This window comes from Rheinheimera sp. A13L (assembly GCF_000217935.1).
Classification (GTDB): domain Bacteria; phylum Pseudomonadota; class Gammaproteobacteria; order Enterobacterales; family Alteromonadaceae; genus Pararheinheimera.
The window spans coordinates 1-57,671 of sequence record NZ_AFHI01000009.1 but is presented as its reverse complement, the minus strand read 5'-3'; the positions used below and the strand labels follow the sequence as shown (position 1 = coordinate 57,671).

Below are 57,671 nucleotides of genomic sequence, written 5' to 3'. Positions count from 1 at the left end.
AAACCAGTCGCTGTCATTGGTTTGCTGATAGTTTTGCACCACTACAGTGAGCTGAGCTAAAGCTTTAGCTGTTGCTTCGTTTTGGCCCAGAGTAGCCGCCAGATCATAAGGTTCATCTGCCAACTGACCAAACAAAGAACAAGCTCCACCTTCACCTAATTCAGGCACCAGATAAGACCAGGTGACAGCTGGAGCCGCTGCAGCAGAAAGTTGTTTTTTTAATGCAGTAACAGTTTGTTCTATAGCTATTTCCTGCCCCCGCAATACAGCAGCCAATCCTGATTGTTCCAGATACAAGTTAATAGACACTTCAGCCATCCAGATTTCTAAAATTGACCGTAGTTTACCAGAAGCCTTTTATTTGCCAATGGCTTTTTTGCACCATCCTCCCTGATTTTAAACTTGCTACTTGCTGTTTACAGGCTTGTTGTTTATCGTGCGCTTTCTGACGACTTACACAGATTGTTTTATGAGTGGCAAAAAAATCTCGTTAGCCGACTGGCAACAACAATTGGGGCGACCTGCCGAAGCGGCTACAGCAGCAAAAGCAGACGACTTGGTCTACAGTACAACTTCAGGCCGGATAGATAAGCCTGCACAGCAAAAAGCTGTGGCTCAGACTTTTGCTGATGGTCATGCACGCTTAAAACGTGAAACGAAAGGCCGCAATGGCAAAGCTGTGATCACTATTTCTGGCCTTGCTGAAAACGCAGAAAAACTGGCAGAGATAGCGGCTTTATTAAAGAAAAAGTGTGGTTGTGGTGGTTCAGTCAAGGATGGCGTGATTGAAATTCAGGGCGATCAACGCGAACTGGTGCAACAGGAGCTAACCAGGTTAGGTTACAAACATAAGTGGGCTGGTGGTTAAGCCACCCAATTATACCCAAGTATATTAAGCGAGTGTCTGATGCAACAACTCTGTCCTTCCGATTTATCTATTCTGTTGATTGAACCTTCTGATGTTCAACGCAAAATTATTATTAAACAACTGGCCGAAGAAGGCGCCACCCAGGTCAGCACAGCCGACAGTATTGCCACTGCCATGGTGCAACTAAAGCAACATAAAGCAGATCTGGTGATCAGCAGTTTGTACTTTGAACAAGGTACCAGCCTGGAGCTGTTGGCAAAGCTAAAAAACGACGCTGATTTAGCTGAAGTGCCTTTTGTATTGATTTCTTCTGAAACCAAAAAAGCGCAACTGGAACAGTTTAAACAATCCGGTGTGGTGGCAATTTTACCTAAGCCTTTTAACTCCATTCAGTTGGGTAAAGCCTTAAATGCTGCCATCGACTTATTAAGTCCGGCCGAGCTGGAACTGAGTTTATTTGATGTACATGATGTGCGGGTTTTAGTGGTCGACGACAGCCGTCTGGCCCGTAACCATATTAAACGTGTATTGCAAAATCTGGGCATTCAGCACTTAACTGAAGCCGAAGATGGTCAACAGGCTATTGAGCTTTTGAAAAACAATATGTTTGATTTGGTAGTAACGGATTTTAATATGCCGGAAGTGAATGGGCAGGAGTTGACGCAGTATATTCGTGAGCACAGCCAGCAAAGCCATATTCCGGTGTTGATGGTCACCAGCGAAGCTAACGAGTCTCACCTGGCTAATATTGCGCAGTCTGGTGTCAATGCCTTGTGTGATAAACCTTTTGAACCAGAAACAGTACGGGCTTTATTAAGCCGTATTATGGAACACTAAAAGAAGACAGGGTCAGAGCATTCGCTCCGACCCGTATTCTATTATTTCTGTTGGTTATAGTCTTTACCAAAAATCTTGCCAAAGAAGCTGTCTTTTAACCAGACAGGCCGCTGTGGATTATTGGCTACTTCAGTAGTAATACCGAAGTTAATATCCGCAAACACAGCACCTGCATCATAACGGATGGCACCAAAGTCAGCCGTTAATCCTGCAATATCATCTGTAGGTTTGTGGTAATGCTTAGCAAAAAATTTACCCCAGACTTCGCCGCCTTTTTGTTTTGGATCTTTGGACGTAAAGCCTGTCATCAGGAAAACAGAAGGCACACCTTGTTGCACTAAAGTGTAATGATCTGAACGGGTAAATATAGCCTGCTCAGGCATTGGATCCGGGCTTTGCGTAATACCAACTGCAGTTGCTGCTGTATCCACTGTAGCCCCTAAACTGGAATGGTTGGCACCAAATGCAACTATGTCGGCAAAAGGATACAACAACACCGGCATATCTATATTGACGTTGGCCACCAGCTTATCGATAGGACGGGTTGGGTTATGGGCAAAATAGTCAGCACCCAATAAACCTTTTTCTTCACCGGTTACAGCGAGAAATAAAATAGAACGTTTTGGCCGTTCTGCCTTTTGAGTAAATAAACGTGCGGTCTCCAGCATAATGCCAACACCTGCTGCATTATCCATCAAACCGTTATTGATTTTGTCTTTGCTGCGTACATCATTGGAGAAACCAATATGATCAGAGTGAGCCGTCACCACCACATACTCATCTTTAAGCACCGGATCAGAACCTGGCAATACTGCAACCACGTTCGGGCTGGTGATATCTTCCATAGTGGATTCACGCTTTAAACTGACTGTGCCTTCTAAGGCAAAACCTGCAGGCACTTTTTCTGCGGCTAAGTCAGCAAAAATATCGTCCAGAGAACGGCTGGCCCCTTCAAATAAGTTTTTGGCAGCGTCTGGATGTAAGTAAGCACCACCCAATAAAGACTCAAATTCACCTTCTGCTTTCCCGTCTTTATGTAGCCAGCGCATACGAGGGCTGGTTAAATACATCAGGCTATTGGCATAAGGCCGCACTTTTTCTTCTGAAGGAGTATGCAGGGTAATAACACCTACAGCACCACGTTCAGCCGCGTTTTCTGCTTTTAAGCTTTGAATATGAGCAGCTTCTTCACTGGGTAAAGATTTAGGGCGACCACTGAGCATCACCACTATTTTGCCTTTCACATCCAGATTGGCGTAATCATCCAGATTAAACTCTTTGGACACTAAGCCATAGCCGACAAAGATCAATGGCGCTGTGACATCCGCTTTCGCATGCAAAGTGCTGGGACCCGTAAAAAACTGTTTTGGATAATCAAAGTCTGTGGTTTTGCCATTTTTAGTCAGCGACATTTTGGCACTGCTTTGCACCAGCATGGCTTTGCGTAAAGGCACAGACTGGAAATAGCCCTGCTCACCGGCTGGATCTAAACCTAAAGCAGCCAATTGAGTGGCAATATAATTCGACGCAATTTGATGACCGCGGCTACCGGTATCCCGGCCTTCCAGGCTGTCATCGCCTAAAAACGTCATATGAGCTTCAATGGCTTTAGCGCTGGCTTTGGGCAAGGCTGCTACAGAAGAAGGTGTTGGCGTACTTTGACAGCCCGCCAGCACCAGCATGGCGGATAAAGCACTGATTGACATCAGTTTCATAGTGTTTCCTTAAAAAATTCAGGGGCTTTCGCCCCTGACTACTCAGTTTTTAGCCTGATAACGCTGCTGATACTTATCATGTAATTGTTTGTGCCTGTTGTTTAAATCAACAGCACGGCCATCAATCCACATGTAACGTACTTTGTGTCCCAGATAGTCAAAAATATCACCATCAGACACCACCAGAGTGGCAGCCTTACCCACTTCGATGCTACCGATTTTATCAGCTACACCAGCAATAGCAGCGGCATCAAGTGTAACAGAACGTAACGCCTGCTCCGGGCTTAAGCCATAGCTGATCGCCTGACCTGCAGCAAATACCACATTGCGGGTATCCCAGTAACCATCCAGTGACAATGCAAATTTCACCCCTGCTTTAGCCAACTGAGCCGGAGTCTGGAATGACTGGCTGCTGGCTTCATCTGCACGTTCAGGAATGCCATAAGGCGAGGTATAAATCACAGATACATTAGCGGCAGCAAGTTGGGGTGCAATACGCCATGAGTCACGGCCACCCACTATGGTCAGAGCAAAACCATACTGCTGAGCAAACTTCATGGCTTGTTCAATTTGACGCTCGTCATTGGCATGCACAAATACAGGTAATTCACCTTTAAAAACCGGGATCATCGCCTGCCAGCGTGAATCAACCGGCAGTTTCACGCCATCGCCCACAGCCTGGGCATAAGCTTGAGCGGTTTTGAAGTAACCGTCCAAATCAGCCATCGCTTTTTGATTGGCTTTACGAATCTCTTCTGGTTTTTGCGGGCGCCATGGATTAGCCATCACGTCAGCTCGTGGCCATTTGATGTGCAAAGCCACTGCATCAACCACAGTGGCATCTTTCCAGTTCCAGGCATCCAGTTGCATAAAAGCGGATTGCCCCATAATTAAAGAGCCATTTGGATACACCAGGGTGTAACTAAAACCATTAGCGCGAATAGTAGGCACTACTTCAGAATCCGCGTTGTAGGCGACCTGAGCTTTAATATCCGGGTTGGTTTGAGTCACTTCAGTGCTGTCGTCTGTCGCCCGCACTGCTTCAATTTCAGTTAAACCCAGCTGATTCGCCAAAGCAATCAGGCCCGGATACAAGTGTTTACCATGCAAAGACAGCACTTCTGCGCCAGCTGGCACAGCTAAATCTGTGCCTATAGCACTGATTTTTCCGTCGACCAGTAACACATCTGTCTCTTTTAATACGCCCTTTGTTACCGTATGCACTGTGGCATCCTGTAATAAAATGGGGGTGCTTTGTTTAGGTGCAGGTACTATATCGTTCGCCTGTGCAGTCAGACTCAGCGCTGCAGTCACCAGTAAAAAAAGTTTTGTATGTTTCATTGATGACTCCATTAATGCTGGTGATCAAAAGCAAGGGATAACACATCATGGTTATCTTCACAGTGCCAAACCGGGTTATTGGCTTTGTATGACGCGCCAGAACCTGCTTTTTCGCTGTCAGAAGCCTGTAACACTTTTTGGATCAGCTGTTGTTTTTCGCTCTTCACCTGCTGTTGTAACTGATCGTCCGCAGTCAGCTGATAATAAGGTGCACCTTCAATCCAGGTCTGCTGAGCCCGGGCGTACACAGACAGTGGATGGGCAGACCACAATACGAAATCAGCTTGTTTACCTTCTTCCACTGAACCAACTTTAGAGTCAATTTTCAGCTGTATAGCCGGATTAATAGTGACCATATTCAAAGCTTGTTGCTCATCCATGCCACAGTACACCACAGCTTTGGCGGCTTCCTGATTCAGGCGGCGCTGTAAATCCGGACTGTCGGAGTTGATACTGACTAACACACCTTGTTGTTGCATTAAGCAGACATTGCTAGGAATAGCGTCCTGAACTTCCATTTTATAAGCCCACCAGTCGGCAAAACTCGAAGCACTGGCACCATGGGCTTTCATCTCGTCAGCCACTTTGTAGCCTTCCAGAATATGAGTGAAAGTGGTGATATTAAAGCCCATCTCGTCGGCTAATTTGATGATCATCAGAATTTCTGAGGCCACATAAGAGTGGATATGGATAAAACGTTCTTTATCTAAAATTTCGACCAAAGTTTTGATGCGATAATCCACCCGCGGCGCTGCAGTTTTTGCCCGTTCAGAACTGGATAAATCTTCATACTCAGCCCACTGTGCTTTGTATTCTTTAGCGGCCTGGAAGGCATCACGAATAATAGTATCGACACCACTGCGGGTTTGTGGATAACGGCTGACAAAATCTTCGCCCCAGTTGGATTGTTTGACGTTTTCACCCAAGGCAAGCTTGATGCTCGCAGGCGCGCCTTTGAATTTCAGTTGTTCTGAGCTGTCACCCCAACGCAGCTGAATAATCTGTGCCTGGCCGCCAATAGGATTGGCGCTGCCATGCAATAACTGAGCTGTAGTAGTGCCACCAGCTAAACCGCGATAAATATTAATATCATCGGCGTCTAACACATCGGCAATACGCACTTCAGAGGTCACAGCATCTGAGCCTTCGTTGACACCCTGATCAATAGCGATATGCGAGTGTTCATCGATAATACCAGCAGTCAGGTGCATGCCTGTCGCATCAATGGCTTGATAACCTGAAGGTGTAGATAAGTTTTTGCCAATTTTGACAAAGTTGCCATCCTTCACCAGTACGTCCGTATTTTCTAACTTACCAGCCTTAGCGGAAGTCCAGACTGTGGCATTTTTAATATGCACATTTTGCCGCTTTGCTTGTTGTGTCACACCAAAAGCGCGGTTAGGCATAGTCAGCTTCGACAACAACACAGGTTGTTCTGTGGCTTTTTGCTCATCAGCTTTAGCCACCAATGGTTGTTGCAGACTGCTGATGGCAACTGTAGCGCCCTCTGCAGTGACTAACTTTCCTTGCAAGGTTTTACCTTTGAGTTCACCACTAAACTGAGCCACACCAGAACCTTGTCCCAGCGCCTTTAAATCCACTGCAAATTGCAGCTGATTTTTTTGCACAGCCACATGATTCAGCTTGCTGGTTTTATCGCCCAGTTTGACCGAGCCTTCGACTGAGCCTTTTTTATCTGTCAGTTCCAGCGGCAAGCTGCTGCCATTGATACTCAAAGAATAAGTACCGGCAAAGGCTGGTAAATCCATAGCTGTAAATTGTTGCTGCTGACCACGAACCCAGGTCGCGACTATTTCGCCATCAGCAAATAAATCACCTTTACTGACCACTAAGTCAGCCTGATACCCTTCTGCAATTTTGCCAATCTGCTTGTCCAGACCTAACCATTTTGCTGGCTCTGTGGTCAGCGCTGCTAAAGCTTTTTGCTGACTTAAACCATAAGACACAGCTTTACGTAAGTTCGGCCAGAACTGCTCTGGTTTCTCCAGCTTGTGCAGGGTCAAGGCAAAAGGAATTTTCGCCTGTTCTAACACAGCGGCATTAGAAGGCGCTCTTTCCCAGTGCCTTAACTGGGCCAGTTCCACATCCAGTTGATCATTCAGTTGTTGCACTGCAGGAGCTGCCGGAAAGGCCAGCGGTAAAATCAGCGGACGTCCCGTCGCTTTGACCTGTTCAATACGACTGTATTCATAGCCAGAAGCTACCAGCGTCGCTTTATCCAGTCCAAATTCTTTTAACAGGTTATCAGCGCGTAACAAAGCCTGATCGTCCGTGGCTTCAAACACCACACCCTGAGTTTTCAGCTGAGCTAAAGCAGCTAAATCAGCATTAAACTCAACAGGCTGATTGTAAAAACGCCAGCTGCTTTTGCCCTGAGCCTGACTGTACCAGTTGGCATCAGCCAGAGTCTGGCGAATAAGGGCTATGCTACCCATCAGCGAAGAAGGATAACTTTGAACTGAAGTACCTTTACTAAACGCCATAAACTGATTGGCCTGGGCACGTAAAACTGCCTCGTTCGGCAAGCCAGATAGCAGGGACGCAACCAAAGCCTGACCGCGAAAGATGCCATCAAAACGCGCGGATTGGACTGTAGTAAAGCCCTGCTGCTGGTAACTTTTTGCTTGTTCAGCATCAGGTTTAAATTCATTGACCCACAGCTTACGGGCATGAATAGCTGCATTACTGGCATTGCCGCCTTTGCGATCATTTTTGTAGTTCGGCTTACGGCCAAATTCAAAGCCATTACCTTTTCCAGCTTTAGGCAGACCATATTGGCTGTATAAATCGATAAAACCCGGATAAATAAAATAACCAGTGGCATCTATGGTCTGATAGCCAGCTGGCACAGCAGCTTTATTTTGAATTTTGCTGATAAGGCCGTTGCTGATCAGCACAGTGGCATTGTCCAGACGTTTGCCTGGTTCAGTGATCACAGTGGCGTTGGTTAAAGCGTAAAGTTGTGGCGATTTATCACGTATACCTTGAACAGGCGTGGTTTGATCCGCCGAAGCAGCAGGCAATAAAGCGCAAAGCATTGCCGTACTGCACAAGGACAGTCTTAGTTTGATCATGGATGTTTCCTGGTTGTATTGGGGCTTTACCCTGAAAAATGCAGCAGGAAAAACAAAGCACAAGGCTGGCTTATTCCCAACAACAGCTTAAAGTTCAGCAGCCCCTATTAATAATGGTTGATAACTCAGGTTATATAAGTCCTGCTCTGCCCTTGGCATGCTGAAGTAATAACCTTGCACCAGATAGCAAGCATTGTTTTTTAAGAATTCGATCTGTTCTATAGTCTCAACGCCTTCAGCCACAACCCGCAGGTTCATTTTTTGCGCCATAGCAATAATGGCCGCAACTATGTCCATGTCGTTGGTGTCTGCCGGAATATCTTTAACAAAAGAACGGTCTATTTTCAGCTCATCTACCGGGAACCGCTTTAAATAACTCAGCGATGAATAGCCTGTACCAAAGTCATCAATAGATAAAGTCACCCCCAGTCCTTTTAACTCATTTAACTGGGCAATAGCCGCATCAGTGTCGCCCATCAGCATCGACTCTGTAATTTCAAATATCAGCTTGTCAGCGCGGGCGCCGGTGCGTTGCAGCACCCTTTCAACCACTTCGGCCAGGTTTTGATCGGTAAATTGCCGTGCCGACAGGTTGATAGAAATAGTCACATCATGGCCTCTGGATTGCTGACGACTGATAAAACGACAGGCTTCCCAGATAATCCATTCGCCTATTTCCACAATCAAACCTGTGCTTTCTGCCACCGGAATAAATCGCAGTGGCGGGATCATCGAACCGTCAGGCCGGACCCAACGTAATAAAGCTTCATAACCAATCACCACATTAGTACGAATATCGATTTTTGGCTGGTAATACAACACAAACTGATGTTCACGTATGGCTTCGCGCAGATGATTTTCTATTTGCAGTTTTTCTTTGGCAGCATCGTTTAAATCCTGACTGAAAAAATGGTAGGTGTTACGGCCACGGGCCTTGGCTTCATACATAGCCAAATCAGCATGTTTGAGCAACAGCTCTTCATCAGCCGCATCTTCAGGCGCTATGGTAATGCCTATACTGGCACTGATAGCGACTTCCTGGCCTGTCAGTTTGACCGGAGCTGCAAAACTTTGCTGCAGATTTTCAGCGATCAAGGCCGCATGAGCTCTGTCTTTAATACCACTTAAAATCACTGCAAATTCATCGCCACCCAAACGGGCTATCGTGTCTTCTTCACGTAAACGGCTGATGAGTCTTCGCGCCACTTCTTTCAGCAGCTCATCCCCGGCATCATGGCCTAAGGTATCGTTAATACGCTTAAATTCGTCCAGATCAAAATACAACAAGGCAAAATGGTAATAACCACGGGACGACATAGCGATGGCTTTGCGTAACTGGTCACGGAAATAGCTACGATTCGCCAGGCCCGTTAACATATCGTAATAGGCCAGTTGCTCCATCTTGCGCTGGCTCTCTTTGATAAAAGAAATATCCTGCATAGCACAGACATAGTTGCTGATATCGCCTTTTTCATCCCGTATTGGCGCTATCGCAAGCGACACCCAAAGTTTACGTAACACATGCTGCAGCAACATATCACCGCGCCAATGGTGGCGATCTTTCAGAGTTTGGCTTATCTCTTCGCCGACAAAAAACATCTCAGCGGCAAATAAAGAGGATAACGGCTTCTGCATCATATGTTCGGCAGTGCAGCCCATCAGCTCCAGCATAAAAGGGTTCACATATTCGATATGCAACTCTTTATCTGTCAGTAAAATACCAGAACTGGAAAAAGCGACGGCTTTCGTCAATTTACGGGTGGCTCGTTCGGCTTCTTCTTTTTCGCCTATACGGGTATTTAACCCTGAGATCAGTTGGTGGATTTCTTCAGCCATGCCATTAAAAGCGCGATTGAGCATACCGATTTCATCGTCATTCTGATCCAGAGTAATTTGCTGTAAATCGCCCCTGCTGATCCGTTGCACCGCAGAAGATAAACGAGTTAAACGTTTTAAAATAAACTGGTAAATGAAAAACTGCAGAGACAAAGCCACGACAACAGCAACAGCTAAAAATATTAGCATTACGTTGTCACGAAAATCCTGCAAACCGCTGACAACCACCTGCTTATCCTGATACAAGGTCAGGTACCAGTCTAAACGCTGCACTTTGGCTGCTGACACCAGATAGTTGGCTAAATCAGCCTGCAGCAGTTCGGATGCTGTTGGGTTTGTGGTCACTTGCTGAATAAAAGCGGCCAACTCCGGTTTTCTTGGCGCCACTGAACTGTAACGGGCATCAAAGTTTTGTTGGCCGTTGTTTTGCAGTGGTACAGGTTTTTTGCCATCCAGTAACAAGTTGCCTTGAGGATCAAACAACATACTGCGCAAACCATCGGACGATTGTTCAATGCTGGCTAAATCAAGAAATAATTCATCCAGAATATAATCACTGCCAGTCACCCCTAAAAACTCGTCCGCCGCATAGACAGGGATCACCAGGCTGGTCATCCATTTTTGCCAGATAGGATCGTAATAAATAGGAGTCCAGCGTGGTAAACGGCTGGGGTTTTGTTCAGGGGTAGCAATATCAAAGAAGATATCTTTAGTGAAATCATGAGTGACAGGCACTTCTAAAGCCCAGTCTGCCGGCGCAATACGGATCAAACCTTGTTTAGAAATAAAGTAAAAGTTAAAAAACTCTTCCAGCATCAAAGGTGCCAGTTGCTGCCATAGCTCTTCACTTTGAACTAACCAGGCGGTTTGCTGCGGATCTAATTTTGACTGAGGAATAAAAGCCGCTGACAAATCATCCTGAATACGTACACTGCCATCCGGCTGAGCTGTGGGTAAAGCCGGAAAATCGGCTGTGGTTTTGCTGAGATACCGCACCACAATGTTGTTGGCACTAATGGCCTTTTTTTCACGGGTTAAGAAACCGGCATCCAGTTCGCGGGCATATTTTTCAGACTGCCGTTTTAATTCATGCTTTTCCTGTTCGATCAGCACATTTTGTTGCAGCATAAGCACAGCATAAGCGATAGCCGCACTGGCGACTACAGTCAGCATAAACACCAGTAGCGCAAACTTGATGCTAAGGGAATTCATACCTGTAGGTTTGTGAAAATTAACTTCCTTCACATGATTTCCTGAGTTGACAGCGACGGGGTTCAGTTGTAATGCTATTGTGACACACAACGACATCAAACCATTATTGCATCAAAATCAAACAAATGAGAATTAAGCCAATGAAAAATCTGTTTATCTTACTGTCTTTGGGATTGTCTTCTGCTTGCGCTATGGCGGGCAGCGCCTTTACCGACGCTGAAGACGCTGTCACTTATCGTCAGCATAGCTTTCAGTTAATACGGCATAATTTCGTCGATTTAAGCGACATGATGCGGGGTAAAGTACCTTTTGACGCTAAACGTGCAGAAAAAAGAGCGAACGCTCTGACTACTTTGACCACATTGCCATGGGAAGCGTTTGAAGTACCTGGCGCCGATAAAATAAAAAGTGACGCTAAAGCTGAGATTTGGCAAAACTTGCAAGATTTTCAACAAAAAGCAGAACAATTTCAAACAGATGCTCTGGCTTTACAAGTTGCAGCGAAAACAGGCGAACAGGCTACAGTCAAAGCAGCCTTTGGCAATTTTGCAAAAAACTGCAAAGCCTGCCACGATCAATACAAAGCGGAATAATCTCCTTATAACGGGAGGGTACAATACCAATCCGCACCGAGGTGTCATTAGACGGGCGGGGACAAGCCCCGATAAAGATTTGTCTGGAATTTGAGACGGGCGGGGACAAGCCCCGCCCCTACCGCGCATTACCACTGCTGATACAAAGACAGTCCTTGCCAGAGCGCAAAAATTCCGGCAAAAACCAGCACCAGCAACAGATACCGACCTGATGATTTGATTACAGGTTGTTGTGCTTCAGTATTCAGTTTGCCATGCAACATAGCACCCAAGACCCCATCTTTTTTCAGCCCGTGAACGAGCGCGGCAACCACATGCACCGCAATCAGTATCAGCAACAGATCAAAGTTATTGTGATGAAACCAGGAGGCAAAAGAAGACCAGTCAGACGACACTGAGCCGTAAAGGGGTCCTTCGGTCATCACATCATCAGTGGTCATTAATCCTGAGATAAACTGCAACAAAATCAGCGTCATCAAAGCCAGGCTCATATAACCTGACAAGCCTCTGTGACCTATACCATGCTTGGCTTTATTCCACATCCGCACTAACTGAAGCGGGCTTTGCAGAAAATGACTGAAACGTGCTGTCTCGCTGCCAACAAAACCCCAGATCAGGCGGCTAAGTAAAATAGCAGCAAGTGAATACGCCAGAATCTGATGCACAACGAGATAGCCCTGATCCGCGGTAAACCATAAGCCAGCCAATAACAACAGCTGACTCCAGTGGTAAAATCGTATGGCTTTATCCCATAACTGAATCACTTTCATCTTTTATCAGTCCTCTATTATGATAAGTTATTGATTTTAACCCATTGGAAGCAAAAACCTATGCTTTGGTTCAAACGGATTTCTATTGCCTTACTGATGCTGATCCTGCTGGTCGTTGGTTTTTTATATTTTGCTCTGCGCAGCACCTTGCCGGCTTATGAAGGCGAATTGCCTGCAGAGGTCAGACAACAGGTTGAAATCAGCCGGGATGCACAAGGTTATGCCAGCATCAAAGGACAAAATCGCAATGACGTGGCTTATGCTCTGGGTTTTGTCCATGCTCAGGAGCGATTTTTCCAGATGGATTTATTGCGCCGTAATGCAGCCGGAGAGTTGTCCGAGCTTTTTGGTGAAATGGCGCTGGATTTGGATAAAAAACGTCGCATCCACAGATTCAGAGCCAAAGCGCAGCGGGGTTTTGCGAAGTTACCAGCGGACCAAAAGCAGTTGCTTCAACGTTATACGGCCGGGGTGAATGCAGGCTTGGCCGCATTAGGCTGGCCACCTTTTGAATACGCTTTATTAGCACAGACACCACGCAGCTGGGTCGAAGCTGATTCCTTTTTAGCGCTCTACAGCATGTATCTGGATTTACAGGGATCTGAGGGCAAAGACGAGTTGGCAATGGGCCTGATGCAACAAAAACTGCCACAAGACTGGTACGATTTTTTATTCCAGCACAGCCCGGACTGGCAAGCCGCCATGGATAACAGCAAAGTGAAGCTGACTCCTATGCCAAAATCGACCTATCCGGCTCTGCTGGCTGGACAAAAAACAGCCTGCGTCGATTGTGCCTTGCATGACAGTGCTGATATCGGCAGCAATAATTTTGCTGTGTCCGGTCAAAGAACCAAAGATGGCCGCGCTATTCTGGCCGACGATATGCATTTAGGGATCCGTGTGCCAGGCACCTGGTTTAAAGCCCAGCTGAAATGGACAGAAAACGATCAGTCGTTTGAAGTTGCAGGTGTCAGCTTACCTGGCACTCCGGCTATAGTAGCTGGCAGCAATGGCCATATAGCCTGGGGTTTTACCAACAGCACTGCAGATTGGTCTGATGTTATAGCCTTGAAGCTGGATGAAAAAGGTGAAAAGTACCAAACTGCTGATGGCTGGCAGGAATTCAGCTACCAGAATGAAGTGTTTAAAGTCAAAGGCCAGCCAGATGAGTTGGTGCTGCAAAAAGAGACCATCTGGGGCCCTGTGTTATCCCCGCCTTTTCAGAATTATGCCTATCGTTGGGTGGCTCATGATGTGGAAGGTGCCAACTTTAACTTATTAACTCTGGAGAAAAGTCAGGGTGTACGTGAAAGCTTAAAACTGGCGGCACAGATTGGAGTGCCAACCCAAAACTTACTGGTGGCAGATAAAGACGGTGCCATAGGCTGGACTCTGATGGGTGCTTTACCAGAACGTAAAGTGCAGCATATGGATACGCCTCAGGACTGGAGTAATGACCAGAATCACTGGACAGGGTACTTGTCCCAAAACCGTTACCCACAAATTTACCAGCCCCAATCTGGTCAGCTCTGGACAGCCAACAGCAGAATGATAGGGGGTAAAGATTTAGAATTAATTGGTAATGGCGGTTACGACTTAGGCGCCCGGGGCCTGCAAATCCGTGATGCCTTAGCAGCCACAGCACAGCATAACGAGCAAAGCCTGCATGAGATTCAGCTGGATCACCGCGCCTTAATGCTGGCCCGCTGGCAACAGCTGTTATTAGACACTGTGCTGACCAAAGAATTTGTCGCAGAACATAACTTAGAGTCTTATCTGGATTATGTAATGAAAGATACCAGCCATGCCAGTATAGGTTCAGTAGGCTATTCACTGCTGCGCTCTTTTCGGACCAAAACACTGGAGCTGACCTTTGCACCTTTAACGTCACTGTTGGAGGAAAATAACTTGTCAGGGCGGGACCTGAAATTCTCTCTGGAGACTGCAGGCTGGGAAATGTTGCAACAACAGCGCACCGACACTCTGCCTGCCGCATTCAGCTCCTGGCGCACCTTATTGCAACAGGCCGTGCTGCAAAGCAAACAAAAGCTGGAAACAGATTATGGCAGTTTAGCCAACGCAAGCTGGGGCACTATCAATCAAAGCGCTATAGTGCATCCACTCTCAGTTGCTGTGCCTTTTTTCGGCGACTGGCTGAATATGCCTGCAATGCCGATGAATGGTGATAGCCATATGCCCAGAGTACAACACAAAGTGCATGGTCAGTCACAACGTATGGTGGTGTCACCGGGCAAAGAAACCGAAGGCATTTTAGTCATACCGGCAGGCCAGTCGGGTCATCCGTTATCCCCTTTTTATGATGCTGACCACGACTTCTGGTTAAAGGAACAGGCTTTAGGCTTTTTACCAGGTGAACAAAAATACTTGCTGAAGTTGCAACCTAAAGCTTGACTTTAGACGTCCAGACTTACTATTGTGGTGGCCATGAAACCAATTCAGATCGCTCGCTTTTTTCGCCTCTTTACCACCCCAACGGGGAGGCGGTAAGTCGCGCGCGCGTGATAAACCAAAAAACCTCCCAACATAGGGAGGTTTTTTTTAGCTTAAAGGACGCTTTATGAGCATAGATTTAGACCACATTCGCCAGCAGATCAGCAGTACAGATAAAGATCTGCTGCAATTACTGGCCAGCAGACGTCAGCTCGCATTAAGCGTAGCTGATGCAAAACTGGCACAAAACAAACCTATTCGTGATCAAAAGCGGGAAGAAGAGTTGTTGGTGTCACTGATTGAACGCGGCAAGGTACTGGGCTTAGACGCACAGTACGTCACCAAAATTTACCATGTGATTATTGAAGACTCAGTGCTGCAGCAGCAAGCCAAAGTACAAGGCCAACTGAACGGCGACAATGGCCCTGTTTGCCGGGTTGCTTTTTTAGGCCGTCAGGGTTCATACAGTTACTGGGCTACACAAAAGTATTTCACCCGCCGCGCTGAAAAGCTGATTGAAATTGGCTGCGACAGCTTTAACGAAATAGTTCAAGCAGTGGAAACAGGCCATGCCGACTATGCAGTGCTGCCTATTGAAAATACATCGTCCGGCAGTATCAACGAAGTGTACGACTTACTGCAGCATACCCGTTTGTCGATCGTCGGCGAACTGACCCACCCTATCGAACACTGTTTGTTAGGTGTCGAAGGCACAGAGCTGAGTAAAATTCGCCAGATTTGCGCCCACCCTCAGGTGATAGCTCAGTGCAGCAACTATTTACAGGGATTATCCAACGTCAAAATTGAATACTGTGACGCATCCTCCGATGCCTTTGAGCGGGTGCGTAAAGCACAGGATAAATCTGTGGTCGCCATTGGCGGTGAAGAAGGTGGAAAGCTCTATGGCCTGGAAGTATTAGGCCGCGGCTTAGCCAACCAAAAAGACAACGCCAGCCGTTTTATTGTAGTGGCGCGTAAAGCTATTAATGTGGCGAAAGCAATCCCAGCCAAAACCACTTTTATTATGTACACAGGCCAGCAACCAGGCGCTTTGGTCGATGCCTTAACAGTGTTAAAACAACATGGCATCAGCATGGGCAAACTGGAATCCCGCCCTATACCAGGCAATCCATGGGAAGAGATGTTTTATGTGGATGTGTTCGCCAATCTGGACGATTACGCTATGACCAGAGCCCTGGATGAACTGAATCGCATCACACGTTTTGTGAAGGTGCTGGGCTGCTATCCAAGCGAGGATGTCAGCCCAACTCTGATCACTCAGCAACCTTCATAGTTTGATCTGCTCACCTTTTTCGGCAATTTGGCAATGCAGACCGTATTCCAGCATACGGCTCTGCAATGCCTGCTGAGCTTTAGGTTCTCCATGCACCAGATAAAAACGGGGCTGACCACCAATGATTCTGGCCCAGCCTAATAACTCATCCTGACCTGCATGAGCGGAAAAACCACCTATGGTGTGTATTGTGGCTTTCACCGCAACATTTTGACCAAACAACTTCACCCGTTTTTCGCCATCCACCAAACGACGGCCTAAAGTACCTTTGGCCTGAAAGCCAACAAATATCAGATGATTGCTGCTTTTCCATAAGTTGTGTTTTAAGTGGTGCACAATACGACCACCGTTACACATGCCAGACCCTGCAATGACAATAGCACCGCCACTGATGCGGTTCATGGCCATTGATTCTTCCATACTGGATGCCAGTCGTAATATAGGCAAAAAGGATTGCAAATCACGGGCGCCGTAACCATGCAGTACTTTGGTGTCTTTGCGATCAAACTCAGCCATCAGCTCACTGTAGATTTTAGTGATCTCTATCGCCATAGGACTGTCCAGCACCACCATTTTTTGTTTCAGCCTGCCCTGATGGTACAAAAGCCCGAGGTAATACAAAATTTCCTGACTACGGCCTAAAGCAAAAGCCGGAATAAACACATTACCGCCTGCTTTGTGCGCTTCATCCAGCGCATTCGCAAACTCTTCCAGCGTATTTTGTAATGGCTGGTGATTGCGGTCGCCATAGGTACTTTCCATCAGCACCAGATCGGCCGTTTTTACCGGGCTGGGATCTGGCATCAGCACTGTAGCAGGGTTGCCTAAATCACCGGAAAACACCAGTTGCCGCATGGCTTTGCCCTGCTTTACTGCAAGCTGCATTATGGCAGAGCCCAGAATATGACCCGCATCCAGAAACTCCAGCTCCAGTCCTTCGCAGACCGTTACTTTTTGCTTGTAACCGACAGGCTGACAGTACTCCAATACCTGCTCTACATCCTGCACTGCCATGACTGGATCCAGCAGCTTTTTACCTTGCCGGGCCAGATGTTTGTTTTGCCAATCCAAGTCTTTTAAATACAAATGCACAGAATCTTTTAACAGCACACCAAGCAACAAAGCTGTGCCCTGAGTACAATAAATTTTGCCCTGAAACCCCTTAGCAACCAACAAAGGCAATAAGCCGCTGTGGTCTATATGAGCGTGCGATAAAATCACGTAATCGATATCTTTAGGACGAAAAGCAAAACGGAATTTATTCCACTCTGTGATTTGGTTTTCGCCCTGGGTCATACCACAGTCGAGCAGAATTTGTTTGTTTGGCAGCTTTAGCAGATAACAGGAGCCTGTGACCTGCTCGGCGGCGCCTAAAAAGGTTAAACTGGCATCTAAAGGCATTGGGTACACTCCGACTTTCTTCTTGGCTGTGGTGGTGCTATGTCCATGTTATAACTGAACTGAAGTGTTAAAAGATTAGTCTATATCAAACAAGATGTTAGTTTATTCAGCTTTCCTTTGTATGGAGCCCTTTTATGTCTGCTGACAACCCCTTATACCAACGCCATCTGAGTTCAGCCCGTGAAGCGACGGAGCAACAAAGCCAGGATTTACTCGAACACCCGTCCTATCGACTGGCTTTTGCTGATGATGATTTTTTAATGCAAGACGAATTACGGCATGTGCGTTTGCAGCTGGAGTATTTAAAACCTCAGTTGATCCTCGAACAACATCAGATCAAAGCCACAGTCGTAGTCTTTGGCAGCGCCCGTTTTGTGTCACGACAACAAGCTGAGCTTTTGGTCACACAAGCGCAGGATCAACTGGCATTGGCACCAGCCGATCCACAACTGCAACAGCAATTAAAAACAGCGGAGCGTCAGTTAAAAAACAGCTGCTATTACGAAGCTGCTGCAGAGTTTTCACGACTGGTGACAGAACACAGCCAAAGCTGTCCTGAAACAGCCTTGATGATCATCAGTGGTGGTGGGCCTGGCATTATGGAAGCGGCCAATAAAGGCGCTTATGAAACAGGGGGCCAAAGTATTGGTCTGAACATTGTTTTGCCACACGAGCAAAAACCAAACCCCTATATCACACCAGAGTTTTGTTTCCGCTTTCATTATTTTGCCATTCGTAAAATGCACTTTTTACAACGTGCACGGGCTTTAGTGGCTTTTCCCGGCGGTTTTGGCACTTTAGATGAGCTGTTTGAAACCCTGACTTTATTGCAAACAGGTAAAGCCAATACAGTGCCTGTGATCCTGTATGACAAAAACTTCTGGAGCCGTTTGATTAACTTTGACCTGCTGGTCGAGGAAGGATTGATTAAAGCCGAAGATATGCAGCTGATCCAGTTTGTGGATACACCGGAACAAGCCTGGCAAGCCATTTGCCATTGTTATCAGTTATAAGGAAATAAAGGGTCAGAGTATGTGCTCTGACCCTTTGAGTTTATTGAGCTTTTACGCAATCAACAAAGTATTCTTTTTTACCGTTACGTTCTTCACAAACCAGACCGTGGATATAAGTCTCAAAGCCTGGGAAAGCACCGTTAAATTCGCGGGCGAATTTCAGGTAATCCACAATGATGGTATTAAACACTTCGCCCGGTACCAGAAGCGGAATACCTGGTGGATAAGGCGTTAACATCACGGCAGTAATGCGGCCTATCAGGTTATCCAGTGGCACCCTGTCCAGTTCTTTATGTGCCATAGCGGCAAAAGCTTTGGACGGTTTCATCGCCGGTACCAACTCAGATAAATACATCTCAGTAGTCATCTTAGCAACGTTGTTTTCACGGTAAATCTGGTGAATTTGATCACATAAGTCTTTTAAACCAATACGCTCGTATTGTGGATATTTAGCGATAAATTCCGGCAATACCCGCCATAAAGGTGCGTTTTTGTCGTAATCGTCTTTAAACTGCTGCAGCGCTGTCACCATGGTATTCCAGCGACCTTTGGTAATGCCTATGGTGAACATGATAAAAAACGAATACAGGCCGGTTTTTTCAATGACTACACCATGCTCAGATAAGTACTTAGCCACAATAGCAGCAGGAATACCTGACTCATCAAAATCGCCATCAACGTTTAAACCAGGAGTTAATATAGTGGCCTTGATAGGGTCCAAAAGGTTAAATCCTTCAGCTATATCACCAAAACCATGCCAGCTTTCGCCTGCTTTTAACATCCAGGCATCACGGTGATCCAAACCTTCGTCTGTTAAATCATCAGGTCCCCAGACCTTGAACCACCAGTCATCGCCGTATTCGTCGTCCACCTTACGCATAGCACGGCGGAATTCCAGTGCTTCGTCCAGTGATTCTTCCACTAAAGCTGTGCCACCAGGCGCTTCCATCATAGCCGCAGCAACGTCACAGGATGCAATAATGGCGTACTGTGGACTGGTGGAGGTATGCATCAGATAAGCTTCGTTAAACAAGTGCTGATCCAGCTTGTTCTGCTTGGCGTCCTGCACCAGAATTTGTGAAGCCTGTGAAATACCAGCCAACAGCTTGTGTGTTGATTGAGTAGAAAACACCATAGAGGTTTCACAACGTGGACGGCCTTCACCTATCGCATGGTAATCCCCATAAAAATCATGGAAAGCCGCGTGTGGTAACCAGGCTTCATCAAAATGCAGAGTTTCGATTTCACCATCCAGCATGGACTTAATTTCTTCAACGTTATACAAGACGCCATCATAAGTCGACTGGGTAATAGTCAAAACCCGCGGTTTAACGTTAGGATTCTGTTCCAGTTTTTCACGGCAGAATGGGTTTGCCATCATTTTTTTACGGATAGTGGCAGGTTCAAACTCGCTACGAGGAATAGGACCAATAATGCCGTAGTGGTTGCGTGTTGGCATTAAAAATACCGGCACAGCACCTGTCATCATAATAGCGTGCAAAATAGATTTATGGCAGTTACGGTCAACGACGACGATATCACCCGGAGCTACAGTGGAGTTCCAGACAATTTTGTTGGAGGTTGAAGTACCGTTGGTCACAAAAAACAAATGGTCGGCGTTAAAAATACGAGCTGCATTACGCTCAGACGCCGCCACTGGACCTGTGTGATCCAATAACTGACCTAATTCATCGACCGCGTTACACACGTCTGCACGTAACATGTTTTCACCAAAAAACTGGTGGAACATCTGGCCTACAGGCGATTTTAAAAAGGCCACACCACCTGAGTGTCCAGGGCAGTGCCATGAATAGGAACCGTCCTGTGCGTAGTTGGTTAAAGCACGGAAAAACGGAGGCGCCAGGGTATCTAAATAACTTTTGGCTTCACGGATAATATGCCGCGCCACAAACTCTGGCGTGTCTTCATGCATATGAATAAAGCCATGCAGTTCACGCAAAATAGCATTAGGAATATGGCGTGAGGTTCGGGTTTCACCGTACAGATAGATTGGAATATCCGGGTTGCGATGACGGATTTTATCGACAAAACCTTTTAAGTTTGCCAGCACTGAGTGGCTGTCTTCTGCAGAGCCACCACCAAATTCTTCGTCATCAATAGATAAGATAAAACCAGCAGCCCGGCTTTGTTGCTGAGCAAAAGAGGTCAGGTCGCCATAACTGGTGTAACCCACTACATCCATGCCTTCGGCTTCAATGGCTGCAGCCAGTTCACGAATACCTGAACCACTGGTATTTTCGGTTCTGAAATCTTCATCGATAATGATCAGAGGAAAGTAAAAACGCATGGAGTACCCCAAGCCGGTTAAAAGTGGGCAAAGGATACTTTATTTTGCAGAAAATTCCTCTAATCCGACCTGTTTTTCCTGCAGAAAAATCGCAAATTAGCCAAATTTGAGCTGAAACCACAATTTGAATACGTATTCACAGCGGGGGAACTGGGGATTGTCACAGAACTGACACAGATATTAGCCACCTTAACTATGGCTGCAGCAAGACGCAGCTCTATTCCTGTTCTATACCCAGACATTCAGGGACTGCATGCAGTCCCTGCTTTTTTGCATTTTTATACCGACAAAATCCAGCTTACCGCCGCTGAAACTCAGCAGTGTTCTGAAGTAGCCAGCTCCGCATGTTGTTCAGGGGTATAACCCGCTTCCAGCAGCAAATCCATCAGCTCATCTTCACAGACACCAACAAAACGCAAATGCTGTTCTGCCTCTTCTATGGGTTTACCTTGCTGTAAACCGGCCTGGATAGTTTTTATATGCACAGAGCGCATAAATTCAGATGTTCTTTTGCCCATGATTAAACTCCGCTTCAACTCTTCAGTTGCGCCGGATCCTAAACAGCCTGAACAAAGTTTGCATCGAAAAAGCGTTAAAAATCAGAAATCTTCATCGAATAGTCATACCTGAGTCATAAAAAAGTCATACTAGTTTAATTATCGGCTAAACGTTGTTCTATCGGGGCCAACTGTCCCATCTGCTTTAAAATCCATTGCTGGCGTTTATACATATAAGGGGAAGGGTCTTGCACTTTAAAACGCAGCGGATTGGGCAACACAGCGGCTAACAGCGCTGCCTGATGACGACTCAACTTACTGGCTGGCCGCTTGAAAAACTTCTGTGCGGCAGCTTCCACTCCAAACACCCCTGGACCAAACTCCACACTGTTTAAATACACTTCCAGAATTCGTTCTTTACCCCATACCAACTCAATCAGGCCGGTAAACACCAACTCCAGTCCTTTGCGAAACCAGCTGCGGCCCGTCCATAAAAATACATTTTTTGCTGTTTGCTGACTGATGGTAGAAGCACCTCGCACTTTCTGTCCCCTGCTGTTATAGGCCAGCGCTTTTTCGATAGCTTCGGTATCAAAGCCATAATGATCCGGAAATTTTTGATCTTCAGCAGCCACTACCGCTTGTTTCATTGCTGACGAGATGTGCTCAAAAGCGACCCACTTGTGCTGTAAATCAAAGTTTTTCTGGGAGCTCCACATGGCCTGAATATGCCGTTCTATCATCACGCCAGTGACAGGGACAGGCACAAAAGCAAAGATCAGCACCAGGCTTAAAGCCAGAATAATCAGGTATTTAATAAGTTTTAGAAATTTACCAAACCAAAGTGAAATCAATGACTTTCCAGATAAGTATCAGTATTCTTGGAATTTGAGTGTAAAGCGCCATAAAGAAATGAGCCAGCTTTAGTTGCTGGCTCTTTCGCAGTAGTTCGTGTTTTAACAGCCTAATACTTTAGCTGCGCTCATCTGAGGCTTTTTGTAACAAACGACGGCTCTCCTGCAGGAATTGGTCGGCTAAGGGTCCAAAAAATTGCTGGCCTTTGGCGAACTCCGCCATTAACCCTGCTTTGTCACCCGCAGCTAATAAATGTGATAGCTGATTAAACCTGTGCTGATACCTTTGCAACAACCCCGTGACTGCGCTGGAAGACAACATAATATCAGCATACAGCTCGGCATTTTGCGCAAACAAGCGCCCTACCATCGCCAGCTCCAGCCGGTAAATAGGTGAACTTAACTCCAGCAATTGCTGTAAATCAGCCTGTTCTTCAGCCAGATGCACACCGTACACCAAAGAGCTGAAGTGGCGCATGGCCTGGATCAGTTGCATCAACTCATCATGTTGCTGCGCTGATTTTTCAGTCAGTACAGCGCCCCACACCTTAAGTTGCTGTATCAGCCATTGATAGTTTTCTAAATCGCGGCCATGACTAACGACAACCACTTGTTTGGCGATATTACTGATATCAGGGCCAAACATAGGATGTAAACCCACTACAGCGCCGCTGTGTGTTTTCAGCATGGCGTTCAGAGGCCCGGTTTTGGTACTGGTTAAGTCAGCCAGCACAGTATCTGCATCCAGCTGTGGTAATAGCTCGATCACCTGTTCGGTGACTGCTATAGGCACAGCTATTAAGACCAAAGCAGCGCCCTTGATCATAGCCTGAGCCTGATGCCAGTTGTCTTGTTCCAGTACCTCAACCTGATAACCAGATCGCTGAAATAAACTGACAAAACGTTTGCCTAAAGCACCGGCACCACCCACTACCACCACTTTATCGCCGCTTTGGCGACAGCAGACAAAACCAGCTTCCTGAGTCTGGTACGACTCACGCATCACACGGCGTAATACATCTTCAATCAGATCAGCAGAAACACCTGCATCTTCAGCTTGCTGACGGCGGGCTTTAATTAAAGCTTGTTCACGTTCAGGCACATATAAAGGTAAGGCATACTGCTGCTTCACCCGCCCTACTTCAGCTGTCACTGCCGCTCTTTTGGCCAACAACTCCACCAGTTGGCTATCCAGCTCGTCGATTTGCTGACGCAGCGGCAGCAGAGCTGCCATCGGATCGTCTTTCGCTGATTTACTTACAACGTCATTCATCTGTAACTCTCAGGCCGCAACTTCACGTGAAGATTGTTCGGGCGCTCTTTGGGATGACAGCTGTTGATCCAGGCCAGCCAATAATCCAGCTGTACTTGCCCAGTCAATACAAGCGTCCGTCACTGATACGCCATAGAGTTCAGCTTTACCATCGACTAAATCCTGACGGCCAGCATGAATATGGCTCTCAAGCATTATACCTATAATAGCTTTGTTGCCTTTGATGCGTTGTTCAATCACTGACTGAGCCACAATGCCTTGTCTGTTGTGATCTTTGCTGGAATTACCATGACTGCAGTCAATCACCAAACCTTCAGGTAAACCATGTTTACGCAGTGCAGTTAAAGCCGCCTGCACACTGTCTTCGTCATAGTTAGGTTTCACGCCACCCCGTAAAATGACATGACCGTCCGGGTTACCTGCTGTTTGCACCAGAGACACCTGACCTTTTTGGTTGATACCAATAAAGCTGTGGCCACTGGCGGCTGATTGCAGTGCATTAAGTGCAATATTTAAATTACCGTCAGTGCCATTTTTAAAACCAACTGGCATCGACAAACCGCTGGCCATTTCACGGTGAGTCTGTGATTCCACAGTACGGGCACCTACGGCTGCCCAGCTGATTAAATCAGACAGATACTGTGGGCTAATAGGGTCTAAAGCTTCAGTTGCGGCTGGCAATTCCATCTCAACTAAATCCAGCAGTAAACGGCGACCTTTGGTTAAACCCGTTTCCAGATCAAAAGAGTCATCCAGATGAGGATCGTTAATAAAACCTTTCCAGCCAACCGTAGTGCGGGGTTTTTCAAAGTACACCCGCATCACAATGTACAGCGTATCTCTGAATTGCAGTTGCAGCTGTTTCAGGCGGCGGGCGTAATCCATAGCTGACACCGGATCATGAATAGAACAAGGGCCAGTGATCACCAGTAAACGTGGATCGCGGCCATGCACTATATCTGCAATCTCCTGACGGGATTTTTGAATAAAATCAGAACCTGCGCCAGATAAAGGTAAGGCCTGCTTTAATACGGCTGGCGGGCTTAATAACTGCTCCGAGACTATACGTAAATCATCAACAATCTTGCTCATTTTTATGCTCCTGTTTGCATCATGCGTTGCCAAAGCGCCGGTTTTTACTTGATAAATGCAAGCAGAACACCAGTAAACTTATATTTACAACACGTATTTAATTAATTACGAATACAGGCATATTAAAAACCAAACACAAACAAGTCAACCTTTAAAGCCAAACAAAACAAGGAAAGCAAACAAATCCAGCAAAAACAAAACTCGTACAATATTCGTTACAACCATGCCATTTAATCAATTTGGCTCAGATCAAACTTTGTATTTAGTGCTAATGCCACAGGAACAACGGTCAGAACTGGATGGTCTACACTAAAACTTAACCCACTTTAACTCTGTATAGGCTGGCTTATGGCTGCTCCCCCTTTTTCACCGCTGCCCGATTTTGATGAGTTACTCAGCATGGCAAAACAGAACCCAACGGCACTGGATGAGTTACAGAAAAAATTGAATCAGGAGCTTATTGATGCGCAAAGTGACGACAGGGGAAGAAAGGCCATTCAGCAAACCTTGTTCAGGCTACAGTCAGAACAGCTGAGATATAAAGCCCCTCTGGTCCGGTTAACCAGAGCCTATCAGCTCATGTTGTCGGAAATGAGCCGGATGCAGGATGCCCTGGAGCAGTTATGCACGACGCAAAAACCGCAGCAAAAGCCCTGTGCTACCATTTTGCCTTTCAGGTCAAAGGGTCAGGAGTGATAAGTGAAAAAAAAGCGGTTGAAAATCACAAAAAATAAAGTGACAGCGACCTGTGTTCTCGTCTAGAATTGATAAAAATACAAAATATGATACCCATTAACCTGTATGAACAAAAGTAAACACACAGAACCTTTATTGTCGACTCAACAAGCTGCTGATTTACTTGGTGTTTCTTTGCGCACCGTGCAGTTGTGGGTTGAGAAAGGTGCTCTGGACGCCTGGAAAACTCCTGGTGGTCATCGTCGTGTGACCCAATCTTCTGTCGAACGCCTTCTGCTGAAAAATCAGACTCAACCTGTTGATAATTCAGTTCGCATTCTCTTGGCAGAGGATGATGAACTACTGAAACAACTTTACAGCCTGCAAATTGAATCCTGGGGTTTACCTATCAGTTTGCAGTCAGTCACCAACGGTATAGCTGGTTTATTAAAAATTGGCGAATGGGCACCACAAATTCTGATCTCAGATTTGCAGATGCCTGAACTGGATGGTTTTCAGATGATCCGTGAACTGAAGTTATCTCCACGCCACGAGAATATGAAAATTATTGTAGTGACAGCTTTAACTGATGCAGAAATTGCAGCTGGCAGCGGTTTACCCGACACAGTTCAACTGATGCGTAAACCTCTGCTATTTAGCGACTTAAAAGACCGCTTAGAGAAGCTGTTACAAGAGCTGCGTTAATCGCAGCTTTTTATTCCCCTAGTACTTGAAGCTGCAGCTTTGTTGACTGCGCTTTCTCGTCAATAAAAAGTATCACACCAGTCACACAACTTAACTATGCTTCTGGTGTCTTAATTGCCTGTCATTGTGCTGTAACGTCAATTACTTTGGCTATGCGCAATAAAACTGCTCTGCTACAACGCCTTTCGTGGTGGCAACGCCACATTAGCAAAAATAAATCCTGCCACCAGCGACATAAAAATCAAGAAGGTTTGCTGACCTAATTGTTCAGTGGACACCATTTGTTGCCCTGAAACAAAAGCATTTAAACCCATATAAGTTTTACTGCCTGGCACTAGTACTATCATGCCCTGCAAAGAAACAATACTAGCTGGGGCATTCATCAGTCGGTTAAACAAATTACCGTATAAACCTACCGCAAAAGCACCGACAAAAGCCCCCAATGCCAGTCCAAGGTAATAAGCGCCCCACAAGCTGGCCGCATAGGCGATAAAGCCAGAGGCTAATCCCCAAAGCGCATGCTTCAGCCTTGCTTTGAATACCACCACTAAGCTGCCACATAAAATAGCGACGGCCAGCCAACTGGTCCATTGTGGCACTGAAGGCGCGATTTGCGGAGGGATCTGGCCAAATAACACCTGACCTAAAGCGACCCCTAAAAAGGCACCAAAATACAGCTTAAACAACAGCATCACTGCATCCATCACCCTGGCTGTGCCGGATACCAGATGGCGGGCCGCCAGCTCTGCTAATCCCAGGGTTAAAGCCAGGCCTGGAATAAATACAATAATGGAAGACAATACCACCAGGGGCACATTGATCATCGGATCCAGATAAACAGCCACAGAAGTAGCCAGCAGCGCTGAAACCAGAGCCACCAGTGGCTCCAGCATATGGGCAACACGGCGTGATTTCATCGACCAGAGCACAAACAAATACACGATAAGACCAAGCACTGTCGCCCAGAACACATCATGCCAACTGGCTCGCATCAGCATAGAAAAAGCACCACTTGAAGCGCCAAAAGCAGCAAAAGTGGCCCAGCGGGAATAGGGATTTGGGGCTGCAGCTATTTGGTCCAGCCGCAGATTTACATCCTGTAAGGTGAGTTTACTGCTGGCAAGTGCATCCACCAGTTCATCCGTATAAGATAAGGCACCTAAATCCAGTTCGCCTGGGGTCACCCGGGAGATGTGAGTGTATTCATTTTCATCGCCAGGGATCCAGAGCACAAAAGTCAGCACTGTAGGCGTAATAGCAAAAGAACCACCAATTTTCAGCAGCTGTGCCACTTCCTGTAAGTGCGCCTCCAAACGATAAGCAGGTGTACCAAACTTATGCAGCATTTTGCCAAGCTTGACGATAAAACGGCGTTTTTCAATAAAACTGGCAGAATCCACTGTTGGGCCCTTTGTCGCGTTGCAACACAATACAGCTATTGTAGTGGGCTTTATCAACTAAGCATAGAAGTTGATAAAGCTAAGTAGTTGATAAACCCAAAGTTAAACAGGCTAGTTAAACTATGGTTCAGGACGAAAATTCAGCCAGCAACCATTGGTATTCCTGCTGCAACAGCTGAAAAGCCGCAGCATCCCCGCCTTTATCCGGGTGCAAACGCAGTGCCTGCTGCCGGTAGTTTTTTTTCAGCTGAGCCACTGAATAAGGCCGAACCAACTGCCATTTTTTTTGCAACACTGCGGTATCGAGCGTTTTATTCTGCTGGTACAACGCCAGCTTTTTCCAGAACTCATCCAATACCGTCTGCAATTTATCATCCGTCATTGCCCGCATATTTTGCCAATCCAGATAATAAGCCGCTTTGTCCTGTTGCTCTTGCCATAAAGCCATGGCATTGTCGGGCAGTGCCGTGACTGTATAAACTATCACTTTGGCGTAACCAATATGCAATAAAGCCACTTGCTCCTGCTGCCACTGAGCCTGCAGTACAAACAAATGATGATAAAGAATAAAGTGTTGCTGGAATAACAAAGAATCAACAGCGAGGCTGCGAGGTTCGGGGAAAAAGGCTTTTAATTGATGCAGCAATTCCTGCTCGCTGATCTCTCCTTGTCTGGACAACAGGAAAGCTTCGAGTGCGGTTACTAAATCATCTTGCAGTTCAGTATGCATAGTCACATTACAGACCAAAAAATTGTCAGGATCAATTTTTAACAATGCGAAGCATTGGCCCAAAGGGTGAGCGCCAGGGATGGCTGCGAATAAAAAATTGTCAGGATCAATTTTTAACAATGCGAAGCATTGGCCCAAAGGGTAAGCGCCAGGGATGGCTGCGAATAAAAAAAGGCTGACACAAGGTCAGCCTTTCCAGTCGCTTAGTTAAGCTTTTCGCGGATACGCGCTGATTTACCTGAACGATCGCGTAAGTAGTAAAGCTTGGCACGGCGGACTGCGCCACGGCGTTTCAGCGTAATGCTGTCAATCATAGGGCTGTGCGTCTGGAATACACGCTCAACACCTTCGCCGTTGGAAATTTTACGAACTGTGAAAGCTGAATGCAGACCACGGTTACGTTTGGCGATAACTACGCCTTCGTAAGCCTGCAGACGGGTTTTGTCACCTTCTTTCACTTTAACCTGAACAACTACAGTGTCACCTGGGCCAAATGCTGGCACGTCAGTTTTTAACTGTTCGTCTTCAAGTTGCTTGATAATGTTTTGGCTAACTTTGCTCATAACAATCTCACTTTACCTGGAATTAACTATCGTGTTGCTGCAACGCCTGGTGTTCCAATTGGAATTCATCCAGTAATTTGCGTTGCTCCTTAGTCAGAGCCAGGGCATTTAACATATCCGGCCGTCTTAACCAGGTTCTACCAAGAGCCTGTTTCAGACGCCAGCGTCGTATATTTTCATGGTGTCCACTCAGCAACACCGGTGGAACCTCTTTGTCTGCTAACACCGCAGGTCTGGTGTAGTGTGGGCAGTCTAACAAACCAGTTGCAAACGAATCCTGTTCTGCCGACTCTTCGTGCCCTAGTACGCCTGGTACCAGTCGCGATACCGCATCAATCAGCGTCATCGCAGGCAACTCGCCTCCACTCAGCACGTAATCCCCAATTGACCATTCTTCGTCAATTTCGGTTTCAATTACGCGTTCATCAATGCCTTCGTAACGGCCTGCCACTAACAGCAGTTTCGGGTAACGTGAAAGTTCCTGTACACCTTTTTGGTCTAATTTGCGGCCTTGCGGCGACAAATACACCGTATGTACATTTCCTCCGGCAGCTTGCTTGGCGGCGCGAATAGCGTCGGTCAGCGGCTGCACCATCATTAGCATTCCGGGACCACCACCAAAGGGGCGATCATCGACGGTATTGTGTTTATCCGAAGTATAATCCCGCGGATTCCAGCACTCTACCTGTAACAACCCTTGCTTTACAGCACGGCTTGTTACACCAAACTTTGTAATAGCATCAAACATCTGCGGGAACAGAGTAATAACCCCAACCCACAAACCAGCTTGCTGCGACATTAAAAGTCCGGATCCCAGTCTACTAAGATACGTCTTTCAGCGTTATTCACTTCCTTAATGACAGAGTCAGTCAGGAAAGGGAGTAAACGCTCCGTCTTGCCAAATGCATCGGATTTATTGGCTTTCACAACGAGAACGTCGTTTGAGCCAGTTTCCATCATGTCGACCACTTCACCTAAGTGATAACCAGCCTCGTTCACTACTGCCATGCCCATCAGGTCACGCCAATAGAAATCACCCTCAGCAAGCTGGGGTAACGCAGAACGCTCTACTGCGATATCCGCATTTACGTAGAGTTGAGCCTGGTCGCGGTCAGCCACGTCTGCCAGTTTTACGATAAGGCCGTTGCCATGTCGTTTTTTACCGAAGATTTGCATTTGACGCCAGTTACCCTGCACTTGAATTTGCCAGGGTGTGTAATCAAAAATCCCTTCCGGGATATCGGTATAGGAGTTTACTTTTAGCCACCCGTTGATGCCGTAAACAGCACCAAACTTACCTAAGACAACTAAATCTTTACCGTTCAAGGTGAAACTCCGACCTTTATTTATTTTAGCTATTAAGCAGCAGTTTTCTTAGCAGCTTTCACCAATGAAGCAACGCGGTCGCTTAAAGAAGCGCCTTGCGATACCCAGTGGTTGATACGCTCTAAGTCAATACGCGTTTGCTCTTCAGTACCGCTAGCGATTGGGTTGAAAAAACCCACGCGCTCAATGAAGCGGCCATCACGGGCAAAACGGCTGTCCGCTACCACAACTTGGTAAAATGGACGCTTTTTCGCGCCACCACGTTGTAAACGAATAGTTACCATACCGTCCTCTAATAATCGTTCAGGATTTAAAAAAATAACAAACCCCGCGGTCAGACCGTGGGGTCGGTGAATTGTACGGATTTTTACCTGCATTGCAAGGTTTTTCGGGCTTTGGCAGCATATTTCAGCTTTTGCCAAAGCCCAACAGTCATAGGGCAGAAAAGGGCTTAACGGGGAGGCAACAGACCTGGTGGTAACTTGCCACCCATACCCCGCATCATCTTCATTAAGCCGCCTTTACCCGACATCTGCTTCATCATTTTCTGCATTTGGGTAAATTGTTTCAGCAACTGGTTTACATCCTGCACCTGAGTGCCAGAACCTGCAGCTATACGCTTTTTGCGTGAGCCTTTAATCAAATCCGGAAATAAGCGTTCTTTTTTCGTCATGGAATTGATGATGGCTTCCATTTTATTGAACTGCTTATTGCCCATCTGATCCATAGCACCAGCGGGTAAGTTTTTCATACCTGGTAATTTATCCAGCATTGACATCATGCCGCCCATACCACGCATCTGCACTAACTGGTCACGGAAGTCTTCTAAACTGAAGCCCTGCCCTTTCATCACTTTGGCAGCCACTTTGGCGGCTTGTTCTTTATCAACCTTCTGCTCGATTTGCTCGATCAGGCTCATCACATCGCCCATGCCCAAAATGCGGGAGGCGATACGATCTGGGTGGAATGGCTCTAAAGCGTCAGTTTTTTCGCCCATACCGATAAACTTAATCGGCTTGCCTGTGATATGACGTATAGATAAAGCAGCACCACCACGGGCGTCACCGTCTGCTTTGGTCAGGATCACGCCTGTCAAAGGCAATGCTTCATTAAAAGCTTTGGCCGTATTGGCCGCATCCTGACCTGTCATGGCATCCACCACAAACAGAGTTTCGACAGGATTAACCGCAGCATGCAGGGCTTTAATTTCGCCCATCATTTCTTCGTCAACGTGCAAACGACCTGCTGTATCCACGAGCAGCACATCAAAAATTTGTAAGCGGGCGTGAGCTATGGCAGCGTTCACTATATCTATAGGTTTCTGGCCTACATCGCTTGGGAAAAACTCAACACCCACTTCTTTGGCTAAAGTTTCTAACTGTTTAATAGCAGCAGGGCGATAGATATCCGCAGAAACCACTAATACTTTTTTCTTCTTGCGCTCTTTTAAGAATTTCGCCAGCTTAGCCACAGAGGTGGTTTTACCCGCACCTTGTAAACCCGCCATTAAAACAACGGCTGGCGGCTGAACATTAAGCGCCAACTCTTCGTTGGCTTCGCCCATCGCATCTTCTAAGGCTTTACGGACGATTTTCAGAAATTCCTGACCTGGTGTCAGGCTTTTGCTGACTTCAATGCCAACAGAACGTTCTTTGACCTGATTAACAAAGTCACGCACCACAGGCAAAGCAACGTCAGCTTCTAATAAAGCCATCCGTACTTCACGTAAGGTTTCTTTGATATTATCTTCAGTTAAACGACCACGACCGCTGATGTTCTTCAGCGTTTTGGTTAGGCGGTCCGACAGGTTTTCAAACATAACTTAACACCTGAGATACAATATGGCCGGATTATACCCCAGAGCGAGTAAGGAGTCAGCCGCCATCTTAGCTGAAACTGTCACGCCAATTAGGTGAGCTTGAGCTGTCAAATGCGAGTAATTTGCAATAGAATGTTAAATCTTCACGAATCAACAGGATCTGATTTATGGTAGTTGAGCTGTTACCCGGTGTGGCATTGGTTGGTTATTTGCTGGCAACCGGCATGCTATTGTCCCGTCTGGTGCATCCACAAGGCCCTAACTATAAATTGATGTTCAGCGCTGCTTTGTTGGCTATTGTTTGCCATATGCTGTTTCTGGCTGATTCTATTTTTGCCGACGCTGGTCAGAACTTCAGCCTGCTGAATGTCATTTCACTGGTATGCTGGTTGATCAGCACTGCTATTACTATTACGGCGCTGCGCACCCCAACAGTATTGCTGCTGCCTATTGTCTATGGTTTTTCAGCCCTGACTCAGTTAGCTGTTTTAGTTTTGCCTGCTGAAGTACAAATGCAGCATTTTGAACAGAGCCCAATTTTGCTGATGCATATTATTGTCGCTTTTGTCGCTTACACCTTATTAATAGTGGCTACTTTGCATTCACTGCAAGTGAACTACATCAGCAAAAAGCTGAAACAAAAAGATTTTATGTTAGGTAATCAATTTTTACCTCCATTACTTCAGGTTGAGCAGTTGCAGTTCAGAGTACTGCTGCTCGGTACTTTGTTGTTGGGGTTAACCTTGTTCAGTGGCGCCGCTTTTACTGATAACTGGCTGGACGCGCAAAACCTGCATAAAAACATACTGAGCTCAGCGGCTTTTCTGGTCTTTGTGCTGTTATTATGGGGTCATGCTCAGTTAGGCTGGCGTGGTCGTCTGGCGATAGCCTTAACCTTTACCGGCAGCATTTTGTTGACGCTGGCTTATTTTGGCAGCCGTTTTGTCCGTGAAGTGATGTTAGACAGACTCGGATAGCAGCTTTTTGCCGCGATAGCCCATTAATTCTTGACTTGATGGGCTGTTCGTAATATCAAATAACTTCGATTAGCCCTACAGGTAAACTACTTTTGGACGATATCTCAACCAGCACCCTTTTTATTGTATTGGGCTTGCTGGTGTTGTGTTCTGCATTCTTCTCAGCTTCTGAAACCAGCATGATGTCGCTGAACCCCTACAAGCTTAAACACCTGGCCAATGAGCAGCATAAATCGGCTATACGTGTGACTGCTATGCTGGAACGCCGCGACAGGTTGATTGGTTTAATTCTGGTTGGTAACAATCTGGTGAATATAGCCGCATCAGCCACAGCGACAGTGCTGGGGATGAGACTCTATGGTGATTTCGGCATCGCCATTGCGACCGTAGCTCTGACCGTGGTTATTCTGATATTCGGTGAAGTCACTCCAAAAACTCTGGCCGCTTTGCATCCTGAAAAAGTAGCTTTCCCAAGTTCAGTGATTTTAAAACCTCTGATGAAGCTGCTGTACCCTGCCGTATGGTTACTAAATAAAATCTGTAACACCTTGTTAGGCTGGCTTGGCGTCAGCGCTGAGCAGCATCATGGCAACAGCTTAAGCAGCGAAGAATTACGCACTGTCGTTTATGAAGCTGGCGCACTGATCCCGGAACACAACCAAAGTATGCTGGTTGGCGTGCTGGATTTAGAAAAAGCGACTGTAGAAGATATTATGATCCCACGTAATGAACTTGTGGGGATTGATATCAACGACGAATGGAAAGACATAGTGCGTCAGTTGTCCAACAGCCAGCATAACCGTATTTTGTTGTACCGCGACAGTGTGGATGATGCCTTAGGTTTTATTCATAGCCGCGATCTGGCCCGTCTGGCGTTAAAAGAACAACTGAACAAAGCATCTCTGTTGCGCTCGGTGCGGGAAATTTATTTTATTCCGGAAAACACCCCACTCAATACCCAACTGCACAAGTTTCAGAGCTCCAAAGAGCGTATAGGCCTGGTGGTCGATGAATACGGCGATATTCAGGGCCTGGTGACGCTAGAGGATATACTGGAAGAGGTGGTAGGTAACTTTACAACAGACATCGCCGATCACCAGAGTGAAGAAATTCAGCCTCAGGTTGATGGCAGTTTTCTGGTGGACGGCGGTATTAACTTACGGGATTTAAACCGGGATATGCAGCTGAACTTTCCAACAGACGGGCCTAAAACATTAAATGGTCTGGTGCTGGAGTATCTGGAGGAAATTCCGGAAGCCAGCTTAGGTTTAACTCTGGCAGGCTGCCCGATGGAAATTGTCGAAGTGCAGGATAATATGATTAAAACAGTGCGTTTAATGCCCCATTTGCAAAAAAGTTAAAAACAAAAGGGCGCCTTGAGGCGCCCTTGTTACATCAGTCTTTGTCCGGTTAACCAAACAAACCAAAAAACCAGCCGCTTTTAAATTCGTCTTCACAGCTTTGTAATTGTTTCTGATACATAGTCGCTCGTTGCTGCACCTTACGGGCAGTTTCCATCAGCCAGCGCTTCTTATAATAAGTACCACGTTTATAGCCGCCCCAGCCTTCGTGATAATTCAGATACTGGGCATAGGCATCTGATTTAGCCACTTTATTGATTTTAGTGCTTTTATTCATATACCAGCCCATAAAATCCAACGCATCATCAAAGTTCGAGCGGGCAGCAAAATAGCTGCCGGTTTCCCGGCCATAGTCTTCCCATGTCTCATCTTTGACCTGAGCATAACCATAAGCCGTACTGGCTCTGCCTACAGGAATAAATCCAAACCAGTATTCCATAGGGGGCTGAGCGTTGTGCTTAAAGCTGCTTTCCTGATACATCATCGCCATAGCCACATGGATAGGCACTTCCCATTTATCGCGCATATCGGATGCAGCATCATACCAGTCGTCATGCTCACGGAAAATTTCACATAAATTGGAGCTGTTTTTTGGTGGAGCTGTGGCGCAACCTGTTAATACAGTGGCGAGTGATAAGAAGAGTAAAGTTTTTTTAATTTTTTTCATGTGACGCTGAACTTTTTAAAACACAACCAAGACTAACCCAATGAACGGATTCAACCAAGTTTTTGTTTTTCATCCCTGGATTATCCTTATCCTTAGTTTTCACGGCCAGCTTGCTGGCCGTTTTTTTTAAATCCTTTATAGATCTGCAAAATACTGTTCAAGGTACTGATCAAAATTAAGCTCATCGGCCTGTTCAATTTTCTGTTGATCCAGCAAGGATAGCTTCGCCATTTGTTCGAACTCGGCTTCGGTATAAAGCTGATAGTCCATTGCTGCCAATTGTTGCCTGTATTGCTCTGCTAAAGCCAAAGCATAATCAGGGCTGTCCTGCTGCTGAGCTATTAAGCGGCTTAATAACTTGCCTGAATAAGTTTGATTCGGGTCTAACAAACCTAAATAAAACTCTTTGATAGCTGCGCTATACACATCACCGCCATGAGCTGCGTCCATCCAGTTCGCTATAGGCATCAGATCAGCGAACAGCTGTTCAGCCCAGTCCAGCATCAAACGGGGCTGGCCATTTTCAATCAGATCTAAGTTACGCTTGCGTCCTTCGGTTACCACTTTGCGAAGGTTTTGTTCTGTCACTGCCTGTTCATCAGCCGATAAATCCGGGCTTTTTTCCAGTAAACAATAAATTAAGAACAAATCCAGAAAACGCATTTGTTCGGCATTGATCCCCACAGCGCTGAACGGATTCACATCCAGAGCCCGCACTTCAATATATTCGACACCCCGGCGTTTTAAAGCGCAGGTTGGACGTTCGCCGCTTTGAGTGGTGCGTTTGGGTCTTATGGTCGAATAAAATTCGTTTTCGATTTGCAGAATATTGCTGTTGAGCTGTTTGTACTGCTCATCCACTTTGACGCCTATAGAAGCATATTCAGCTGAAGGCGTCGAAATGGCCTGGCGTAAACCTTCGATATAATCGGACAAATTGTTGTAGCTGATATTCAAACTGGATTGGGCACTGTTGGTGTAACCCAAGTCACTCATTCGTAAAGAGGTGGCATAAGGCAGGTATAAAGAACCTTTGCCCAAGGTCTGGAACTTGTATTTAGGTTCACGGCCTTGTAAAAACGAGCTGCACATCGCAGGGGATGCGCCAAACAAATACACCACCAGCCATACATATCTTTTGTAATTACGAATAAGGTGCAGGTACTGAGCAGAAATAAAATCCTGCAAGGAACCCGTATCTCCTAACAACTGCTGATACTTCTGCCAGAACTCTTGTGGAATAGAGAAATTAAAATGCACACCGCTGATGGCCTGCATCATACTTCCATAACGGTTTTTCAGGCCCTGACGATAGACAGTTTTCATAGTTCCAACATTGGAACTACCATACTGCGCCAGTTGGATCTCATCCTGATGCTCTATATAACAAGGCATAGAACCAGCCCAAAGCCGCTCTTCACCTATATGAGATAAAGCAAACTTATGAATATCAGTCAGTTGCTTTAGAGTCACATCAATATCAGTTTGTGCCGGGGTAATAAACTCCAGCAAAGACTCTGAAAAATCTGTAGTAATTAAAGGGTGAGTTAAAGCCGAACCCAAAGCTTTTGCATGACCAGTTTGCGCCAGTTGACCATCCGGTTTGATCCGTAAAGTCTCCCGCTCAATACCCCGTCTGATCCCTTTAATTGCAGTTTGAAATGACGTGGTGCCAAGCGCAGCCAGACGTTGTTCGAGGAAATGACTCAAGCTGATCCCTTATTCTGATAAAAATCAAATCTTAAAATGGGGTGACTCAAATTAAAAAACAAGAGTGACCAAAGATTAAGTTTCTCTGACACTAAATGAGGTGATTATTCTACTCTTCTTCTGGCGCAGCGCCATAGGCCAATCTGCTTTTACGGGCCGCCTGCAACACCACCACCCGCATAATATCTTTCCAGGATACTATGCCTATAGCTACATTATCCTGATCAATCACAGGCAAACAGCCAATATTATGTTTGAGCAATAAAGCTGCGGCTTTGACCACGGGATAATCCTCAGGCACTGAAATGACGGGGCTGCTCATCACATGCTTAATTTTGCGACTGGTGACAAAAATATCTAAGGTTTTTTCAGAGGCTGAGTCCATCACTGGCGCCAGCGCTTTGAAATAATCTTTGACGGAAACTATACCTACCAAACGTCGCCCGGCATCAATCACTGGCACATGTTGAAATTTGGACTGGCTAAAAATGCCTTTTAAGGCAGATAAACTCATATCCGGGTCAACCATCGTCAATTTTCTGGTCATAATGGCAGATACTTGCATAATGCTCCTAAGCTCGCTTATCTGAGAGATCTTTGAAATAATGCCGCCGCTTTGATCCAGATTAACTGAATGATAAATAAAAAGGAAATATGCATGAACCGCCGCAACCAGCAGCTTGTTGACCAGGAAGTTCAGTTCGACGCCGGACAGGAGTTAGTTTCTACTACAGACACTCGTGGGATTATCACCTATGCCAACCCGATTTTTTGTCAGGTGGCAGGCTACACAGAAGATGAACTGGTAGGGAAAAACCATAATCTGGTGCGTCACCCGGATATGCCGGCCGCTGCTTTTGCCGATCTGTGGACTCACTTAAAACAAGGACAATCCTGGCGTGGCATGGTGAAAAACCGCTGCAAAGACGGCCGTTATTATTGGGTCGATGCTTTTGTCACCCCTATTTATCAACAACAGCAACTGGTGGGCTACCAGTCTGTGCGGGTCAAAGCCAGTTCTGACCTGATCCAAAAAGCCGATCAATGTTACAGAGCAATTAACTCAGGCAAGTCTGTCAGCCAGTGGAGCGGTAACAGCAATTTACGCCGTCTTATTGCACTGCTTAGCAGCTTTATTTTAATAGCAGCAGGTGCATTGTTATGGTCACATGCTTTATGGCTGGCCTTGTTGATCCCGGCAATTTTCTTTGTGCTGATGTATGACGAACTAGTAGATATTCCAGCTCAGTTAAACAAAATGCGTCAGGACTTCGACTCTGTATCCCGTTATGTCTACAGCGGAAAAACTGCGTTTTCGGTGGCCGATTTCAGAAACCAAATGCAACAAGCCCGTTTACGTACTGTATTAGGCCGCACTAAAGACAGCACCAATAAACTCACCAGTATCGCCGATACACTGGAAGAAGCAGTACATTTAACCGAACGTGGTATTCACCAGCAAAGCCAGCAGTTAGTCTCTATTGCGACGGCAACGCAGCAATTGAGCAGCACAGTGCTGGATATAGCTGAACGCACAGGGGAAACCAATCAGAAAGTGGGCGAAGCTCAACAAATTTGCCAACAAGCTGAACAGGTGATGCAGTTAACAGCCAACACAGTGAAAAAACTGGCCGTTGAGGTACAAGGCGCAGCCAGCACTGCAGATAATTTAGCGGTGGAAGCTGAGCGAATTGGTGCTGTGATGACGGAAATTCAGGGCATTGCCAATCAAACCAACTTACTGGCGTTAAACGCTGCCATTGAAGCAGCACGAGCTGGTGAACATGGCCGTGGTTTTGCTGTAGTTGCTGATGAAGTGCGGGCCTTATCGTCCCGTACTCATAAAGCTACAGAGCAAATTCAGCGTTCTATTGGTGAAATTCAGCAAACCTTATTAAGCTGGGGCAAGACCATGACACAAAGCCGTGAGCAAGTGGAAGAGTGTGTGACTCAGACCAGTCACAGTACAGAACAGTTGTCGCAAATTGTTGCTATGGTCAACACCATCGATCATTTATCGTCACAAATTGCGACTGCTGCTACTCAGCAAGGTCAGGTTGCCAGTGAAGTGGCCAGCAATGTACAAAATATTCAGCATATTGCAGATGAAAACTTAAGCAATATGCAACTGGTGGCCGACAACAACAAACGCCTGCACCAGCAAGCTGCTGAAATTGCCAATTTAAGTAAAACTTTCAGTCATTAAAAGGCTATTCAAACAAAAGCCCGCAGTTGCGGGCTTTTGTATTTATCACAGAGGTTAATGTGGGTGGGACGAACCTATCACAAACTTCCCTTCAGCGGCATCCACTGTCACTACTGAGCCTGGCTTAATCTGGCCTTTCAGTAAAGTCTGGGCCAGTGGGTTTTCAATATAGTGCTGAATAGCCCGTTTTAATGGCCGGGCACCAAAGACTGCATCAAAACCTGCTGCTGCCAGCAGATCCAAAGCAGCATCTGTCACCGACAAAGCAAAACCTTTATCCTGCAAACGCAACCGCAACCGCTGCAACTGAATAGAAGCAATATGGCGGATATGAGCGCTGTCCAGCGGGTGGAATACCACAGTCTCATCCAGTCGATTTAAAAACTCAGGTCTGAACTGTTTGCTCAGCACTTCCATCAGCATATCTTTCATTTGCTGATAATCCTGATGCTGGTAATGCTCCTGGATCAAATCTGAACCTAAATTCGAGGTCATAATGATCACAGTGTTTTTAAAGTCGACTGTACGGCCCTGCCCGTCTGTTAAACGGCCATCGTCCAGTACTTGCAGCAAAATGTTAAACACATCCGGATGCGCTTTTTCTACTTCATCCAGCAGCACCACTGAATAAGGTTTACGCCGCACCGCTTCAGTTAAATAACCGCCTTCTTCGTAACCCACATAGCCAGGAGGAGCTCCGACTAAACGCGATACTGCGTGTTTTTCCATAAACTCCGACATATCAATGCGGATTAATGCGTCTTCGGTATCAAACAGAAACTGCGCCAGGGCTTTGGTCAGTTCAGTTTTACCTACCCCAGTAGGGCCTAAAAACAGGAAGGAGCCTATAGGTTTATTCGGATCAGCCAAACCTGCGCGGGAGCGGCGGATGGAGTTGGACACAGCTTCCAATGCTTCGGCCTGGCCTACCACGCGTTTTTGCAGTTCCTGCTCCATACGCAGCAGTTTATCGCGTTCACCTTCCAGCATTTTGCTGACCGGAATACCAGTAGCTTTGGATAATACATCGGCAATTTCCTGCTCCGTCACTTTATTTCGAAGCAGCGTCATTTCGTGCATTTCCACTTGTGAGGCTAAATCCAGTCGTTTCTCCAAGGCCGGAATACGTTCGTATTTCAGCTGCGACATGCGGTTTAAATCACCGGCACGGCGCGCCACTTCCATATCCAGCCGGGCTTGCTCTAAGTCGGCTTTGATATTCTGAGTACCTTGCAACGCCGCTTTTTCTGAAGACCAGACTTCATCCAGCTCGTTGTATTTCAAATCCAGTTCACGTATTTGTTCCTGGATCATGTCACGGCGTTTTTTCGTCGCTTCGTCAGTTTCTTTCGCCAGCGCATTGTCCTCAAGCTTCAGCTGAATAATACGCCGCTCTAATCTGTCCAGCTCTTCCGGCTTAGAATCCATTTGCATCCGGATACTGGACGCTGCTTCGTCAATTAAATCAATGGCTTTATCAGGCAGCTGCCTGTCGCTGACATAACGATGTGACAAAGTGGCAGCCGCTACTATGGCCGGATCGGTAATTTCTACCGCATGGTGCAGCTCGTAACGCTCTTTTAAACCCCGCAAAATAGCAATGGTGTCTTCGACTGAAGGCTCGTCCACTAATACTTTCTGGAAACGCCGCTCCAAAGCGGCATCTTTTTCAATGTACTTGCGGTATTCATCCAAAGTGGTAGCGCCTAAACAATGCAGTTCACCCCGCGCCAAGGCAGGTTTGAGCATATTGCCGGCATCCATAGCACCATCGGCTTTACCTGCACCTACCATGGTATGAATTTCGTCAATAAACAAAATAACCCGGCCTTCTTCTTTAGAAAGCTCGTTCAGTACTGCTTTTAAACGCTCTTCGAATTCACCACGATACTTAGCACCCGCTAATAAAGAGCCCATGTCCAAAGACAAGACACGTTTATCTTTTAAGCCTTCAGGGACTTCTTTATTGATGATACGCAGTGCTAAACCTTCGACTATGGCGGTTTTACCCACACCAGGTTCACCAATCAGCACAGGGTTGTTTTTAGTGCGACGCTGCAACACCTGAATACAACGGCGGATTTCTTCATCACGGCCTATGACTGGATCTAACTTGCCGGCTTCAGCCCGTGCTGTTAAATCGACAGTGTACTTAGTGAGTGCCTGACGGCTCTCTTCTGCATTTGGATCATCGACATTCTGGCCACCACGAATTTGTTCTATGGCTTTTTCCACCACAGCTTTATCAACACCCAAAAGGCGTAATAAATGGCCTAATTCAGATTTATCTTCGCAGGCGGCTAAAACAAATAACTCGCTGGAAATATACTGGTCTTTACGTTTTTGCGCGTATTTGTCGCATAAATTCAGCAAATTAATAGTGGCTGCAGACAGTTGCACATTGGCATCTGCACCTTCCACTTTAGGCACGCGCTCTAAGGCCTGGGATAATTTGGAGCGCAGTTCGTTGGTGTTCACTCCAATTTTACTGAACAGATCTTTGGTGGAACCACCTTCCTGATTCAGCAAGGCAAATAGCAAATGAATGGGTTCAATAAACTGATGATCACGGCCTAAAGCCATAGACTGAGCTTCGGCTATTGCCAATTGGAATTTACTGGTAAATCTGTCGAGTCTCATAACATCTCCGCATACATCAAACTGCTGTTGGCATTAAGATGGGGCAGAGCCGGTTAATTATCAAGCGATAAACGTCAAAAATTTGACTTAGATCAGTCCAGCCAGATACAGGACGCCATCCGGCCCGTTTGACCATCCCGACGGTAGGAATAAAAACGTTGTGAGTCGGTGTAAGTGCAAAAGCCGCCACCGTAAATCTGTGAAACTCCGGAAGCATTCAAACGTAAACGCGCCAGCTGATATAAATCAGCCAGCCATTTATCGGTTTTATCTGGTACAGCGATAAAAGCAGCGGCGGCTTTGGCATCTTTTTCCATAAAAGCCAAACGCACTTCGTTCCCTACTTCAAAAGCTGTGGGGCCTATAGCCGGGCCTAACCAGGCCATCACTGTTCTGGGGTCGTCAAACTGTGCCAGCGTTTGTTCCAGCACACCATCCACTAAACCCCGCCAGCCGGCATGAGCTGCGGCCACCTGAGTACCAGCCGCATCACAAAACAATACAGGCAGGCAATCCGCAGTGAGAACCACTGATACCACACCTTTGATTTTGGTTGTACTGGCATCGGCGGTGAAAGGACCCACTGAGAAATCAGTCTGTTCCAGTAGGACGCAATCTGTACCATGAACTTGATTGAGCCATAAAGGTTCAGCAGGCATACCCGCCTGTTGTTTGAAAAGCTGACGATTCTGCGCCACAGCTTCAGGTCTGTCATTGACATGACTCCCCAAATTCAACCCGTCGTAAGGTGGCAAGGACACACCACCTTCCCGGGTACTAACTGCAGTTTTTACATGTGAAGGCGCAGGCCAGTCAGCTTGGAACATCAGGCAAAGTCCAGACCGTGAATATCAGTATCTACACGTAAGGCCTGAGTCAGCTCGACCATATCATCAGGGATTGGCGCATGCCATTCCATAATTTCACTGGTAATAGGGTGAGCTAAACGCAACATAGCTGCATGCAAAGCCTGGCGTTTAAAGCCACGCAATACAGTTAATAAAGCTTCATCGGCTTTACGTGGTGGACGTGGACGGCCTGCATATACAGGGTCTCCAACCAACGGATAGTTGATGTAAGTCATATGCACACGAATTTGGTGAGTACGACCGGATTCCAGACGTAAACGCAAACGAGTGTGCGCACGGAATTTTTCCATGACACGGTAGTGAGTGACTGCCGGACGACCTGAGCTGGTCACCGCCATATGGGTACGTTTGGTGGGGTGGCGGCCAATAGGCTCATCCACTGTACCGCCCGCTGTCATAGTGCCGTGGCAAATCGCTTCGTATTCACGGGTAATTTCCCGTTCCTGCATAGCTTCAACTAAATGAGTCTGAGCAGGAATAGTTTTAGCGATCACCATTAAACCTGTAGTGTCTTTATCAAGACGATGCACTATGCCGGCACGTGGCACTTCAGCTATAGAAGGACAGTGATGCAATAAGGCATTGAGTAAAGTACCGTCCGCATTGCCCGCACCAGGGTGCACCACTAAACCCGCAGGTTTATTGATCACCATAATATGTTCGTCTTCGTACACTATATTCAGGTCTATAGGCTCAGCTTCAAAACGTTCGTCGTCCGGTAACTCGGCCTGGATCAATACAGACTCCCCACCCAGTAATTTTTCTCTGGGCGTGTTACACAGCTGGCCATTGATTTGAACCCAATCGGCTAAAATCCATTCTTTTATTCTGGAACGCGAATAGTCCGGGAACATTTCGGCCAATACCTGATCTAAGCGTTTACCAAATAAATGGTCAGGTACAATTTCTGCAAGTTTTATCTGTTTTGTCATGTCGGAACCAGTTATCCTGTGTGCATACCCGAACAGTCTGGGTTAGAATCGGGCCTTAAAAGGTTATTTTAACGGTTTTACTCCAGACTAAATAGCCAATAGGTTTAAGTAGTAGCGGATTTTTAAATGAAAGTGAACTTTTTAGCCATAATCGCCCTAGCTTTAACACTAACCGCCTGCGCGGGGAACAAAAAAGCTGAAGAAGAACTGGTCAATACCAACCAGTCTGCTCAGCAAATGTATGAAGAAGCCAAAAATGTGCTGGATTCAGGCCTGTATAACAGAGCTATAGAATTACTCAGAATGATGGAAAGCCGTTATCCTTTTGGTCCTTTGTCCCGTCAGGTGCAATTGGATCTGATATACGCTTATTACCAAAGCGGTAATACCACGCAATCTTTAGCCAGCATAGACCGTTTTATCCGTTTGAATCCAAACCATCCGGATTTAGACTACGCCTACTACATGCGTGGTTTAAGTAATGTAAAAGTTGATGAAAATGCTTTTCAGGAATTTGTTGGTATAGACCGTGCGGACCGTGATATGTCCAGCACCAAACAGGGTTTTGAAGACTTCAAAATACTGGTCAGCACTTACCCGAACAGCAAATACGCCAACGATGCCAGAAAACGTATGTTTGCCATTAAAGAAAGACTGGTGCGTTACGAATTACTGGTTGCTGATTATTACACCCGCCGTGGTGCTCATTTAGCGGCAGCAAACCGCTGTAAATACATTGTCGAGTACTACCGTGATTCGCCTCAGGTAGAACAGGCTTTGCTGATTATGGTCGATAGTTACGACAAATTAGGTTTAGTGAAATTACGTGATGACGCCAAAGCTGTGTTATTACTAAATTTCCCCAATGCGTTGAATTAACTTAAATTTAAAATCAGACTAGAGGGTCAGAGCTGATAGCTCTGACCCAACTCACAACGCATCCAAAGCTTCAGATAATTTACTTACAGCCACTACTGTCATTCCAGGAATTGCTTCTTTAGGTGCATTGGCCACTGGCACTATGGCGCGTTTAAAGCCATGTTTTGCCGCTTCTTTTAAACGTTCCTGACCACTGGGTACAGGACGGATTTCACCGGACAGGCCCACTTCACCAAAGACCACCAACTCATTTGGTAAGGCTTTATTTTTAAAACTCGACACCAGCGCCAATAAAGTCGCTAAGTCAGCACTGGTTTCATTGACCTTTACGCCGCCCACCACGTTGACAAACACATCCTGATCGGCCATTTGAATACCGGCGTGCCGATGCAATACCGCCAGCAACATCGAAATACGGTTTTGTTCCATACCCAAAGTGACACGACGTGGATTATTTAACGGTGAATAGTCAACCAGGCCCTGAATTTCCACCAGCAAAGGTCGGGTCCCTTCCCACAACACCATCACAATAGATCCAGGCGTATCTTCTTTACCACGGCTCAAAAAAATCGCTGACGGGTTTTTCACTTCCCGCATGCCCTGACCTGTCATCGCAAAAACCCCCAGCTCATTGACAGCACCAAAGCGGTTTTTATTGCCACGTAAAGTACGGAATCTGTTGTCAGTATCGCCATCCAATAAAATAGAGCAATCGATACAATGCTCCAGCACCTTAGGGCCAGCCAGAGAACCATCTTTAGTGACGTGCCCCACCATAATGACAGCCACATTATGTTGTTTAGCAAAACGGGTTAAGTAAGCTGCGCTTTCCCGCACCTGGGATACACTGCCAGGGGCAGACTGAATATCCGACATTTGCATCACCTGAATCGAGTCGATGACCATAATGCGCGGTTTTTCCTGCTGCGCCAGTTGGCAAATAGTTTCAACGTTAGTTTCAGCCAGCATCATTAAATTCTGAGTCGGTAAACCTAATCTGTTGGCTCGCAATGCCACTTGCTGCAAGGACTCTTCACCTGTGACATACAAAGCTTTGTCTGTCACCGCCAGTCCACACATAATTTGCAACAGCAAGGTACTTTTACCAGCACCAGGGCTACCACCAATCAATATCGCGGAACCCGGCACTATACCGCCACCCAGCACCCGGTCAAATTCAGCGAAACCTGAGCTAAAACGAGGTACATCCTGCAAGTCGACCTGATCCAGTCGGATCACCTTGGCCGCAGTGGCTCCGGCATAACCGTCAAAACGTTGTTGTTTTGTTACACTGGGTAAACGCACTTCGCTGATACTATTCCAGGTGCCGCACTCTGTGCATTGGCCCTGCCAGCGCACAAAGTCTGCGCCACAGTCATTGCAGACGTATGCGCTCTTGGTTTTAGCCATTTTTTATCTCATTTAATTAAAAGGCACGATTATTGCTTTTACATCGTACTGGTTTTACTCTAACCCAAATTATTCATACAGGGCTTGCCACTGCCCTGTAAGTGTTTAAGCGAGCATGACAACAAACGACTTACAAGCTTATAGCAGCGTTCTGGAACGTCTGAAACCCCTTATCAACACCCAGTTGTTCGATGAGGAATTTCGGCTATTGACCGGAGACTTAGCCAAATCGCAGCAATTTCTGATCAAAATGGAATTAAAGCGTCTGGCGCAGCCGTGCACCTATTATATCGATTTACGTGGCAGGGTCGACGGCGAAGTGCGTGCTTTTGAGCATAAAGGCCAAACCCATTATCTGGATGAAGTTGCAATCCAAACCTTTGAAAAGGGTTTAAAGCAATACGGCCAGTACACTATTGGTATTTTTGAGGATGTCACCAATACCAATAACAACTTCAGGGTGCGACACCAGCAAGAAACCAATAAAAGACTGCAAGACGTATTATCTGGAGAGACTTCTGACACCACAGTCAACTTGACCACAGTTGCGTCAGATATGGACTCAACGGCCAATGACTATAAAGCAGCTCAACTGATCCGCTTTGCAGGCTATAGCGTTCGCCGTGAAGAGCGAATGAATTTTTCTATTGATATTGAAGTGGTGTTGCAGGAGGAAGAACGTTTTCCCGCCAGCACCAGTGACCTGTCAGTATCCGGCTGTAAAATCAAAATTCCGCTGGCGATAGAAATGACAGCCGGGCAAAAAGTTGCCATATTTTTCCGCGGCTTAGAGCAAGAGTTTGCCCTTGGTATCAATAACGGCATCCCTTATCAGGTGATTGATGTTGAACCAGCCGACAAAGGCTATTACGTGCGGTTAAAACGTTTGCCTTTGGCTGACGAAAAAGGGTTCTCGGAATTTCTGCAAAACTTTATTCACGGCAATAAAAGACGTTACAAAGTGAATCTGGATAACACCTACGAAGCGGTGTTTATTAAAGGTTATGAGCAATTTTATTTACCCCGTATCAGCTCTTTACCTGTGTTTCTGGCAGTCAACGACGGCAAAGCAACCCCATCCTGTGTGTTAACCACTGAAAATAACAGGCATCTGATGCATTATTTTCAGGATGAACGGCAACAGAATGTCTTGCCACAACTGCTGCACGTGCGCCGGTTAAAACAATGTCTGGCTAAAGAAGCCAATGAAAACAGTACCGTACTTTATACCTTTACCCATGCGGCCAAAGGCAGATTGTTTTTTTATTCGGCCACAACAGAAGAATTGCTGCAACACCCCGAACTGAAAGCAGTATTTTTTGGTTTTGGTGCAGCCAAACCCAGTTTTCGGGCATTCCGTATGTCGGTATTACGTACTGTGCCTGCTCATGCTCATATTCCGCTGTCGTTACCCAACACAGCCGATCAGGAAGTACAAAAGCTGAATCAGCCGCCTACACCTTTGATCGCAAATTTTATTCGTAACTTACGCTATATAGTGGCACTGACGGATATCAGTACTGCCCAAAGCAACAGCTTGTACAAAGCTATTACTTACGATGCGGCTTTGCTGAATCAGCTAAAAGTGTTTGGGCATGCCAAACTTGAGCAAATACCTCCTATTGAAAGCGCCTCTGTACAGTATGTGAATTTGCGTTCTGAAAGCCGGTTTTTATACAAAACCACTGTATTGCTGGAGCGCGACAAAGGCGGCGACATTCAAGCCTTTAGCCGTGATTTCTCCAGTAAAGGCATTCAGTTGGAATGTGCTGAGCCTGTTGAATTTGCTAAAGGTGATACAGTGCAAATCAGTTTGCCTGAGCTGCAAAAGATCACCACTAAACATCAGTTATCGGCTTTGCCTTATGAAGTGATGGCGGTCAGTAAAAACAAACTGATTATGAATATGAGAGTGATAGATCCAACCAACGATCATCCAGGCAAAATATTTTTTCAGCAGTTGATTAATAACAACAGAAGCAAACTAACGATGGCTGAGGAAACACCTAAATTCCCTGGTCTTGGCCCTGCTTTACGTAATATGTATATCAAAGCTTTGGACACCTTCGCCTTTTATGTGCACCGTCAGGGCGTTCGTTACAATCTGGATGTAGTGGCCATGGGTGCGAAACCTAATGCTTTGCACAAGTTACTGGCCCAGTTCAGTGAAGGACCTGACTCTATAACTATGTTGCCGCTGCTGAAAAACAATGCCACCAATTTGCAGTTTGCCAATCAGCTGAAAAAAATGAAGCGTCAGGAAATCCCCTTTAGCTACGAGGTCTTTTTGCGTTTTAGGCCGGCTCAGGACAACACAGAACATAGCTTTGAAACTAAGTTTGATTTTGATTTCCAGCTCCATAGTGCAAAAAAGGCTTTTGTGGATGACGTGGTGAATAAAGATTTACTCTTTGCTTTTAAGATTTTTTTATCGCGCACAGGCCGCCCTGACACCGAACATATTGCCAAAGAACTGGGGTATGTCAGTACTTATGCCATCCATAAAGCCAAAGTACTGGAAGAAGAGCTCTGGAGTGTGGTGGGCGTGGGTGATGTAGTGGATATCACAGACGAAGTGTTACTGCGCTTTAACTTAAGCAACGAACAAATAGCAGAGCAGCAACAAAAACGACTGGCTTTCCTGGCCGGTATCAACCAGCCTGCTTAACTCTGTTTCAGCCACTCAGCCAGTTCGGCAAAATGATCGGCACTGGCACTGGGGTGAGTCAACATCGAAATATGATCATAGTCCTGCTGGTGGCCATAGCTTTTGCCCAGCACAGTATAACGCCCTGAGTTTAAACCAGTTTCTGTAAGAAAAGCCTGCACATCCTGCGGATGGCCTAACAGCTGATCATTGATGGCGGCAAAATGCCAACTCTGAGGCCAGTTGGTTTCAGCGCAAGCTGCAGCATAATCAAAACCATCAGTCAGATCGACAAAAGCCCCGCCCCGGATCCAGGGAATAGTATCAAGTAAATACTGAGCAGGTTCATTGTCAGCACCAAAACGCCATTGCTTAGCCGGTAAATAGCCATAGATACGACACAGCAGCGGCGAAAGCCGATTCCAGACCAAATCTATATGCAGACGTTTTTTAAATCCCCTGACGCTAATTACTCTTTTGCTGCCAAAAGTAATTATGGTTTTGACCTTAGGCAAGAGTTCAGGAAAACGTACTAAACTGGCCGCCAAAACTACACCAGCCCAGGAATGAGCCATCACAACCAGCGGCTGTTGATGCTGCTGGTAAAGATGATGAATTAAAGCCGGAATATCCTGGCAGATCAGTTGTTGCTGACTGTGATTAAAACGTCTGCTGGCTTTAGGGCTGGACAAACCTCGACCAGCGAAATCAGCACAAGTGACAGCAAAACCACGGTCTGCCAGAAAACAGCCCAAACCACGGCCTTTTTCATTGTAAAAAATTCTGCTGTTTTCAATAGCCCCATGCAGCATTAATACCGGATAAACACACTCTGACTGAGCAGGCTTCAGTTGACGTAAATGCAGCTGATAATCAGCAACTGCAAGCCATTGTGAGTTTTGCTGGTGTTGCATCAGCTTTCCAGTAAATACAGCAGTTGCAATAACGAGCCCTGACGTATCGCTGCTTTGGCCTGAGCCTGTACCTTAGGTTTGGCGTGAAAAGCCACCCCAAGGGCAGCGACGGCCAGCATTGGCAAATCGTTCGCGCCATCACCTATAGCCACAGTCTGACTGGCGGAGATCTGATACTGACGGGCAATGTGTTGCACCACATCAGCTTTGGTCTGAGCGTCAACTACAGCACCCAACACCTGCCCCGTCAGCTTACCGTCGACAATCTCCAGTTGATTGGCAAAAGTAGCCGTTAGTTTTAAGCGCTGCTTTAAGGCTTCGGTAAAATAAGTGAAACCACCTGATGCAATCACCACCTGCCATTGATGCTGCTGTAAAAATGCGACTAAAGCTTCTAAACCCGGCATCAGTGGCACAGCATCCAGCACTTGTTTCAGCACTGTATCAGGGGCGTCTTTTAAGGTAGCGACACGCTGACGTAAACTTTGCGCAAAATCCAGTTCACCATTCATAGCGCGGGCAGTCACTGCTGCCACCTGCTCACCTACACCGGCCAGCTTGGCGATTTCATCAATACATTCAATCTGAATGGCTGTGGAATCCATATCCATCACCAGAACACCTGGTTGCTGCAAAAACACCGGTGCAGGCAAATACACCAGTTCGGCAGTCCAATTTTCACTTAAATGGCGTAAAGCCTGGATTTGTTCTGCATTTAAGGCTAGAGGCAAATCGATGCGCACTGCCAAAGCTAAATCGGCGTGAGGCCGATATAAACTTAAGCGATAAGCTGCATCAGCAGGTAACAATTGCAGCACAGCAAAAAGCTGCTGCAGCGTTATTGTGCCGGAAAAAATCCGCAGACTGGCGGTGCTTTGCCCTGTCACTAATCCAGACCAGAATTCTGGCGCTCTGAGGTGATCTGCTGCTTTTCGTTCGCTTTGATAAAAGCCTGAAGCATGCATTAACACAGCGCTAGCCGCTGCGCCTTGTGCAGTTAACCACTGAATTAAACTAATGTCGGCAAAGGAGTTTGGGTCAATCTTATAATAAAAGCTCAAAGGGCCACCTGTACTTCATTCTGTTGCCGTGGCATTCTACCGACATTTTTAAAGCATTGTCAGTGTAAAAATCAGGCGAATTGATGCAATTCAGCGGACACCACAGCGGTAAAAACTCAAAATACTTCAGGCTAGCCCAGCTATTGCTGGCACTGCTGGGTATTTGGGTGCTGTCACAATGGTGGTGGAACAGTAACCAGCAAGGCGAACTTTTGTTTCAGCAACAGAGTACTGAACTGATGCGCTCAACTTTGGTGGCTTTATCCCATACTGCGGCTTATCTGATTGATAACGACCAACTGGAAAGCTTAAATCAACTGACCACTCATATTGCCGCCACACCTTATTTGCAGGATGTGGTGGTATACAACGCCAACGGCGTGAAATTATCGGCCTCAGAAGGCACTGCCGCAGCTCAGTTGTTGTATGCGCCTCAGCATGAACAAGCGCTGCTTGCTATGGTGCAGGAAATCACTCAACAAGACAGAGTGATTGGCTATATCAAAATAAGTATGAAACTGGACGCCAGCTTATTGCCTGTAACTCAGGCCTGGCAACAGCTGATGCGACAAGTATTCTGGATGTTATTGCTCGCTGGTGTAGTCGCCTTTATGTTACGCGGCAGCTGGAGCAAAATTGTACATCAGTGGCAAAAATGGCGTAAAAGCAAACAGGCGGATGCGGCGAATTTGCTTTAATTTTTTTTCAGTATTTGACAGGTATTGAGCCACAACTGGCTCGCTATGTCCTGAGTACTTTCCCCTCTTAGCTCAGCCAACACCTTTAACACCAAAGGCAGTTGAGCTGGTGTATTGATTTGCCCCTGAAAACCATTCAGTGGCATAGAGGGAGAATCAGTTTCCAGCACTAAAGCGGTAAGCGGAAACTGTTTTACTGCTTTGCGGGTTTTCTCAGCACGCTCGTAGGTAATAGTGCCGCCAATCCCGAGCTTAAAGCCCATATCTATAAAGGCCATACCTTGCTGGAAACTACCGGAAAACGCATGCAAAATGCCACCTTGGCTAAACTGCTGCTGTTTAATAACCTGCAGTAATTCATTTTGTGATTTGCGATGGTGCAAAATCACAGGCTTTTTCAGTTTGGCGGCCAGCTGCAACTGAAACTCAAAACATTGCCGCTGCAAAGCGAAGCTTTGTTCGTCCAGCGCAAAATCCAGCCCTATTTCGCCTATAGCATTTACTTCGGGTAAAGCGGCTAACCCCTCAAGTCCAACCAACGTCTCAAACTGTGCCTGGCTGGCCCACCATGGATGCACACCCAGGGCTATGTAAAAACCATAACGTTGTTTTAATTCCAGCAAAGGTAACCAGGCAGAAGACTGCACTGCAGGCACTAAAAAGCCCTCAACGCCCGCAGCTTTGGCGTTCGCCAGATGCAGCTCAAGTTCAGGCAATAACTCTGGTAAATCCAGATGGCAGTGGCTATCAAATAATACAGGCCGCGTATCGGCGGCCTGTAAAGGTGGGATTATGGACATAAACGCTCTATGGCCCAGCAGCTGTCTGCTTGCTGCTTGTACATAAAGCGGTCATGCAGCCGGTGTTCGCCCCCTTGCCAGAATTCAATCTGATACGGCTTCACTAAAAAACCGCCCCAGAATGATGGTACCGGTACTTCGCCTTGCTCAAATTTATGTTTAATTTCAGCAAACTTTTGCATCAGCACCTGACGGGTCGAAACAGGACGGCTTTGCTCTGAAGCCCATGCTGCCAGCTGGCTTTCTTTTGGTCTGGATAAAAAGTAACTCATCACCTGACTGGTCGGAACCCGCTCAGCTGTGCCATAGACTATCACCTGACGCTCCAATGGATGCCATGGAAAATGCAGACAGACTTTAGGGTTTTGTTCCAATTCAGAGGCCTTACGGCTGCCTAAGTTGGTGTAAAACACAAAACCTTTGCTACTGACATCTTTAAGCAAAACCAGACGTTGTGATGGCTGACCTGAAGCATCCACTGTGGCTACACACATAGCTGTTGGGTCTGGTAATTCAGCGTCCACTGCATCTTTTAGCCAATGTTCAAACTGCAGAAAAGGATCGGCATTGAGCTTATCCAAATCCAGTTTATCCATGCTGTAACTACGGCGAATATCAGCGATTTTCATCAGTGTGTCCTTTCAGATAAAGCGACTGGCATAAAGCGGATTACATCCGCTCCATGACCTCAATACCTAATAAATCTAAGCCTTGTTTTAAAGTACGGGCCACCAGAATACTCAGCATTAAACGGCTGTTTTTCAAATCTGGTTCAATGCCTTCTTTTAATATAGGGCAAGCTTCGTAGAAACTCATAAACTGGCTGGATAACTCGTATAAGTAGTTGCACAGCAAGTTAGGCACTGCATCTTTCATCACGGCCTGTAAGGTTTCTTCTAAGCGTAACAGTTTGACGGCTAATTGCTTTTCCTGCTCTTCCACAAGCTGCAGCGGAGCTACAAAGCTTTCATCTATACCGGCACGGCGCAAAATACCGCTGACGCGGGTATAAGCGTATTGCAGATAAGGGGCTGTAGCACCTTCAAAACTTAACATGGCATCCCAGCTAAACACATAATCGCTGGTACGGTTTTTCGATAAGTCAGCAAACTTCACCGCACCTATACCTACTTTACGTGCCACTTCAGCCATTTCTTCAGCGCTTAAATCAGAGGATTTTTGCTCTACTACGGCTTGAGCTCGTACTACAGCTTCTTCTAACAATTCAGCCAGTTTAACAGTGCCACCGGTACGGGTTTTAAACGGCTTACCGTCTTCACCCATCATGGTGCCAAAGGGGCAATGATCGTAAGCGACGTGGTCTTTTAATAAGCCAGCTTTACGGGCCACTAATTCCACTTGTTTAAAGTGCAGCGCCTGACGGGCATCGGTAAAGATCACGATGCGATCGGCAGCTAAATCAAAACTACGGTACTGGCAGGCTGCTAAATCTGTAGTGGCATAAAGGAAACCACCACCGGTTTTTTGCACGATAAAAGGCGAAGGATTACCTTCTTTATCGGCCAGTTCCTGCAAAAACACCACTAAAGCGCCTTCACTTTCCACAGCTAACCCCTGCTGTTTTAAGCTATCCACTATAGGCTGCAGCATAGCGTTATAAGCACTTTCAGGTTTGATATGCTCATGGCCTAAAGTGACTTTTAAGGTTTTATACACCTCGTCACTGTGTTTAATGGAGGTGTCGATAAACAGCTGCCACAACTTCTGGCAATGGGCGTCGCCACTTTGTAGTTTCACTACATAGTCACGCGATTTATCGGCAAAACCTGCTTCATCATCAAAACGTTTTTTCGCTTCGCGGTAGAAATCTTCCAGATCAGCTAAAGCCACTTGCTCTAAGTCGATGCCAGCTGCCAGTTTATCTTCCAGATGCGCAATCAACATACCAAACTGCGTACCCCAGTCACCCATATGGTTCTGACGAATGACTTTGTCACCCCAGAATTCCAGACAGCGCACTACGGCATCCCCAATAATGGTGGAACGCAAATGGCCAACGTGCATCTCTTTGGCCAGGTTTGGCGCTGAGTAATCCACTACCACAGTTTGCGGGGCTGGATTTGCGCTTAAGGTTAAACGTGGGTTTTGTGAAGCGCCAACCAACTGTGCGGCTAACCAGTCTTTACGCAAAGTCACGTTAATAAAACCCGGGCCTGCAATTTCAACCTTTTCAGCTAGTTCGGCTAAATCCAGTTGTTGCACCAGCTGCTGCGCCAAAGCACGTGGGTTGGTTTTTAATAACTTAGCAGCCGCCATAGCACCGTTGATCTGGTAATCGCCAAATTCAACTTTAGTGCTGATGGTGACAGCTGTATTGGTATCGGCAGGCAAACCCAAAGCCAGCATAGCGGCTTGGGTTTTGGCGGATAATAATTCTTTAATATTCATAACAAACCTTTGCTCGAGCCTGAATTAATGTTCACGGGTCTTATGGAATTTGATCTTCGGATAACGTTCTATCGACAAATTCAGGTTCACCATAGTAGGCGCTAAATAGGTCAGGTTATCACCGCCGTCCAGTGCCAGGTTCATGCTGGCTTTGCTCTTTAATTCAGTCATAGCTTTATGATCGTCGCTATACACCCAACGCGCAGTTGTCACGTTGACGCTTTCGTAAATCGCATCGACGCTGTATTCAGATTTTAAGCGATGCACTACCACGTCAAACTGCAGCACACCAACGGCGCCTACGATCAAATCGTTGTTATCCAGCGGGCGGAATACCTGCACGGCACCTTCTTCAGATAACTGCACTAAACCTTTGAGTAACTGCTTTTGTTTCAGCGGATCACGCAAACGGATACGGCGGAATAACTCAGGCGCAAAGTTTGGAATACCTGTGAAGTTAAACTTCTCACCAGAGGTAAAAGTATCACCAATCTGAATAGTGCCGTGGTTATGTAAACCTATGATATCGCCAGGGAAAGCTTGTTCCACGTGTTCACGATCGCCAGCTAAAAAAGTTAAAGCCTGTGGTACCAGCATATCTTTGCCAATACGCACATGGTGCATTTTCATGCCCTTTTCGTATTTACCTGAACAGATGCGTAAAAAGGCCACGCGGTCACGGTGTTTCGGGTCCATATTGGCCTGAATTTTAAAGACAAAACCGGTAAAGGCTGGCTCTGATGGCTCAACAACACGGCTGGTGGTAGCGCGGTGTTGTGGCGCTGGCGCCCATTCGGTTAAACCATCCAGCATATGATCCACACCAAAGTTACCTAAGGCTGTACCAAAAAATACCGGAGTTAACTCACCTTTACGGAATAGCTCTAAATCAAACTCGTGGCTGGCGCCTTTGACCAGTTCCATTTCTTCACGTAACTGGTCGGCGTAATAACCAACTCGCTTATCCAGTTCAGGGTTATTGATGCCTTTAATCACATCCAGTTCCTGGATGGTATGGCCCATGCCTGATTTGTATAAAATAATTTCGTCACGGTAAATGTGGTAGACACCTTTAAACTCTTTACCTGATGCTATTGGCCAGGTGATAGGAGCACAGGCGATTTTTAAAACACTTTCTACTTCATCTAATAAATCAACAGGATCACGAATATCGCGGTCCATTTTGTTCATAAAAGTGATAATAGGCGTATCACGTAAACGGGTGACTTCCATCAGTTTAATGGTACGGTCTTCAACACCTTTGGCGCCGTCGATCACCATTAAGCAGGAATCTACAGCCGTTAAAGTACGGTAGGTATCTTCCGAGAAGTCTTCGTGACCAGGAGTATCAAGCAGGTTGACTAAACAATCCGCATAAGGGAACTGCATCACAGAAGTCGTGACCGAGATGCCCCGCTCTTTCTCCATTTCCATCCAGTCGGAGGTGGCGTATTGGCCAGACTTTTTACCTTTGACCGTACCTGCTTTTTGGATCAACTGTCCAAACAACAACACTTTTTCAGTGATAGTGGTTTTACCGGCATCCGGGTGAGAGATGATCGCAAAAGTGCGGCGTTTGTTAATTTCTTCTAAAAACAGTTCGGTAGTCATGCCATCCAACTTGATCAATAAACGAAGCCCACAACATAGCCAAGAAGCAGAGTGGGCTTGTGTTCGATAGGAAATTTCGCGCGATTATAACAGCAACCAAAGCGCAGGCACAGAATTTAGCCACTTTGCTCTGGAAATTATCTGGTTAGAAGATGATTGAACCTTAGCCTAAGGGCAAAGCCATTAAAATGGCATCTTCACGGCCTGTCGCCGTTGGGTAATAACTGGGGCGTAAACCGGTTTGAATAAACCCACATTTTTCATACAGCTTAATGGCATTGGCATTGGATTGGCGTACTTCCAGCCAGCAGTCCAGTGCTTCTAAATCCTGAGCCTGGGCAATAAAGTGCTGCATCAGTTGCTGACCATAACCCTGGCCCTGAGCTTTTGGCGCCACACCAATATTAAATAAACTGGCTTCTACTGCGACTTTTTCGCCTATGTAGAAACCTATAATGGCGTCGTTATCATCCATCAACACCGCATTAAAATAACGCTCGCCAAAGCAGGTGCTAAAGGTGCCTTCCGACCAGGGATGGCTGTTGGCGGCTTGTTCTATCTGCAGCATCGCTGGGATATCGGCAGGGGTAGCACTACGTATTAACGGCATGCATCAGCTCTCTTGCTGGAGGCACAACCAGAGCAGCTTTTTCTGCTGGGCTGACTGTAATAATTCAATCGAAGGTGTTACTAAGAGTCCGTTTTGCAACATAGGTTCAGTACAGGCAGGGTTTAACCGCCACTGCAGATCAGGTTGATATTCGCTGAGCGCCACGAGGACGTCTTTAGAGAAGGTAAGTTCTGGGTCTGGAACAGAGTAAACAGGCACTGCTGGTTCAACAGCTTCTACTGCAGCTTGGATATCAGCAACAGGTTCTGCCAGCACACCAATTTCCGCCTCAGGCGTTTTGGCCATAGCAGAAAACTCTTGATGTAATTCAAGTGGTTGTATCTGGAGTAAATGCAGCAGTTGCTGCTTAGAAGATAAAGAATTCATATCAGAATGAAGTGGCAGGGGCAGAGGGATTCGAACCCCCAACCATCGGTTTTGGAGACCGCTGTTCTACCAATTGGAACTATGCCCCTAGCGTTGGAGGCGCCATTATACAAAAGAGGCATCAAAGGTAAAGCAAAAATCTGTCTGCACTGATTTAACTGCACATAAAACATACGTTTCATTCCTTTAAGGCCCCTTCTATGCTTGCGGCAAAGTTTTTTAATCGCAAATTACGATACACATAAGCTTATTAATTCGTTTTAATCAAAGCATTTATCGGGCTTATGCTGCTGTTATACCCTCAAAGGAGAATAACCATGAGCAAAGTACAAGATATATTCCAGCGTGAATTTCCACGGCTGCAACAAGACGATACGATAGTTCAGGCTGTGCAGCAACTACGACAGTTTAACCTGACCGGCGCACCAGTGTTTGATAAAGACAATAATCTGGTCGGTTATTTGTCGGAGCAGGATTGTTTAGCCGCTATGTTACACGCCAGCTACTTCTGCAGCCTGCACAATACAATAGCTCAGGTGATGAGTAAAAAGGTGGTGACTGTGTTGACGTCTGATAGCGTGGTGGATAGTGCGGTGATCTTTACCAGCCTGCATTTGCATCAGCTGCCTGTGCTGGAGAATGGTGTGGTGGTTGGGGTACTAAACAGGGGTCAGGTGGTTAGAGCGCTGGAGGCATCGCTTGGGGACTGTTTTGGGGGGGAGAGAGCGGCTTAGGTGGGTTTGGGTTTGGGTTTGGGTTTGGGTTTGGGTTTGGGTTTGGGTTTGTAAATCTAAAGAGCAAAAGAGAAACTGTTGAAACGAAGACTTAGTGGCAGGAGGATTGCGTTTGCCGTCCTGGCAAACGTCCCTGCGGGACCGCGCGGAGCGCGTCCACAAAACGACAGGATGTCGTTTTGCACAGCTTCGCTGCCGAAGGCGAGTACCAGGGATGGTACGAGTGAAAATCGTTCCCGGCGATTTTGTCGAACCGTGAAATCGGGATCTCAAGACGCCAACAGTTTGGCGTATTGCCGATTGAACACGACGAGCTCTGCGAGGAGATAGGAGGATCTCATCCGCCTGTGTCCACCATCGCCGATCTGTTTGACTGAATTTTAAGTACACAAAAACGCCTGGAGCGTTTTTGGACCGCCGCACGGCGGGTCCCGAAGGGATTTTTCGCAGGGATGCGAAAAACAAAAAAACCTGCACTTAG

Annotated in this window: 49 protein-coding genes and 1 tRNA gene (1 of these 50 running past the window's edge); 15 read left to right on the top strand and 35 right to left on the bottom strand. The window is 46.4% G+C overall.

Annotation, left to right across the window (positions count from 1 at the left end):
• On the bottom strand, positions 1-318 hold the beginning of the coding sequence (locus RHEIN_RS06095; protein WP_040554615.1) for a GAF domain-containing protein. Its footprint begins 372 nt before the window's first position; only the first 318 of its 690 coding nucleotides appear in the window; its start codon is at positions 316-318; its stop codon lies beyond the left edge, outside the window.
• Between the two features lie 151 nt (positions 319-469).
• On the opposite strand from RHEIN_RS06095, the gene RHEIN_RS06090 reads away from it, so the two are divergent.
• Entirely contained in the window at positions 470-868 is a 399-nt protein-coding gene (locus tag RHEIN_RS06090) for a translation initiation factor (RefSeq protein ID WP_040554630.1), read from the top strand.
• 39 nt (positions 869-907) lie between these two features.
• A complete protein-coding gene (locus RHEIN_RS06085) occupies positions 908-1,705 on the top strand; it encodes a response regulator (protein WP_008898100.1) in 798 nt (265 codons plus the stop codon).
• Between the two features lie 41 nt (positions 1,706-1,746).
• On the opposite strand, the gene RHEIN_RS06080 is transcribed toward RHEIN_RS06085, so the two are convergent.
• From RHEIN_RS06080 to RHEIN_RS06065, 4 genes are all read right to left on the bottom strand, one after another.
• Positions 1,747-3,420 (bottom strand): M28 family metallopeptidase, encoded by a 1,674-nt coding sequence (locus tag RHEIN_RS06080; RefSeq protein WP_008898099.1) that lies wholly within the window; start codon positions 3,418-3,420, stop codon positions 1,747-1,749.
• Between the two features lie 42 nt (positions 3,421-3,462).
• Complete coding sequence (locus RHEIN_RS06075; protein ID WP_008898098.1) at positions 3,463-4,761, bottom strand: amidohydrolase family protein; 1,299 nt, start codon at positions 4,759-4,761, stop codon at positions 3,463-3,465.
• A gap of 11 nt (positions 4,762-4,772) precedes the next feature.
• Complete coding sequence (locus RHEIN_RS06070; RefSeq protein ID WP_008898097.1) at positions 4,773-7,856, bottom strand: amidohydrolase family protein; 3,084 nt, start codon at positions 7,854-7,856, stop codon at positions 4,773-4,775.
• A gap of 87 nt (positions 7,857-7,943) precedes the next feature.
• Positions 7,944-10,937 carry a bifunctional diguanylate cyclase/phosphodiesterase gene (locus RHEIN_RS06065; RefSeq protein ID WP_008898096.1) on the bottom strand — a complete coding sequence of 998 codons (2,994 nt, stop codon included), beginning with the start codon at positions 10,935-10,937 and terminating at the stop codon, positions 7,944-7,946.
• A gap of 107 nt (positions 10,938-11,044) precedes the next feature.
• Between RHEIN_RS06065 and RHEIN_RS06060 the strand changes: the two genes are divergently transcribed.
• Complete coding sequence (locus RHEIN_RS06060) at positions 11,045-11,497, top strand: c-type cytochrome (protein ID WP_008898095.1); 453 nt, start codon at positions 11,045-11,047, stop codon at positions 11,495-11,497.
• Between the two features lie 128 nt (positions 11,498-11,625).
• Here the strand turns inward: RHEIN_RS06060 and RHEIN_RS06055 are convergent, their stop codons facing one another.
• Complete coding sequence (locus RHEIN_RS06055; RefSeq protein ID WP_008898094.1) at positions 11,626-12,267, bottom strand: cytochrome b/b6 domain-containing protein; 642 nt, start codon at positions 12,265-12,267, stop codon at positions 11,626-11,628.
• Positions 12,268-12,327: 60 nt separating this feature from the next.
• Here RHEIN_RS06055 and RHEIN_RS06050 point away from each other — a divergent pair, with 60 nt between their 5' ends.
• Positions 12,328-14,679, top strand: coding sequence for a penicillin acylase family protein (locus RHEIN_RS06050; protein ID WP_008898093.1), 2,352 nt, complete (start codon positions 12,328-12,330; stop codon positions 14,677-14,679).
• 166 nt (positions 14,680-14,845) lie between these two features.
• Positions 14,846-16,012 carry a chorismate mutase gene (locus RHEIN_RS06045; protein ID WP_008898092.1) on the top strand — a complete coding sequence of 389 codons (1,167 nt, stop codon included), beginning with the start codon at positions 14,846-14,848 and terminating at the stop codon, positions 16,010-16,012.
• On the opposite strand, the gene RHEIN_RS06040 is transcribed toward RHEIN_RS06045, so the two are convergent.
• Complete coding sequence (locus tag RHEIN_RS06040; RefSeq protein ID WP_008898091.1) at positions 16,007-17,413, bottom strand: MBL fold metallo-hydrolase RNA specificity domain-containing protein; 1,407 nt, start codon at positions 17,411-17,413, stop codon at positions 16,007-16,009. The two genes, RHEIN_RS06045 and RHEIN_RS06040, sit on opposite strands and share 6 nt — an antisense overlap.
• Positions 17,414-17,547: 134 nt before the next feature.
• Here RHEIN_RS06040 and RHEIN_RS06035 point away from each other — a divergent pair, with 134 nt between their 5' ends.
• Positions 17,548-18,426 carry a TIGR00730 family Rossman fold protein gene (locus tag RHEIN_RS06035; RefSeq protein WP_008898090.1) on the top strand — a complete coding sequence of 293 codons (879 nt, stop codon included), beginning with the start codon at positions 17,548-17,550 and terminating at the stop codon, positions 18,424-18,426.
• Positions 18,427-18,466: 40 nt separating this feature from the next.
• Here the strand turns inward: RHEIN_RS06035 and RHEIN_RS06030 are convergent, their stop codons facing one another.
• From RHEIN_RS06030 to RHEIN_RS06010, 5 genes are all read right to left on the bottom strand, one after another.
• A complete protein-coding gene (locus RHEIN_RS06030) occupies positions 18,467-20,734 on the bottom strand; it encodes an arginine/lysine/ornithine decarboxylase (RefSeq protein WP_008898089.1) in 2,268 nt (755 codons plus the stop codon).
• A 314-nt stretch (positions 20,735-21,048) separates the two neighbouring features.
• Complete coding sequence (locus RHEIN_RS06025; protein ID WP_008898088.1) at positions 21,049-21,252, bottom strand: hypothetical protein; 204 nt, start codon at positions 21,250-21,252, stop codon at positions 21,049-21,051.
• A 134-nt stretch (positions 21,253-21,386) separates the two neighbouring features.
• A complete protein-coding gene (mtgA, locus tag RHEIN_RS06020) occupies positions 21,387-22,085 on the bottom strand; it encodes a monofunctional biosynthetic peptidoglycan transglycosylase (RefSeq protein ID WP_008898087.1) in 699 nt (232 codons plus the stop codon).
• Positions 22,086-22,203: 118 nt separating this feature from the next.
• Positions 22,204-23,358, bottom strand: coding sequence for a bifunctional chorismate mutase/prephenate dehydrogenase (gene tyrA / locus RHEIN_RS06015; protein ID WP_008898086.1), 1,155 nt, complete (start codon positions 23,356-23,358; stop codon positions 22,204-22,206).
• A 9-nt stretch (positions 23,359-23,367) separates the two neighbouring features.
• Positions 23,368-24,450: a 3-deoxy-7-phosphoheptulonate synthase gene (locus tag RHEIN_RS06010; RefSeq protein ID WP_008898085.1), complete on the bottom strand. Its 1,083-nt coding sequence runs from the start codon at positions 24,448-24,450 to the stop codon at positions 23,368-23,370.
• A gap of 348 nt (positions 24,451-24,798) precedes the next feature.
• Here RHEIN_RS06010 and RHEIN_RS06005 point away from each other — a divergent pair, with 348 nt between their 5' ends.
• Together RHEIN_RS06005 and RHEIN_RS06000 are read left to right on the top strand one after the other, a co-directional pair.
• Positions 24,799-25,146 (top strand): DUF3135 domain-containing protein, encoded by a 348-nt coding sequence (locus RHEIN_RS06005; RefSeq protein WP_008898084.1) that lies wholly within the window; start codon positions 24,799-24,801, stop codon positions 25,144-25,146.
• Between the two features lie 105 nt (positions 25,147-25,251).
• Positions 25,252-25,830, top strand: a complete 579-nt coding sequence (locus RHEIN_RS06000) for a response regulator (RefSeq protein WP_008898083.1) — start codon at positions 25,252-25,254, stop codon at positions 25,828-25,830.
• A gap of 173 nt (positions 25,831-26,003) precedes the next feature.
• On the opposite strand, the gene RHEIN_RS05995 is transcribed toward RHEIN_RS06000, so the two are convergent.
• The 7 genes from RHEIN_RS05995 to ffh form a co-directional block, all read right to left on the bottom strand.
• Complete coding sequence (locus RHEIN_RS05995; RefSeq protein ID WP_008898082.1) at positions 26,004-27,230, bottom strand: threonine/serine ThrE exporter family protein; 1,227 nt, start codon at positions 27,228-27,230, stop codon at positions 26,004-26,006.
• Positions 27,231-27,357: 127 nt separating this feature from the next.
• The gene (locus tag RHEIN_RS05990) at positions 27,358-27,960 is read right to left on the bottom strand and encodes a DNA-J related domain-containing protein (RefSeq protein WP_237704345.1); all 603 of its coding nucleotides are present in this window, start codon (positions 27,958-27,960) and stop codon (positions 27,358-27,360) included.
• 203 nt (positions 27,961-28,163) lie between these two features.
• Positions 28,164-28,523 carry a 50S ribosomal protein L19 gene (gene rplS, locus RHEIN_RS05985; RefSeq protein WP_008898080.1) on the bottom strand — a complete coding sequence of 120 codons (360 nt, stop codon included), beginning with the start codon at positions 28,521-28,523 and terminating at the stop codon, positions 28,164-28,166.
• A 22-nt stretch (positions 28,524-28,545) separates the two neighbouring features.
• Complete coding sequence (gene trmD / locus RHEIN_RS05980) at positions 28,546-29,322, bottom strand: tRNA (guanosine(37)-N1)-methyltransferase TrmD (RefSeq protein ID WP_008898079.1); 777 nt, start codon at positions 29,320-29,322, stop codon at positions 28,546-28,548.
• Positions 29,322-29,849 carry a ribosome maturation factor RimM gene (gene rimM, locus RHEIN_RS05975; RefSeq protein ID WP_008898078.1) on the bottom strand — a complete coding sequence of 176 codons (528 nt, stop codon included), beginning with the start codon at positions 29,847-29,849 and terminating at the stop codon, positions 29,322-29,324. The genes trmD and rimM overlap by 1 nt, the downstream gene beginning before the upstream one ends.
• 32 nt (positions 29,850-29,881) lie before the next feature.
• Positions 29,882-30,133 carry a 30S ribosomal protein S16 gene (gene rpsP / locus RHEIN_RS05970; protein ID WP_008898077.1) on the bottom strand — a complete coding sequence of 84 codons (252 nt, stop codon included), beginning with the start codon at positions 30,131-30,133 and terminating at the stop codon, positions 29,882-29,884.
• A 167-nt stretch (positions 30,134-30,300) separates the two neighbouring features.
• Complete coding sequence (ffh, locus tag RHEIN_RS05965; protein WP_008898076.1) at positions 30,301-31,668, bottom strand: signal recognition particle protein; 1,368 nt, start codon at positions 31,666-31,668, stop codon at positions 30,301-30,303.
• Positions 31,669-31,835: 167 nt separating this feature from the next.
• On the opposite strand from ffh, the gene RHEIN_RS05960 reads away from it, so the two are divergent.
• Both RHEIN_RS05960 and RHEIN_RS05955 read left to right on the top strand, forming a co-directional pair.
• On the top strand, positions 31,836-32,645 hold the full coding sequence (locus RHEIN_RS05960) for a cytochrome C assembly family protein (protein WP_008898075.1): 810 nt from the start codon (positions 31,836-31,838) through the stop codon (positions 32,643-32,645).
• Between the two features lie 92 nt (positions 32,646-32,737).
• Positions 32,738-34,006, top strand: coding sequence for an HlyC/CorC family transporter (locus RHEIN_RS05955; RefSeq protein ID WP_008898074.1), 1,269 nt, complete (start codon positions 32,738-32,740; stop codon positions 34,004-34,006).
• 49 nt (positions 34,007-34,055) lie between these two features.
• Here the strand turns inward: RHEIN_RS05955 and RHEIN_RS05950 are convergent, their stop codons facing one another.
• The 3 genes from RHEIN_RS05950 to RHEIN_RS05940 all read right to left on the bottom strand — a co-directional run bounded on the left by RHEIN_RS05950 (position 34,056) and on the right by RHEIN_RS05940 (position 36,948).
• On the bottom strand, positions 34,056-34,673 hold the full coding sequence (locus RHEIN_RS05950; RefSeq protein WP_008898073.1) for a transglycosylase SLT domain-containing protein: 618 nt from the start codon (positions 34,671-34,673) through the stop codon (positions 34,056-34,058).
• A gap of 135 nt (positions 34,674-34,808) precedes the next feature.
• Positions 34,809-36,383, bottom strand: a complete 1,575-nt coding sequence (gene gshA / locus RHEIN_RS05945) for a glutamate--cysteine ligase (RefSeq protein WP_008898072.1) — start codon at positions 36,381-36,383, stop codon at positions 34,809-34,811.
• Positions 36,384-36,492: 109 nt separating this feature from the next.
• Entirely contained in the window at positions 36,493-36,948 is a 456-nt protein-coding gene (locus tag RHEIN_RS05940; protein WP_008898071.1) for a CBS domain-containing protein, read from the bottom strand.
• 93 nt (positions 36,949-37,041) lie between these two features.
• On the opposite strand from RHEIN_RS05940, the gene RHEIN_RS05935 reads away from it, so the two are divergent.
• Positions 37,042-38,589, top strand: coding sequence for a methyl-accepting chemotaxis protein (locus tag RHEIN_RS05935; protein ID WP_008898070.1), 1,548 nt, complete (start codon positions 37,042-37,044; stop codon positions 38,587-38,589).
• A 54-nt stretch (positions 38,590-38,643) separates the two neighbouring features.
• Here RHEIN_RS05935 and clpB read toward each other — a convergent pair whose 3' ends face one another.
• The 3 genes from clpB to rluD form a co-directional block, all read right to left on the bottom strand.
• Positions 38,644-41,229: an ATP-dependent chaperone ClpB gene (gene clpB, locus RHEIN_RS05930; RefSeq protein ID WP_008898069.1), complete on the bottom strand. Its 2,586-nt coding sequence runs from the start codon at positions 41,227-41,229 to the stop codon at positions 38,644-38,646.
• 92 nt (positions 41,230-41,321) lie between these two features.
• Complete coding sequence (pgeF, locus tag RHEIN_RS05925; RefSeq protein ID WP_008898068.1) at positions 41,322-42,056, bottom strand: peptidoglycan editing factor PgeF; 735 nt, start codon at positions 42,054-42,056, stop codon at positions 41,322-41,324.
• Positions 42,056-43,030 carry a 23S rRNA pseudouridine(1911/1915/1917) synthase RluD gene (gene rluD / locus RHEIN_RS05920; protein ID WP_008898067.1) on the bottom strand — a complete coding sequence of 325 codons (975 nt, stop codon included), beginning with the start codon at positions 43,028-43,030 and terminating at the stop codon, positions 42,056-42,058. The genes pgeF and rluD overlap by 1 nt, the downstream gene beginning before the upstream one ends.
• 126 nt (positions 43,031-43,156) lie before the next feature.
• Here rluD and RHEIN_RS05915 point away from each other — a divergent pair, with 126 nt between their 5' ends.
• The gene (locus RHEIN_RS05915; RefSeq protein ID WP_008898066.1) at positions 43,157-43,909 is read left to right on the top strand and encodes an outer membrane protein assembly factor BamD; all 753 of its coding nucleotides are present in this window, start codon (positions 43,157-43,159) and stop codon (positions 43,907-43,909) included.
• 51 nt (positions 43,910-43,960) lie between these two features.
• On the opposite strand, the gene radA is transcribed toward RHEIN_RS05915, so the two are convergent.
• Positions 43,961-45,319 carry a DNA repair protein RadA gene (radA, locus tag RHEIN_RS05910; protein ID WP_008898065.1) on the bottom strand — a complete coding sequence of 453 codons (1,359 nt, stop codon included), beginning with the start codon at positions 45,317-45,319 and terminating at the stop codon, positions 43,961-43,963.
• A gap of 115 nt (positions 45,320-45,434) precedes the next feature.
• Between radA and RHEIN_RS05905 the strand changes: the two genes are divergently transcribed.
• A complete protein-coding gene (locus RHEIN_RS05905; protein ID WP_008898064.1) occupies positions 45,435-47,987 on the top strand; it encodes a PilZ domain-containing protein in 2,553 nt (850 codons plus the stop codon).
• Here the strand turns inward: RHEIN_RS05905 and RHEIN_RS05900 are convergent.
• On the bottom strand, positions 47,984-48,880 hold the full coding sequence (locus RHEIN_RS05900; protein WP_008898063.1) for an alpha/beta hydrolase family protein: 897 nt from the start codon (positions 48,878-48,880) through the stop codon (positions 47,984-47,986). The genes RHEIN_RS05905 and RHEIN_RS05900 overlap by 4 nt on opposite strands.
• A complete protein-coding gene (gene serB, locus RHEIN_RS05895; protein ID WP_008898062.1) occupies positions 48,880-49,941 on the bottom strand; it encodes a phosphoserine phosphatase SerB in 1,062 nt (353 codons plus the stop codon). Before serB ends, RHEIN_RS05900 begins: the two co-directional genes overlap by 1 nt.
• Positions 49,942-50,024: 83 nt before the next feature.
• On the opposite strand from serB, the gene RHEIN_RS05890 reads away from it, so the two are divergent.
• On the top strand, positions 50,025-50,639 hold the full coding sequence (locus RHEIN_RS05890; RefSeq protein ID WP_008898061.1) for a membrane protein: 615 nt from the start codon (positions 50,025-50,027) through the stop codon (positions 50,637-50,639).
• Here RHEIN_RS05890 and RHEIN_RS05885 read toward each other — a convergent pair.
• The 7 genes from RHEIN_RS05885 to RHEIN_RS05855 all read right to left on the bottom strand — a co-directional run bounded on the left by RHEIN_RS05885 (position 50,636) and on the right by RHEIN_RS05855 (position 56,545).
• On the bottom strand, positions 50,636-51,439 hold the full coding sequence (locus tag RHEIN_RS05885; RefSeq protein ID WP_008898060.1) for a TatD family hydrolase: 804 nt from the start codon (positions 51,437-51,439) through the stop codon (positions 50,636-50,638). The genes RHEIN_RS05890 and RHEIN_RS05885 overlap by 4 nt on opposite strands.
• Positions 51,430-52,068, bottom strand: a complete 639-nt coding sequence (gene pdxH, locus RHEIN_RS05880; RefSeq protein WP_008898059.1) for a pyridoxamine 5'-phosphate oxidase — start codon at positions 52,066-52,068, stop codon at positions 51,430-51,432. The genes RHEIN_RS05885 and pdxH overlap by 10 nt, the downstream gene beginning before the upstream one ends.
• A gap of 40 nt (positions 52,069-52,108) precedes the next feature.
• Entirely contained in the window at positions 52,109-53,848 is a 1,740-nt protein-coding gene (gene argS, locus RHEIN_RS05875; RefSeq protein WP_008898058.1) for an arginine--tRNA ligase, read from the bottom strand.
• A 24-nt stretch (positions 53,849-53,872) separates the two neighbouring features.
• Entirely contained in the window at positions 53,873-55,459 is a 1,587-nt protein-coding gene (gene prfC / locus RHEIN_RS05870) for a peptide chain release factor 3 (protein WP_008898057.1), read from the bottom strand.
• Positions 55,460-55,622: 163 nt separating this feature from the next.
• On the bottom strand, positions 55,623-56,069 hold the full coding sequence (rimI, locus tag RHEIN_RS05865; protein ID WP_008898056.1) for a ribosomal protein S18-alanine N-acetyltransferase: 447 nt from the start codon (positions 56,067-56,069) through the stop codon (positions 55,623-55,625).
• Between the two features lie 3 nt (positions 56,070-56,072).
• Positions 56,073-56,456 (bottom strand): hypothetical protein, encoded by a 384-nt coding sequence (locus RHEIN_RS05860; RefSeq protein WP_040554606.1) that lies wholly within the window; start codon positions 56,454-56,456, stop codon positions 56,073-56,075.
• A 12-nt stretch (positions 56,457-56,468) separates the two neighbouring features.
• Positions 56,469-56,545, bottom strand: a tRNA-Trp gene (locus RHEIN_RS05855).
• Positions 56,546-56,773: 228 nt separating this feature from the next.
• Between RHEIN_RS05855 and RHEIN_RS05850 the strand changes: the two genes are divergently transcribed.
• Positions 56,774-57,190 carry a CBS domain-containing protein gene (locus RHEIN_RS05850; RefSeq protein ID WP_008898054.1) on the top strand — a complete coding sequence of 139 codons (417 nt, stop codon included), beginning with the start codon at positions 56,774-56,776 and terminating at the stop codon, positions 57,188-57,190.
• Positions 57,191-57,671 lie beyond the last annotated feature (481 nt).

Excerpts from the sequence above, each read along its gene's own strand:
- ffh (WP_008898076.1), bottom strand. The coding sequence starts at position 31,668 with ATGTTTGAAAACCTGTCGGACCGCCTAACCAAAACGCTGAAGAACATC.
- rluD (WP_008898067.1), bottom strand. The coding sequence starts at position 43,030 with ATGACAAAACAGATAAAACTTGCAGAAATTGTACCTGACCATTTATTT.
- trmD (WP_008898079.1), bottom strand. The coding sequence starts at position 29,322 with ATGTCGCAGCAAGCTGGTTTGTGGGTTGGGGTTATTACTCTGTTCCCG.
- RHEIN_RS06030 (WP_008898089.1), bottom strand. The coding sequence starts at position 20,734 with ATGCGTTTTTACTTTCCTCTGATCATTATCGATGAAGATTTCAGAACC.
- RHEIN_RS06010 (WP_008898085.1), bottom strand. The coding sequence starts at position 24,450 with ATGAGCAAGATTGTTGATGATTTACGTATAGTCTCGGAGCAGTTATTA.
- RHEIN_RS06050 (WP_008898093.1), top strand. The coding sequence starts at position 12,328 with ATGCTTTGGTTCAAACGGATTTCTATTGCCTTACTGATGCTGATCCTG.
- RHEIN_RS06040 (WP_008898091.1), bottom strand. The coding sequence starts at position 17,413 with ATGCCTTTAGATGCCAGTTTAACCTTTTTAGGCGCCGCCGAGCAGGTC.
- RHEIN_RS05990 (WP_237704345.1), bottom strand. The coding sequence starts at position 27,960 with ATGCATACTGAACTGCAAGATGATTTAGTAACCGCACTCGAAGCTTTC.
- rimI (WP_008898056.1), bottom strand. The coding sequence starts at position 56,069 with ATGCCGTTAATACGTAGTGCTACCCCTGCCGATATCCCAGCGATGCTG.
- RHEIN_RS05940 (WP_008898071.1), bottom strand. The coding sequence starts at position 36,948 with ATGCAAGTATCTGCCATTATGACCAGAAAATTGACGATGGTTGACCCG.
- RHEIN_RS06075 (WP_008898098.1), bottom strand. The coding sequence starts at position 4,761 with ATGAAACATACAAAACTTTTTTTACTGGTGACTGCAGCGCTGAGTCTG.
- RHEIN_RS05860 (WP_040554606.1), bottom strand. The coding sequence starts at position 56,456 with ATGAATTCTTTATCTTCTAAGCAGCAACTGCTGCATTTACTCCAGATA.
- RHEIN_RS06090 (WP_040554630.1), top strand. The coding sequence starts at position 470 with ATGAGTGGCAAAAAAATCTCGTTAGCCGACTGGCAACAACAATTGGGG.
- RHEIN_RS06045 (WP_008898092.1), top strand. The coding sequence starts at position 14,846 with ATGAGCATAGATTTAGACCACATTCGCCAGCAGATCAGCAGTACAGAT.
- RHEIN_RS06070 (WP_008898097.1), bottom strand. The coding sequence starts at position 7,856 with ATGATCAAACTAAGACTGTCCTTGTGCAGTACGGCAATGCTTTGCGCT.
- RHEIN_RS05950 (WP_008898073.1), bottom strand. The coding sequence starts at position 34,673 with ATGAAAAAAATTAAAAAAACTTTACTCTTCTTATCACTCGCCACTGTA.
- pdxH (WP_008898059.1), bottom strand. The coding sequence starts at position 52,068 with ATGAAAATCGCTGATATTCGCCGTAGTTACAGCATGGATAAACTGGAT.
- RHEIN_RS05935 (WP_008898070.1), top strand. The coding sequence starts at position 37,042 with ATGAACCGCCGCAACCAGCAGCTTGTTGACCAGGAAGTTCAGTTCGAC.
- RHEIN_RS06085 (WP_008898100.1), top strand. The coding sequence starts at position 908 with ATGCAACAACTCTGTCCTTCCGATTTATCTATTCTGTTGATTGAACCT.
- RHEIN_RS05885 (WP_008898060.1), bottom strand. The coding sequence starts at position 51,439 with ATGTCCATAATCCCACCTTTACAGGCCGCCGATACGCGGCCTGTATTA.
- RHEIN_RS06080 (WP_008898099.1), bottom strand. The coding sequence starts at position 3,420 with ATGAAACTGATGTCAATCAGTGCTTTATCCGCCATGCTGGTGCTGGCG.
- RHEIN_RS05890 (WP_008898061.1), top strand. The coding sequence starts at position 50,025 with ATGCAATTCAGCGGACACCACAGCGGTAAAAACTCAAAATACTTCAGG.
- RHEIN_RS06000 (WP_008898083.1), top strand. The coding sequence starts at position 25,252 with ATGAACAAAAGTAAACACACAGAACCTTTATTGTCGACTCAACAAGCT.
- tyrA (WP_008898086.1), bottom strand. The coding sequence starts at position 23,358 with ATGAATGACGTTGTAAGTAAATCAGCGAAAGACGATCCGATGGCAGCT.
- RHEIN_RS06005 (WP_008898084.1), top strand. The coding sequence starts at position 24,799 with ATGGCTGCTCCCCCTTTTTCACCGCTGCCCGATTTTGATGAGTTACTC.
- rplS (WP_008898080.1), bottom strand. The coding sequence starts at position 28,523 with ATGAGCAAAGTTAGCCAAAACATTATCAAGCAACTTGAAGACGAACAG.
- RHEIN_RS05900 (WP_008898063.1), bottom strand. The coding sequence starts at position 48,880 with ATGCAACACCAGCAAAACTCACAATGGCTTGCAGTTGCTGATTATCAG.
- RHEIN_RS05850 (WP_008898054.1), top strand. The coding sequence starts at position 56,774 with ATGAGCAAAGTACAAGATATATTCCAGCGTGAATTTCCACGGCTGCAA.
- RHEIN_RS06035 (WP_008898090.1), top strand. The coding sequence starts at position 17,548 with ATGTCTGCTGACAACCCCTTATACCAACGCCATCTGAGTTCAGCCCGT.
- clpB (WP_008898069.1), bottom strand. The coding sequence starts at position 41,229 with ATGAGACTCGACAGATTTACCAGTAAATTCCAATTGGCAATAGCCGAA.
- prfC (WP_008898057.1), bottom strand. The coding sequence starts at position 55,459 with ATGACTACCGAACTGTTTTTAGAAGAAATTAACAAACGCCGCACTTTT.
- argS (WP_008898058.1), bottom strand. The coding sequence starts at position 53,848 with ATGAATATTAAAGAATTATTATCCGCCAAAACCCAAGCCGCTATGCTG.
- RHEIN_RS06025 (WP_008898088.1), bottom strand. The coding sequence starts at position 21,252 with ATGGGCAAAAGAACATCTGAATTTATGCGCTCTGTGCATATAAAAACT.
- RHEIN_RS05905 (WP_008898064.1), top strand. The coding sequence starts at position 45,435 with ATGACAACAAACGACTTACAAGCTTATAGCAGCGTTCTGGAACGTCTG.
- RHEIN_RS05960 (WP_008898075.1), top strand. The coding sequence starts at position 31,836 with ATGGTAGTTGAGCTGTTACCCGGTGTGGCATTGGTTGGTTATTTGCTG.
- rpsP (WP_008898077.1), bottom strand. The coding sequence starts at position 30,133 with ATGGTAACTATTCGTTTACAACGTGGTGGCGCGAAAAAGCGTCCATTT.
- RHEIN_RS05915 (WP_008898066.1), top strand. The coding sequence starts at position 43,157 with ATGAAAGTGAACTTTTTAGCCATAATCGCCCTAGCTTTAACACTAACC.
- pgeF (WP_008898068.1), bottom strand. The coding sequence starts at position 42,056 with ATGTTCCAAGCTGACTGGCCTGCGCCTTCACATGTAAAAACTGCAGTT.
- RHEIN_RS06055 (WP_008898094.1), bottom strand. The coding sequence starts at position 12,267 with ATGAAAGTGATTCAGTTATGGGATAAAGCCATACGATTTTACCACTGG.
- radA (WP_008898065.1), bottom strand. The coding sequence starts at position 45,319 with ATGGCTAAAACCAAGAGCGCATACGTCTGCAATGACTGTGGCGCAGAC.
- RHEIN_RS06060 (WP_008898095.1), top strand. The coding sequence starts at position 11,045 with ATGAAAAATCTGTTTATCTTACTGTCTTTGGGATTGTCTTCTGCTTGC.